48 protein-coding genes, 3 CRISPR repeat arrays and 2 riboswitches (2 of these 53 only partly in view) are annotated in these 57,671 nt (G+C 50.6%); of the genes, 29 read left to right on the plus strand and 19 right to left on the minus strand.

Annotated features, from left to right (window positions below):
- Window positions 1-101, minus strand: partial view of an exodeoxyribonuclease I gene (sbcB, locus tag BZG72_RS04685; protein ID WP_077666208.1) — the 5' end (the start) only. 1,321 nt of this gene lie to the left of the window's left edge; the window shows 101 of its 1,422 coding nt (coding positions 1-101); it begins with the start codon at window positions 99-101; its stop codon lies beyond the left edge, outside the window.
- Between the two features lie 256 nt (window positions 102-357).
- Window positions 358-942, minus strand: a complete 585-nt coding sequence (locus tag BZG72_RS04690; RefSeq protein ID WP_077666209.1) for an FMN-dependent NADH-azoreductase — start codon at window positions 940-942, stop codon at window positions 358-360.
- Between the two features lie 323 nt (window positions 943-1,265).
- Between BZG72_RS04690 and BZG72_RS04695 the strand changes: the two genes are divergently transcribed.
- Window positions 1,266-1,940 (plus strand): HAD family hydrolase, encoded by a 675-nt coding sequence (locus tag BZG72_RS04695; protein WP_231637370.1) that lies wholly within the window; start codon window positions 1,266-1,268, stop codon window positions 1,938-1,940.
- A gap of 107 nt (window positions 1,941-2,047) precedes the next feature.
- Here BZG72_RS04695 and BZG72_RS04700 read toward each other — a convergent pair whose 3' ends face one another.
- Complete coding sequence (locus BZG72_RS04700; protein ID WP_077666210.1) at window positions 2,048-3,466, minus strand: alanine/glycine:cation symporter family protein; 1,419 nt, start codon at window positions 3,464-3,466, stop codon at window positions 2,048-2,050.
- Between the two features lie 81 nt (window positions 3,467-3,547).
- A riboswitch (glycine riboswitch) is annotated at window positions 3,548-3,625 on the minus strand.
- A 3-nt stretch (window positions 3,626-3,628) separates the two neighbouring features.
- Window positions 3,629-3,716: riboswitch (glycine riboswitch) on the minus strand.
- Window positions 3,717-3,975: 259 nt separating this feature from the next.
- Between BZG72_RS04700 and BZG72_RS04705 the strand changes: the two genes are divergently transcribed.
- Both BZG72_RS04705 and BZG72_RS04710 read left to right on the plus strand, forming a co-directional pair.
- Window positions 3,976-5,142: a J domain-containing protein gene (locus BZG72_RS04705; RefSeq protein WP_077666211.1), complete on the plus strand. Its 1,167-nt coding sequence runs from the start codon at window positions 3,976-3,978 to the stop codon at window positions 5,140-5,142.
- Between the two features lie 194 nt (window positions 5,143-5,336).
- Window positions 5,337-6,500, plus strand: a complete 1,164-nt coding sequence (locus tag BZG72_RS04710) for an amidase family protein (protein WP_158075447.1) — start codon at window positions 5,337-5,339, stop codon at window positions 6,498-6,500.
- A 335-nt stretch (window positions 6,501-6,835) separates the two neighbouring features.
- On the opposite strand, the gene BZG72_RS04715 is transcribed toward BZG72_RS04710, so the two are convergent.
- On the minus strand, window positions 6,836-7,102 hold the full coding sequence (locus tag BZG72_RS04715; RefSeq protein WP_077666212.1) for a TIGR03643 family protein: 267 nt from the start codon (window positions 7,100-7,102) through the stop codon (window positions 6,836-6,838).
- Between the two features lie 215 nt (window positions 7,103-7,317).
- Window positions 7,318-7,945: direct repeats of the CRISPR family, unit length 28 nt; unit sequence GTTCACTGCCGCACAGGCAGCTTAGAAA.
- 369 nt (window positions 7,946-8,314) lie between these two features.
- Here BZG72_RS04715 and BZG72_RS04720 point away from each other — a divergent pair.
- The 4 genes from BZG72_RS04720 to BZG72_RS04735 all read left to right on the plus strand — a co-directional run bounded on the left by BZG72_RS04720 (window position 8,315) and on the right by BZG72_RS04735 (window position 11,895).
- Window positions 8,315-8,623: a helix-turn-helix domain-containing protein gene (locus BZG72_RS04720; RefSeq protein WP_077666213.1), complete on the plus strand. Its 309-nt coding sequence runs from the start codon at window positions 8,315-8,317 to the stop codon at window positions 8,621-8,623.
- Window positions 8,607-9,866, plus strand: a complete 1,260-nt coding sequence (locus BZG72_RS04725) for a type II toxin-antitoxin system HipA family toxin (protein WP_077666214.1) — start codon at window positions 8,607-8,609, stop codon at window positions 9,864-9,866. The genes BZG72_RS04720 and BZG72_RS04725 overlap by 17 nt, the downstream gene beginning before the upstream one ends.
- Before the next feature lie 167 nt (window positions 9,867-10,033).
- Window positions 10,034-10,782: a CRISPR direct-repeat array (repeat unit 28 nt; unit sequence GTTCACTGCCGCATAGGCAGCTTAGAAA).
- A gap of 550 nt (window positions 10,783-11,332) precedes the next feature.
- A complete protein-coding gene (locus BZG72_RS04730; RefSeq protein ID WP_069362489.1) occupies window positions 11,333-11,581 on the plus strand; it encodes a type II toxin-antitoxin system ParD family antitoxin in 249 nt (82 codons plus the stop codon).
- On the plus strand, window positions 11,578-11,895 hold the full coding sequence (locus tag BZG72_RS04735; protein WP_077666215.1) for a type II toxin-antitoxin system RelE/ParE family toxin: 318 nt from the start codon (window positions 11,578-11,580) through the stop codon (window positions 11,893-11,895). Before BZG72_RS04730 ends, BZG72_RS04735 begins: the two co-directional genes overlap by 4 nt.
- Before the next feature lie 210 nt (window positions 11,896-12,105).
- On the opposite strand, the gene BZG72_RS04740 is transcribed toward BZG72_RS04735, so the two are convergent.
- Both BZG72_RS04740 and BZG72_RS16405 read right to left on the minus strand, forming a co-directional pair.
- A complete protein-coding gene (locus BZG72_RS04740; protein ID WP_025675165.1) occupies window positions 12,106-12,390 on the minus strand; it encodes a helix-turn-helix domain-containing protein in 285 nt (94 codons plus the stop codon).
- Entirely contained in the window at window positions 12,383-12,610 is a 228-nt protein-coding gene (locus tag BZG72_RS16405) for a type II toxin-antitoxin system RelE/ParE family toxin (protein WP_256363589.1), read from the minus strand. The genes BZG72_RS04740 and BZG72_RS16405 overlap by 8 nt, the downstream gene beginning before the upstream one ends.
- A gap of 350 nt (window positions 12,611-12,960) precedes the next feature.
- On the opposite strand from BZG72_RS16405, the gene cas1f reads away from it, so the two are divergent.
- The 7 genes from cas1f (at window position 12,961) to BZG72_RS04780 (ending at window position 24,584) form a co-directional block, all read left to right on the plus strand.
- Window positions 12,961-13,932 carry a type I-F CRISPR-associated endonuclease Cas1f gene (cas1f, locus tag BZG72_RS04750; RefSeq protein ID WP_077666216.1) on the plus strand — a complete coding sequence of 324 codons (972 nt, stop codon included), beginning with the start codon at window positions 12,961-12,963 and terminating at the stop codon, window positions 13,930-13,932.
- Entirely contained in the window at window positions 13,929-17,375 is a 3,447-nt protein-coding gene (gene cas3f / locus BZG72_RS04755; protein ID WP_077666217.1) for a type I-F CRISPR-associated helicase Cas3f, read from the plus strand. The genes cas1f and cas3f overlap by 4 nt, the downstream gene beginning before the upstream one ends.
- 253 nt (window positions 17,376-17,628) lie before the next feature.
- On the plus strand, window positions 17,629-18,978 hold the full coding sequence (gene csy1, locus BZG72_RS04760) for a type I-F CRISPR-associated protein Csy1 (protein ID WP_077666218.1): 1,350 nt from the start codon (window positions 17,629-17,631) through the stop codon (window positions 18,976-18,978).
- Window positions 18,978-19,970, plus strand: a complete 993-nt coding sequence (gene csy2 / locus BZG72_RS04765) for a type I-F CRISPR-associated protein Csy2 (protein WP_077666219.1) — start codon at window positions 18,978-18,980, stop codon at window positions 19,968-19,970. Before csy1 ends, csy2 begins: the two co-directional genes overlap by 1 nt.
- 16 nt (window positions 19,971-19,986) lie before the next feature.
- Window positions 19,987-20,970, plus strand: coding sequence for a type I-F CRISPR-associated protein Csy3 (csy3, locus tag BZG72_RS04770; RefSeq protein ID WP_077666220.1), 984 nt, complete (start codon window positions 19,987-19,989; stop codon window positions 20,968-20,970).
- Between the two features lie 9 nt (window positions 20,971-20,979).
- Window positions 20,980-21,627, plus strand: coding sequence for a type I-F CRISPR-associated endoribonuclease Cas6/Csy4 (gene cas6f, locus BZG72_RS04775; RefSeq protein WP_077666221.1), 648 nt, complete (start codon window positions 20,980-20,982; stop codon window positions 21,625-21,627).
- 150 nt (window positions 21,628-21,777) lie between these two features.
- A CRISPR array of direct repeats spans window positions 21,778-22,167; the repeat unit is 28 nt; unit sequence GTTCACTGCCGCACAGGCAGCTTAGAAA.
- 677 nt (window positions 22,168-22,844) lie between these two features.
- Entirely contained in the window at window positions 22,845-24,584 is a 1,740-nt protein-coding gene (locus BZG72_RS04780) for a methyl-accepting chemotaxis protein (protein WP_077666261.1), read from the plus strand.
- A gap of 113 nt (window positions 24,585-24,697) precedes the next feature.
- Here the strand turns inward: BZG72_RS04780 and BZG72_RS04785 are convergent, their stop codons facing one another.
- The 4 genes from BZG72_RS04785 to BZG72_RS04800 form a co-directional block, all read right to left on the minus strand.
- Window positions 24,698-25,597 (minus strand): DMT family transporter, encoded by a 900-nt coding sequence (locus BZG72_RS04785; protein ID WP_077666222.1) that lies wholly within the window; start codon window positions 25,595-25,597, stop codon window positions 24,698-24,700.
- A gap of 118 nt (window positions 25,598-25,715) precedes the next feature.
- The gene (locus BZG72_RS04790) at window positions 25,716-26,201 is read right to left on the minus strand and encodes a DUF2780 domain-containing protein (protein WP_241832517.1); all 486 of its coding nucleotides are present in this window, start codon (window positions 26,199-26,201) and stop codon (window positions 25,716-25,718) included.
- Window positions 26,202-26,301: 100 nt separating this feature from the next.
- Complete coding sequence (locus BZG72_RS04795) at window positions 26,302-27,906, minus strand: ABC-F family ATPase (protein ID WP_077666224.1); 1,605 nt, start codon at window positions 27,904-27,906, stop codon at window positions 26,302-26,304.
- A gap of 190 nt (window positions 27,907-28,096) precedes the next feature.
- Window positions 28,097-29,584, minus strand: a complete 1,488-nt coding sequence (locus BZG72_RS04800) for a carboxypeptidase M32 (RefSeq protein ID WP_077666225.1) — start codon at window positions 29,582-29,584, stop codon at window positions 28,097-28,099.
- A 110-nt stretch (window positions 29,585-29,694) separates the two neighbouring features.
- On the opposite strand from BZG72_RS04800, the gene BZG72_RS04805 reads away from it, so the two are divergent.
- A complete protein-coding gene (locus tag BZG72_RS04805) occupies window positions 29,695-30,273 on the plus strand; it encodes a gamma-glutamylcyclotransferase family protein (RefSeq protein WP_077666226.1) in 579 nt (192 codons plus the stop codon).
- Between the two features lie 79 nt (window positions 30,274-30,352).
- Here the strand turns inward: BZG72_RS04805 and BZG72_RS04810 are convergent, their stop codons facing one another.
- Window positions 30,353-31,375, minus strand: coding sequence for an OmpA family protein (locus BZG72_RS04810; RefSeq protein ID WP_077666227.1), 1,023 nt, complete (start codon window positions 31,373-31,375; stop codon window positions 30,353-30,355).
- A 272-nt stretch (window positions 31,376-31,647) separates the two neighbouring features.
- Window positions 31,648-32,349 carry a DUF2786 domain-containing protein gene (locus BZG72_RS04815; protein ID WP_046073177.1) on the minus strand — a complete coding sequence of 234 codons (702 nt, stop codon included), beginning with the start codon at window positions 32,347-32,349 and terminating at the stop codon, window positions 31,648-31,650.
- A 124-nt stretch (window positions 32,350-32,473) separates the two neighbouring features.
- On the opposite strand from BZG72_RS04815, the gene BZG72_RS04820 reads away from it, so the two are divergent.
- The 4 genes from BZG72_RS04820 to BZG72_RS04835 all read left to right on the plus strand — a co-directional run bounded on the left by BZG72_RS04820 (window position 32,474) and on the right by BZG72_RS04835 (window position 37,236).
- Complete coding sequence (locus tag BZG72_RS04820; protein WP_077666228.1) at window positions 32,474-33,370, plus strand: hypothetical protein; 897 nt, start codon at window positions 32,474-32,476, stop codon at window positions 33,368-33,370.
- Window positions 33,371-33,473: 103 nt separating this feature from the next.
- Window positions 33,474-35,840 carry a DNA polymerase II gene (locus BZG72_RS04825; RefSeq protein ID WP_077666229.1) on the plus strand — a complete coding sequence of 789 codons (2,367 nt, stop codon included), beginning with the start codon at window positions 33,474-33,476 and terminating at the stop codon, window positions 35,838-35,840.
- 60 nt (window positions 35,841-35,900) lie between these two features.
- The gene (locus BZG72_RS04830) at window positions 35,901-36,185 is read left to right on the plus strand and encodes a DUF1289 domain-containing protein (protein WP_046073180.1); all 285 of its coding nucleotides are present in this window, start codon (window positions 35,901-35,903) and stop codon (window positions 36,183-36,185) included.
- Window positions 36,186-36,273: 88 nt separating this feature from the next.
- Window positions 36,274-37,236: an ion channel gene (locus BZG72_RS04835; RefSeq protein WP_077577781.1), complete on the plus strand. Its 963-nt coding sequence runs from the start codon at window positions 36,274-36,276 to the stop codon at window positions 37,234-37,236.
- A gap of 84 nt (window positions 37,237-37,320) precedes the next feature.
- Here the strand turns inward: BZG72_RS04835 and rplY are convergent, their stop codons facing one another.
- From rplY to BZG72_RS04850, 3 genes are all read right to left on the minus strand, one after another.
- Complete coding sequence (gene rplY, locus BZG72_RS04840; protein WP_046073181.1) at window positions 37,321-37,602, minus strand: 50S ribosomal protein L25; 282 nt, start codon at window positions 37,600-37,602, stop codon at window positions 37,321-37,323.
- Window positions 37,603-37,795: 193 nt separating this feature from the next.
- The gene (locus BZG72_RS04845) at window positions 37,796-39,601 is read right to left on the minus strand and encodes a DEAD/DEAH box helicase (RefSeq protein WP_077666230.1); all 1,806 of its coding nucleotides are present in this window, start codon (window positions 39,599-39,601) and stop codon (window positions 37,796-37,798) included.
- Window positions 39,602-39,662: 61 nt separating this feature from the next.
- On the minus strand, window positions 39,663-40,124 hold the full coding sequence (locus tag BZG72_RS04850; RefSeq protein ID WP_046073183.1) for a GNAT family N-acetyltransferase: 462 nt from the start codon (window positions 40,122-40,124) through the stop codon (window positions 39,663-39,665).
- A 288-nt stretch (window positions 40,125-40,412) separates the two neighbouring features.
- On the opposite strand from BZG72_RS04850, the gene rsuA reads away from it, so the two are divergent.
- The 7 genes from rsuA to BZG72_RS04885 all read left to right on the plus strand — a co-directional run bounded on the left by rsuA (window position 40,413) and on the right by BZG72_RS04885 (window position 49,034).
- On the plus strand, window positions 40,413-41,105 hold the full coding sequence (gene rsuA / locus BZG72_RS04855; RefSeq protein WP_077666231.1) for a 16S rRNA pseudouridine(516) synthase RsuA: 693 nt from the start codon (window positions 40,413-40,415) through the stop codon (window positions 41,103-41,105).
- Between the two features lie 215 nt (window positions 41,106-41,320).
- Complete coding sequence (locus BZG72_RS04860; RefSeq protein WP_077666232.1) at window positions 41,321-42,529, plus strand: Bcr/CflA family multidrug efflux MFS transporter; 1,209 nt, start codon at window positions 41,321-41,323, stop codon at window positions 42,527-42,529.
- Entirely contained in the window at window positions 42,526-43,167 is a 642-nt protein-coding gene (locus BZG72_RS04865) for a DUF2913 family protein (protein WP_077666233.1), read from the plus strand. Before BZG72_RS04860 ends, BZG72_RS04865 begins: the two co-directional genes overlap by 4 nt.
- A 97-nt stretch (window positions 43,168-43,264) precedes the next feature.
- The gene (locus BZG72_RS04870) at window positions 43,265-44,638 is read left to right on the plus strand and encodes an MATE family efflux transporter (protein WP_241832518.1); all 1,374 of its coding nucleotides are present in this window, start codon (window positions 43,265-43,267) and stop codon (window positions 44,636-44,638) included.
- Between the two features lie 150 nt (window positions 44,639-44,788).
- Complete coding sequence (locus BZG72_RS04875) at window positions 44,789-45,460, plus strand: ABC transporter ATP-binding protein (RefSeq protein ID WP_046073188.1); 672 nt, start codon at window positions 44,789-44,791, stop codon at window positions 45,458-45,460.
- A complete protein-coding gene (locus tag BZG72_RS04880) occupies window positions 45,441-47,906 on the plus strand; it encodes an ABC transporter permease (protein WP_077666235.1) in 2,466 nt (821 codons plus the stop codon). The genes BZG72_RS04875 and BZG72_RS04880 overlap by 20 nt, the downstream gene beginning before the upstream one ends.
- Window positions 47,907-47,945: 39 nt before the next feature.
- Window positions 47,946-49,034, plus strand: a complete 1,089-nt coding sequence (locus tag BZG72_RS04885) for a lipocalin-like domain-containing protein (protein ID WP_077666236.1) — start codon at window positions 47,946-47,948, stop codon at window positions 49,032-49,034.
- Here the strand turns inward: BZG72_RS04885 and cra are convergent.
- Complete coding sequence (gene cra, locus BZG72_RS04890; protein WP_046073190.1) at window positions 49,031-50,044, minus strand: catabolite repressor/activator; 1,014 nt, start codon at window positions 50,042-50,044, stop codon at window positions 49,031-49,033. The genes BZG72_RS04885 and cra overlap by 4 nt on opposite strands.
- A gap of 428 nt (window positions 50,045-50,472) precedes the next feature.
- Between cra and fruB the strand changes: the two genes are divergently transcribed.
- The 3 genes from fruB to fruA are packed head-to-tail and all read left to right on the plus strand — an operon-like array spanning window position 50,473 to window position 54,350.
- Window positions 50,473-51,642 (plus strand): fused PTS fructose transporter subunit IIA/HPr protein, encoded by a 1,170-nt coding sequence (gene fruB / locus BZG72_RS04895; protein ID WP_077666237.1) that lies wholly within the window; start codon window positions 50,473-50,475, stop codon window positions 51,640-51,642.
- A complete protein-coding gene (pfkB, locus tag BZG72_RS04900; protein WP_046073192.1) occupies window positions 51,639-52,592 on the plus strand; it encodes a 1-phosphofructokinase in 954 nt (317 codons plus the stop codon). The genes fruB and pfkB overlap by 4 nt, the downstream gene beginning before the upstream one ends.
- A 30-nt stretch (window positions 52,593-52,622) precedes the next feature.
- Entirely contained in the window at window positions 52,623-54,350 is a 1,728-nt protein-coding gene (gene fruA, locus BZG72_RS04905; RefSeq protein ID WP_077666238.1) for a PTS fructose transporter subunit IIBC, read from the plus strand.
- A 69-nt stretch (window positions 54,351-54,419) separates the two neighbouring features.
- Here fruA and BZG72_RS04910 read toward each other — a convergent pair whose 3' ends face one another.
- The 3 genes from BZG72_RS04910 to BZG72_RS04920 all read right to left on the minus strand — a co-directional run.
- On the minus strand, window positions 54,420-55,868 hold the full coding sequence (locus tag BZG72_RS04910) for a glyceraldehyde-3-phosphate dehydrogenase (protein WP_046073194.1): 1,449 nt from the start codon (window positions 55,866-55,868) through the stop codon (window positions 54,420-54,422).
- Between the two features lie 402 nt (window positions 55,869-56,270).
- Window positions 56,271-56,957, minus strand: a complete 687-nt coding sequence (locus BZG72_RS04915) for a DUF3334 family protein (RefSeq protein ID WP_046073195.1) — start codon at window positions 56,955-56,957, stop codon at window positions 56,271-56,273.
- A gap of 128 nt (window positions 56,958-57,085) precedes the next feature.
- A protein-coding gene (locus BZG72_RS04920) for an ATP-binding protein (protein WP_158075448.1) crosses the window boundary here: on the minus strand, window positions 57,086-57,671 show its final stretch. Its footprint extends 2,558 nt past the window's final position; 586 of the gene's 3,144 nt are visible here — the last part of the coding sequence; the start codon falls outside the window, past its right edge; it ends in the stop codon at window positions 57,086-57,088.

Genomic DNA, 57,671 nt, shown 5'->3' on the forward strand with positions numbered 1-57,671 from the left:
GTACGAACGCCAGCAAATTGGCAAGGCCTGTCTTTACCTGGATGGGTGCCGAATGTTTCAAAGTCGTAGAAAAAAAAGCTTGGCTGGTCGGCGTCTGTCACAATCGAATCCAACTTGGTCAATAAGAAAGCAGGCGCAAAATCCTGCGATAAACCAGTATGGTAACACTGGCATCGCGTATCACCAATCCTGAGCTAACCGGCGCAATATTGAAGCGCTGATACGTATAAAAACAGGCAGTCAGCAGTGAAGATCGATAATGAGAGCCTGCACGCAGGCAGGCTATCGTGATAAGGCAGGTGGAAAGGTCGGTTCGTTCACGTCGCGCGAACACCCAAAAGCATGCGTTATCCGCCGCTAAGACGCTAAGCGTTTCAGTGTTTGCTTGGCCTCATCAATGGCTTGGCTTGCAGTGTCTTCGCCCATTGCCAGCCCCTCGGCGTAAACAAACTCGACGTCGGTGATCCCAATAAAGCCAAGTACGGTCTGCATGTAACCCGTGATATGGTCGGTCGTGCCCCCTTTGTGCATCCCACCGCGTGTGGTGACCACAATGGCACGCTTGCCTTTCAGTAGACCTTCGGGACCATTTTCAGTGTAACGGAAAGTCACCCCCGCACGGGCAACGAGATCAATCCAAGCTTTGAGTTGCACGGGGATAGTGAAGTTGTACATAGGCGCAGCAATCACTAGGGTATCGCTTTGCTGAATTTCTTCAATCAACTGATCTGAGGCTTGCTGAACTTGCTGCTGGGCATCAGTGAGTTCACCTGTACCGCGTAGGCCGCCCACATTGTCCCCAGTGAGAACCGGCAATGGGGTAGAAGCAAGATCGCGCTCAATCAGCGTGTCTGGAGACAGCTCATCCACCACACTGTTAATCACAGCGTTTGAGCTCGAGTAGGGGCCAAGAATACTTGATTTCAGTACCAGCGCTTTCATGCGTCTCTCCTTACAGTTTATGGCGTTTTGCCCATGAGGTTGTTTTGTTGACTCGATGTAGTCTAGAGACTTTCACAATGAACACCAGCGTACAGATTCGTTAAACTTGTTCAAAATTTTTGTTGATGTCGCTGCACGTGGCGTGGTCAGTTGCGCTGCGTGAGCATGGGCGTATGATAGCGGCCGATAGTCGTTCAAAATGTAAAAATAATGTTATAATGCCCGTTGTGTTGGCTAGAGATCCAAGACAAAGAACGGCAAAGCGCCAGATCAAATCACAAGTCGGTCGCTTGTGGGACGCAACGGGGTTTGAGGAAATGCGCGTGAAAAATTTATTTATGTTAGACGTGGATGGCACGCTGGTCGATAGCTGCCAAATGGACCACGAGTGTTTTAGTCAAGCTGTTTATGAAGTCACCGGTTTAACGGTGCCGGATGATTGGGGTGGCTACACCAATGTCACCGATGCGGGGATCATTGAAGAGCTGATTGATAGTCATGATCTTCAGCGCGAAAAGATCATGTTGTTTCGAGAAATTAAGCGCGTGTTTACGCATAAACTGGCCAGCGCAATTGCTAACCACGGATTAAAGCCGTTGCCAGGTGCGGTAGCATTTATTGATGAGATGCGTCATATGCCGACCGTTGCCTTGGCGATAGCAACAGGAGGCTGGGAAGAGACCGCACGGATGAAGCTTAAAGCCGCTGGTTTTAATATTGACGGTATTGTTTTTTCTTCGTGTTCAGATGCGATGAGTCGTAGCGAAGTGATGGCATTGGCTGCGTTCCGTGCCAAACAAGATTACGGTGTCCATTTTGAGCGGCGCATTTATTTTGGTGATGGGGTGTGGGATAAACAAGCCACACAGTCGCTAAACTACGAATTTGTCGCCGTGGGCGATAAAGTCGAGCACGACGTAAGCGTGAGCAATTTTGTCAACCCGCGTGCGATTTTAGGCAAACTGGGTATTGATGAAGCGCAGCGTCAATACGCCTAATCGTTTTATGCGTAAACGCGAACAATAAGCAGAAAAGAAAAGCCGACGCGTCGACACGTCGGCTTTTTTATCCGCTGTTCAACTTCTTAGCGAGTCGCTAATCACTTTCACTGTGCATCAACAACGGCGTTGTTTTCTTGGCTCGGTACATTGGTTGCGCGAGTCCGGTTGTCTAGTGTGGCAAAGTAAGCTTGGGTTTCCGCAATGACCACCTTGCGCAGCAGCAATAAACCAATCAAGTTAGGAATCGCCATTAAGCCGTTGACGATATCGGCCAGTATCCAAATCGTATTCAATTGAATAAAGGCACCGGATGCAATTAAGCCGATAAAGAATAGTTTATAGATATAAATGGCTTTTTTGCCAAACAGGTACGCGACGCAGCGTTCGCCATAATAGTGCCATCCTAAAATGGTGGTAAAGGCAAAAAAGAGCAAGCCAATGTTCACCAGCACCGGACCAACACTGCTTTCCATCCCTACCGCAAACGCATGTGAGGTCATGGCGGCGCCTGCGAGCTCCCCAGACCAAGATTGCGTTAGGATCAAGGTCAGTCCTGTCATGGTACAAATCACCAGCGTATCGATAAAGGTGCCGGTCATTGATACTAAGCCTTGCTCAACACAGGAGTCCGTTTTTGCTGCGGCCGCGGCGATGGGCGCACTCCCGAGGCCAGATTCGTTAGAGAATACCCCACGTGCAATACCCGATTGAATCGCAAGCATCATGCCGGCACCCGCAAAGCCTCCGGTTGCGGCCATGCCGTTGAAAGCAGATTCAAACACCAGGCTGACTGCTTGTGGTAGTTGTTCGGCGTTTGCCACGAGGATCCACAAGCACGCGCTTACATAAAGCACTGCCATAACAGGCACAATCTTGGCGGCGACGGCGGAAATGGATTTGACGCCACCCAAGGTGACTGAGGCGACGAGCACGGTTAACAGGGCTGCAACAACGGCTGTTGGGATATTAAATAAGTGGGTCGCCGCGCTGCTAATCGCGTTCACTTGTGGGAAGGTGCCTATGCCAAAGCATGCCACTCCCAGTCCAAATAAAGCAAAGAGCTTGGCGAGAATGGGTTTACCGGCACCTTTAGAAAGGTACATCATGGGGCCACCAAGCATGTTGCCTTTATGGTCGACCTCACGGTATTTCACCGCGAGTAGACACTCGGCGTACTTAGTCGCCATGCCCAAAAAGGCGGCGAGCCACATCCAAAACAGTGCCCCTGGGCCCCCAAGAGAAATGGCGGTGGCCACGCCGATGATATTTCCGGTACCTATGGTTGCGGATAAGGCTGTACACAGTGCCGCAAACCCTGAAACATCCCCTTGGGTTTTGGCGTTCGACGGCTTAAAGATTTGCTTGAGCGCAAACGGCAGGCGACGGAGTTGGAGTAGCCCTAACCGTACTGTAAAAAAGAGCCCCGTACCGGTGAGTAGCAAAAGAAGCGGTGGCCCCCATATCCAGTCGTCAATGGTGGCTAGAAGTGTTTGTATATCTGGTAGTTGCGAAAAAAATGGCATTCATTCCCCCTTTAAACATCAAAGGAGGAGATAGACCACACTAATATTAACAAAAGTGCTACATATTGGGGTGGGTATCTCCTCTGTCCTTTTGCCTGAGAGTTTCACTTGAAAACAAGCTTGCTCCTTCGGCGCCCGAACTAACGGGTCTCTCCAGAGTCTCCTCCAACAGCAGTCCATACAATTAAGTGCCTGAAAGATTTACTTCTTCGGCGGATGGCGTCAGCCACCTCTCTCCTGCTGTCTTCATCGGAACGTCGTCATGACGGAAAGTATGATAGATCACAGAAATATGAATGCAATGCAAAAATCAGTGAATGGGGAATAATTCTTTCTTAATGGCAAAAAACACAAACTTTTAGTATTTCTTTCTAACAACAGAGATGTCGACGCATGCCTTCGCCGAGTTTGTTAACTTGAAAACAAGATGAAAGGGGTTAATTTTTTCCCACATTGGCCGATAAATTGGCTAATCTGGACAGGCAACGAGTAGGATAACGAGCAGCAGCATGACCACGTGGAACGAACTTTTAGGCGTGAACGCTGGCGACAATGCCGAGCAAATAAAACAGCGCTATAAGCGACTTTCTAGCCGCGTACATCCAGATAAAGGAGGCAGTACGGGGCTAATGCAGCTGGTCAGTGAAGCCTATCAAGCGGTTAAGTCAGGTAAAGGCGAGGGCAGTGCGCTGGGTCAGCCGCTAAGTGGTGCCAGTCAGGCAGCATTGCGCAGCCAAATTGCGCATCTACAAAAAGAACTGGCGGCGCTACAACAAGAAAATCGAACATTGAAGTCTCGCCAAGCCAATACTCAAATCCCCGCACACTTGACAGCCAAAATTGCCAAACTCGAATTTGATAATCGCCAATGGCGCGAGCAATACCAAAAGCTTGAGCGACAGCATCACTCATTGGAATCTCAGCATCACGCGTTACAGCGCGAGCAGGACCAACGTAAAAAAGACCTGGTACAGGTGAACCGTGAGTTAAAAGAAGCGCTATCGCGCGCAGAGCAATTGGAAACTGATCTCACTCGCAAAGCGACACCAGTGACATTAAAGCCAGCCAAACCTGGTTTATCTTGGCGCTGGGTGCTTGTGTCTTGGGCCATGATGGCGCTGCTGATAAGCCCATTGGGCCAATGGCAGCAATGGGTTGACCGCTTTTGGGGGCAAGATCAGGACCAGACCGCACAACGTGTACGTATTATCGACCCAGCGCCCTCAGAGTCTCAGCCCACGCAAGCGAATAATGAGCCTCAGCCTCAGGCGGCGCCTGCACCAGCGATACCCGTTGCCCCTATGATTCAGCTTAACCCTGACGCGAATCAGTGGCACATCAATCAATATGCAGAGACCGCACGGCCTTACTTGGCCTTACGCAGTGAGCAGGGGTCATATGTGGTCGCGAATTGTATGGGCGAGTTTTATATCTACCTTAATCAGGGCTATCAGCCGCTTCGTGTGCCACCAAACTTGGATTACGTAGCACAGCGTCAGCACTTTCATGTTTATGCCATTCCTTACGGGCAGGGGGCGTCGGTGGATAGTTGGCAGTTGGCACGTAAGGTACAAATACTCGAACACACCTTCGTTAGTGCTGACTTGGCGCCCAAACTCAGCGCTTTTGAACAATCCTGTCGACAAGTACCAGGTTTAACCGCGGTAAACTTATAAACAGTATCGTGACTAGGCACGCATCTCACATCGCTTTAATCATTGCCTCGCACGGAAATCGATAGCGAGATCGCAGACCGCGAGTGGACACGCTCAAGATATCAGAGCGGAAAACCGTGAAATAGCGTCTGATTTCACGCACATGTATTACACTGATCAATAAGTAATAAGCGTGACTGATGAGGCCTGTGTACATGCTCGATCAAGCGATGTTTGCGCACCCGTTCGATCCACCACGTCAAGACAGCCTAAATGGGGTATTTCGGCGTTATAAACTGGCAGTGTCCCACTCGGTGTCTGTTGAGGAACATGTCGCTGGTATCGGGATTCCCTCATGGTCTGAGGGACGCACCGCCGCCAGCCAAGACGCTGCGGTTGTCAAAACCATGATGGCCCAGGGCGCCAGCTTGATTGGGCAGCTGCAAATGGATCCTTTAGGCTTCAGTATTACCGGTTTTAATCCGTTTTATGCGGAGCTTCGCAACCCTCACTTCCGCCAATACCGCGTCGGAGGGGCAAACGCAGGTATCGCAGTGGCGGTGGCAAAAAAGCTGGCGGATTTGGGCATTGGTAACGATGCATTTGGCGGCGTACGGATCCCTGCTGCACACTGTGGACTGTTCGGATATCGTCCCACGCCAAGCCTTATCGATACCCAGGGGATCATCTCTGTCGCAGAAACCTTTGATAATGTAGGTGTGTGCAGCGCGGCACTTGGCCCGCTAAGTCAGTTCCAAGAGCTGGTGGCCAAGCCGTCCTCCGCCGTGACGAATATCCAAGGCGTGGTCATCGCCGAGGCGGTTTTTGCGTTATTCTACAGCGATGAAGCGATGGCGCAGGTCTACCAGCACCTTGAGCATTTAAGCTTACCGCAAGAGTCGACGTTGACCATGAACAAACTGGTGCTGTCGCGGCTTGAAAATGCGCAGGTGTCAATTGCCAGCCAAGAGTTTCTGTTGATGTACGGCGCATGGTTGAAACAGGCCAAGCTTGATTTGCCCACCTCAACGCAACAGTATTTAGACCGCTTACAAGCTGTCGACTACAAAGCGCATTATCAGGCGAAGAAAACCCGCAAGCAGTTGAGAGATACCGTTTGTGCCATGTGGCCAAGCGATAAGGTATTACTGATCCCATCCACACCGGGCGCCATTTTACCTCGTGATGCGGATGCATCAGACGGTGATGCGTTTAATTTATCCCAGCGACGACTCATGGCGCTGGCGGATGTATGTGGCTTACCCCAGCTCACTATCCCGTTATTTGAGCATCAAAACACACCTTATGGCGTGACATTATTGGCTCACCCTTTTAAAGATAAGTTATTGATGGAAGTAGCACGCCGTTGGCTCGATTAACCGTATGGATTGCACCTTTATCCGCCCAGCCGTCAAGAATTTTCTATAAAAAACCGTTTTTTGTGTTTAACATTCTGATAATAAAGTAAAAATTAAGTTTATCGTTCCGCGTTTACTATCAACAGAAACTGTGGATAACCGGTTGGATTAGTCGGTGTTTAACTTGGTAAGTTATTGAAAATAAAGATTATAGTGCGGGCCTGTTGAGCTTGGGACGGGGTGGGTGAGTGTTACAAGAAAGTGACAAATTGGCTGTCACTTTGGTTTAACACCGCGTAGAGACTGTATTCACCCATATTCTGATGTGGTGATGCTGTCACTTATCGTCAACATGGTCACTTTTTGGCGGCTTTAAGCTTGTATTGTGTCTTACAATGGCTACGTATCACGCTCCTGGAACGCAGGGCTGTGTGCTTGGTTTTGCGACCACGTGTACGCGCACGCCATACTTTGAAACTACGCGGTTTTAATTCACGTCGCATTAAAGCAATCACATCATCTTGGCGTAGCCCATAGAGTGCTTCAATCGCCTCAAACGGGGTCCTATCTTCCCACGCCATTTCAATGATCCGGTCTACGTCACCGGGCTCAGTCAGTCGCATAGTCTCCTCCTCGCATTGGACTAATAATTACGTATACGTTGAGCAACGCGGATCAATAAGTGGGGATGCCTAAACCCCTTATGACCCTTATTTTTTGGCTATTTAAAAATAAACAATAAATACAGCTAGTTACGGAATCCTCTTTTTAACAAGGGTAAAAGGCCATTTTTATCCTAACGGCCTGTTGTCACTGACGATTATTAAGTTATTCTATTGTTCACTGCCGCACAGGCAGCTTAGAAAAGACAATCCAAGCGAGAGTTCCAATGAATAGTGTTCACTGCCGCACAGGCAGCTTAGAAATTTATGGCGATTAAGCGCGTGCCAACTAAAACGTTCACTGCCGCACAGGCAGCTTAGAAAGGTGTGTTGTAGTTGATGCTATCGGCATAAACGTTCACTGCCGCACAGGCAGCTTAGAAATCAGCGCGGCTGATGATAGCTGCCATGCGTGGGTTCACTGCCGCACAGGCAGCTTAGAAAGAAACAGAAGACTGTGGCGACGGCAACGGGGAGTTCACTGCCGCACAGGCAGCTTAGAAATATTTAATATTACTAAACATTTCGACCAGCGTGTTCACTGCCGCACAGGCAGCTTAGAAAGTGTCGGTTGTTGAGGTGTGTTCTGCCATTTTGTTCACTGCCGCACAGGCAGCTTAGAAAGCTGAGTGTAATGCCAACTATTTGAGTGTGCAGTTCACTGCCGCACAGGCAGCTTAGAAATGTACGCAGTTTCAATAACTTGTTATATTGTTGTTCACTGCCGCACAGGCAGCTTAGAAAAAGATGCCAGAAGACACCCCGATTGATGCAAAGTTCACTGCCGCACAGGCAGCGTAGGTGACACAAGCCCCAACACTATGTTGGATAGGGGACATTGCCAACGGGCGCCTGTCACGATCGAGGTTAATCGTTGGCGCCGATGTCGGAGGCGCGCAGTCCGCTTGGGTAATAGATGGCGGACATTGCACTGGCGCTTGTCCGACCTACGCACAGGCAGCGTAGGTGACACAAGCGCCGGTACGGTGTTGGATATATAAAACTGTCAACGGGCGCCTGGCTCGATTGGCGCTTATATCAAACGATGTAAATGCACCATGCTAGTCTTGATGTTGTGACTTATTAAACAATGAATATGTTGTAATTCCTTAAATGACAACTAATATGTTGTATATAGGCTGTAGTACAACATTAAAGTTGTTTGAGGGTATCATGGCGTCATTAAAAGATATCGCGCGTGCATTGCAAGCGCGTCGCAAGTCACTTGGGCTAGAGCAGTCTGACATGTACATGCGTATTGGCATGAAACAACAGCAGTACCAGCGAGTAGAGGCGGGGAGTGATGTCCGGCTATCGACTTTGCTGCGTGTGCTCGAAGGGCTCGACCTGACATTAACGCTTACGCCCAAAACGTCTCAGACGGTCGATGAGCCGGTACACCTCGATCGTTATAAAGATGATGATAACGACGATCTCGACTTTTGGTTAGGGGCGGAGCACAGCGATGACCAAAACCAGTGAAAAGGTTGAGGGACTAAACATTCAACTGTATGGCGTTGACGTAGCGATTGTCACCCACTACGCGGGTGGGAAGAATATTCTCACGTTCAACCCAGCGTTTATCGCCACCTCTCAGCATGAGCGTTTAACCTTTTCGTTGAGGCAACGTCGCGATCCGCAATACTTACGCACACCACAAATTCGCACGGACAAACTGCCGCCAGTGCTCTCCAACTTGCTCCCTGAAGGCGCATTACGAGATGTCGTGTCAAAGGCATTACAGTGTCACACAAACAATGAATTCGCGATACTGGCATACATGGGTAAAAACCTGCCCGGTGCTATTGTGGCGACGCCAATTAAAGCTGGAGAGTTACCGCGTTGGGCATTGGCGCAAAGGCTTTCAACCGCGCCGCAGCAGATTGATGTTAAGCATGCTGATAGCAAATTCTCATTAGCCGGCGTACAAATGAAGTTTTCTTCATCGCACTGTGATGGGCGATACCATATTGATCACGACGCCAATGAAGACTCATGGATCATAAAAACGCCCTCAACCGTACATAAAGGGGTGCCTCTCAACGAGTTTACATGTATGACGCTCGCTGCGCAGGCCGGCGCCGTGGTTCCCGAAAGACGTTTGATCAATGTGGCTGAGTTAGAGGGGTTACCCAATATTCAGCTGCCAAACGAGCCTCTTGCGTATGGTATACAACGTTTTGATCGCGGGGCCGACGGCCGAATACATGCGGAGGATTTTGCACAGGTATTTGGCTTATATCCTTCAGATAAATATCAAAAAGTGAACTATGAGCAGTTGGGAAAAGTGTTATATCGCGAGAGCGCTAATGGGCGAGAAGACCTACAGCAGATGGCACGCAGGCTGCTGATTAATATCTTGCTCGGGAACGGCGATGCGCACTTAAAAAATTGGACGATCTGTTACCCCGATCGCATGTTGCCGCGTCTAGCACCGCTTTATGATGTGGTCTTTACGCAGCCCTATATTGAATATGACAACATTGCGTTGAAAATGGCGAAAAGCAAGCGTTGGTATGATATTGGTTTGAGCCATTTCGAACGCTGGTCGCAAGATGTGGGTGTGCCGTGGCAAATGATCAAACCGCACCTATTGGATACGATCAACCTGGCGCGAAATATGTGGCCAAATCAACTTAAGCAATTACCGATGTTAACGGAGCACAAAGCGATGCTACGTGATCATTGGAAAGCCCTGCACGAGGACTTCACCATCGGTTCATGATCCAGTCAAACCGGGCGCTAAATCGGCGCCTTCTTACCCTTATTTTTTGGCTATTTAAAAATAAACAATAAATACAGCTAGTTAAGGAATCCCTTTTTTAACAAGGGTAAAAGGCCATTTTTGTCCTAACAGCCTGTTGTCACTGACGATTATTAAGTTATTCTATTGTTCACTGCCGCATAGGCAGCTTAGAAAAGTTTGCTTGCTCATTTGCTCATTTGACCTTTGTTCACTGCCGCATAGGCAGCTTAGAAAACATCCAGCGGTAACAGAATGACATTCAAAGCGTTCACTGCCGCATAGGCAGCTTAGAAATTAATAATACAAGCTGAATGTATATCGTCACAGTTCACTGCCGCATAGGCAGCTTAGAAAACGAATTACAAACAGCACTAAAATATAATCAGGTTCACTGCCGCATAGGCAGCTTAGAAATCGCAAATATATAGACCATCTTTAACGCCTATGTTCACTGCCGCATAGGCAGCTTAGAAATAAAAATGGATGCGTACACACTCGACAAGCTGGTTCACTGCCGCATAGGCAGCTTAGAAAAGGATAAACGCACACGATGAAACGGATAATGCGTTCACTGCCGCATAGGCAGCTTAGAAAGTCGCCAAGGGCTGACAAGGGGACAGGAAGCATGTTCACTGCCGCATAGGCAGCTTAGAAACATCACGAATTACAAACGGCGCTAAAGTATAAGTTCACTGCCGCATAGGCAGCTTAGAAAAAGCGGAAATGACGGCCAACCTGCGCAAACTGGTTCACTGCCGCATAGGCAGCTTAGAAATTACCGCTTTGCAGATAAAACCGCGCATGGACGTTCACTGCCGCATAGGCAGCTTAGAAAATATGCTCGTTGGGCGAGTAGCGGCCATAGTTGTTCACTGCCGCACAGGCAGCGTAGGTGACACAAGCCCCAACACTATGTTGGATAGGGGACATTGCCAACGGGCGCCTTTCACGATCGAGGTTAATCGTTGGCCTTAATGTCGGAGGCGCGCAGTCCGCTTGGGTAATACATGACAGACATCGCACTGGCGCTTGTCCGACCTACACACCATTTTAATATCGGCGGTGCCATTGGCGTACATTGGTTATCGGAATAGCCACTTTTGGCCCGATAATACCATTGGCGTAGGTGACACAAGCCCCAGCACGGTGTTGGATAGATGCACATTGCCGACGGGCGCCTGTCACGATCGAGGTTAATCGTTGGCCTCAATGTCGGAGGCGCCAGTTGCACTGCGCGCGGTGCAAATCACACCTAGCTTGTACGATCGAGTTAGCGCTTCTCCGACCTACGCACAGGCAGCTTAGAAAGGATTGAATGAGAAGTCTTATGTGTGCTGCTGTAAATCCAACGTTGTTCGGCTGAATCAATATGAGTCAAAAAGTTGGGAGTCACTTACAAAAAGCGCTATATTCATTATTCATATTTATGAATAAGTGCGATAGTTATGGCAACAACAAGTTTAAGCTTAGGGGAGCACTGGGAAGTGTTTATTAAAAACGAGGTAGCAAGTGGCCGGTACGGCTCTGCTAGCGAGGTTGTTCGTGATGCATTACGCACGCTTGAGGAACGCAAAACCAAACTGGATGTGTTGCGCGCACATCTTGATGAGGGGGCTCAACAGGCAGCCAGTGATACGTTTGTCGATGACTTTTCAATGGATGAACTGATTAACGACTTGGACACAGAATCTTGACGGCGAGCCAAACAAAAAAGCAGGTTCGTATTACGCCCAGAGCACGTGATGATCTTAAAAATATTGGTCGTTACACTGAGCGTAAACGGGGAAAAGCACAGCGTAACACTTATTTAAAGCGCCTAGCTACGCGGTTTAACTGGCTAGCAGAGAACCCGCAACTAGGCCAGCATAGAACAGACATTGAAGACGGATACTATTGCTTTCCTGAAGGACAACATCTTGTCTTTTATCTTATCCGACGCCATGCAATTGATATCATTGGTGTTCCTCATAAAGAAATGGACATTATTAACCATTTCACTATTGGTTAGTGCGCACATTGTGATTGATAACTACTGACATACGCACTACTAATGCGATCTTACTTCAAATTCTTTGCTATGTTCACTGCCGCACAGGCAGCTTAGACACTGAAAATAATTGTTTTTTTATGTCAGTTCATTGTTAGCGGTCGTGGCATCGAGGAATTAGGGGATGGTTAAAGGTCAATAAAAGCGTATGACTAGCAATGACCATATACGTCAATTTGACGCATGTTTATAGCCAAAGTTAAGCTTGCAATTGCATGCTTTTGCATAGCTAAGCAGGGTTTTAAGGGTTGGATTACCTTTCCCTTTTTCAAGTCGAGAAATATTGCCTTCTTTCGTCCCCATACGTTCTGCAACCTGCTGTTGAGTTAGCCCGGCCTGCTTACGCATACTGAGTAACATATCGATCAACTCAAACTCAGGCGTCAATTCATCGTATGCTTGTTTCACGTCTGGGTTTTGCAATGCTTTCGCTTTTAGTGCTTGTAGGCTATTCACTTTTCACCTCTTTCATACGCCCTGTTGCCAATGCTAAGTCGTTCTTTGGTGTCTTTTGGCTTTTCTTCACAAATGCATGAAGGACATAGATGTTGGGGCCGTCTAAATAGCAGAATAGACTGCGTCCGATCCCTTCTTTTGCTTTGGCACGAATTTCAAACAGGCCGTTACCTATTGATTCTGTGTGAGGAGGACCTAAGTTTGCGCCATGTTTTTCTATTAGTTAAAGCAGCTTGAGCATTCGCGCTTGAATCTTAGGAGGCATGTTGAGAATGCTCTCTTCCACGCCTGGGTAAAAAACAATGTTCCAGTTCATCTCTTACTTCTTTTTATCATATATGATAAGTTTTTATGGGTCAAAATCCACTTATCATACCGAGTAATCTCGAGCAATCTTGGCTGATTAGTATTATCTGGTTCGCATAACAATCGCACAGACATCAGAATGCGATCTTCCTTCAAACCCTAAACTGTGCCTTGTTTCACGGGCATGCGTTGCTATTTTTGTTACCTTGCCAATGCTTGTGAGTGATCTGCTTGGTCACTCGGACAATCACGAAAGGGACACCCATGGACGATCTCTCGCCCTCGGATCTTAAAACCATCCTTCATTCTAAACGCGCCAATATGTACTACCTCGAGCATTGCCGTGTGATGCAAAAAGATGGGCGTGTGTTGTACTTGGCGGAGGCGAAACGCGAAAACCTCTACTTTAATATCCCCATTGCCAATACCACGGTGTTGTTGCTCGGGACTGGCACATCAATCACTCAAGCGGCGATGCGTATGCTCTCGCAAGCGGGCGTGCTGGTTGGCTTCTGCGGAGGTGGCGGTACACCACTGCATATGGCAACTGAGGTTGAGTGGTTTACACCGCAAAGCGAGTATCGACCTACTGAATATCTACAAGGGTGGTTGTCATTTTGGTTTGATGATCAAAAGCGATTGGACGCTGCGCGAACTTTTCAGCTGGCACGCCTGAGTTACTTAAAGCAGGTCTGGCAAGTGAGCCGTGAGCTCAAGCTTGAAGGGTTTGATGTCGCCGAATTGGCCGGGGCACTCGATACCTTTGTGGCGCGAACTGACAAAGCCAGCAAGCCGGCGGATTTATTGCTTACCGAAGCGCAGCTCACCAAAGCGCTCTACAAACACGCGGCGAACCGTACTCAGAAAAGCGGTTTTAAACGCCAGCATGAGGCCGACGATCTCGCCAATCGCTTTTTAAATCATGGCAATTACTTAGCCTATGGCTTGGCGGCGAGTTGTTTATGGGTGCTTGGGATCCCGCCCGGATTTGCGGTGATGCATGGCAAAACCCGTCGCGGCGCGCTGGTGTTTGATGCCGCGGACTTAATCAAAGATGCCATCGTGCTGCCTTGGGCGTTTATATGCGCTAAAGAAAACGCCACCGAACAAGAGTTTCGCCAGCAAGTTCTACAAGCCTTTATTGAACACAAAGCGATGGACTTTATGTTCAACACCATCAAAGCCATTGCGCTGCAAGATGATTCCGACGATGAGATGACGGAGCCGCAACGATGATGGTGACCTTTATTTCTCAGTGCGAGAAAAAGGCACTGAAGAAAACCCGCCGTGTGCTCGATGCCTTTGCCAACCGAATAGGTGATAACACCTGGCAAACACTGATCACCGAAGATGGCTTAAACACGGTGCGAAAAATGCTGAGCAAAACCGCCAGCCGCAGCACCGCGGTCAGTTGTCATTGGATTCGTTCGAGAACTCATAGCCAACTCGTGTGGATTGTGGGTAATCGCCGCAAATTTAACTTAGAAGGCAATGTACCGGTTAATCGTACTGAGCAGGACCTTAGCCACAAAGAATGGGAGCAGGGCTGGCAGCTTAATGAGGTGATTGTGCTGGCAACGGCCATGGCGGGATTGTTTCATGATTTTGGGAAAGCCAATGCGTTGTTTCAGCAAAAGCTTCGCGGCCAAACAGTACACCAAGGTGAACCGTATCGCCATGAGTGGGTGTCGTTGCGTTTATTCGAGGCGTTTGTCAAAGGCAAGGCGGATCAGCAATGGCTTGATGAACTTAGCGAGCTTACGCCTGAAACCGCCGTCGAGCATGAAGCTGCGCTACTGGCGCAACTGTTTACTGAAACGGACGGCTATCAACCTGTCTTTGATGACTTATCGCCATTTGCACGTATCGTGGCTTGGCTTATTGTCTCGCATCATCGGTTGCCCGTGAACTATGATGCCGACAAGGCGCCAGTTGAGCTCTCGCAAATCGACCAATGGCTTCGCCGTTGCTTTGGTAGTCACTGGAATGCGCCTAACGCACTTGACCTCGCCAAATATGATCCGCAAGCGCTTGCCGATAACTGGCGTTTTCCCGATGGCACCCCGTTTTTAAGCCAGCCTTGGCAACAAAAAGCGTGTCAATTGGCACAGCGTGCCCGCCAATATCCGTGGAGCGCTCATGGACAAGTTGATTGGTTATCGCAGCGGTTTGTCAGCCATATGGCACGTTTATCATTAATGCTAGCGGATCATTATTACTCGTCACTGCCACTGGAGAAATCCAAGCCCAAATGGCGCGATCGCCATTACGCACCGATTGCTAATACAGATCAGTCTCAAGGCAAACGCAAAAACGCGCCGCCTAAACAACAGTTAGATGAGCACAATATCGGTGTGGCCATTGATGCGAGACGCTTTGCAGAGAATTTACCCTCACTTAAATGGACATTACCGGCGATTGCTCAGCACCGCCGTTTTAGCCAAGGCGCCGAACAAGAAAAGTATCGCTGGCAAGATATCGCTTATCGGAAAACCAAAACTATAGCTACTCAGTCGGAAAGGCAGGGATTTTTCGGCATTAATATGGCGTCGACAGGTTGCGGGAAAACCATCGCCAACGCGCGCATTATGTATGCGTTATCGGACCCTTGGCAGGGGTGCCGTTTCTCGGTGGCGCTGGGGCTGAGAACACTTACCTTGCAAACCGGCGATGCGTATCGCGACTTGCTAAAACTTGGCGATGACGAGTTGGGCGTGCTCGTTGGCTCGCAAGCGATCCAGCGTTTACACGAGGCGCAAAATACGTCACATCAGTCTTCCGGCGGCAGTGAGTCTACCGAAGATTTTCTCGAGCAACTGTTTATTAGCTACGAAGGGCAAATATACGATGGCCGGTTGAAACACTGGCTAAGTAGTCAGCCTAAGCTGGAGAAATTGGTCAGTGCGCCGGTGTTGGTGAGCACGATTGATCATCTGATGCCCGCCACTGAAAGCCTGCGCGGCGGCCATCAAATTGCGCCTATGTTGCGTTTACTCAGTACTGACTTAGTCCTTGATGAGCCCGACGATTTTGGTCTTGAAGACCTACCGGCGCTGTGCCGCTTGGTGAACTGGGCAGGCATGTTAGGGTCACGGGTGCTGCTCTCATCGGCCACCTTGCCGCCTTCGTTAGTAAAAAGCTTGTTTGATGCCTATCGCGCGGGCAGGGCGCAGTTTAATCATGCCCAGTTTGGTGACAGCGCGACGACAAACGGCGCTGACGGTGCGCCTGTGATTTGCGGCTGGTTTGATGAATTTACCAGCGAGATCCAAACGGTTACGAGCAAAACCGATTACGTGACTTATCACCGTGAATTTGTCGCCAAGCGCGTTAAGCGATTAGAGGGCGAGCAACAGGTGCTACGCAAAGGGAAGACGGTAGACACCTCCGCGATTACCTCTTTAGTAGTCCCCCCAACACCCAGCGAACCTAACCTCGATTTTGGGCCGCTAGCGCAACTTATCCATACCCATATTCATCAGCTGCACCATGCGCATCACCAAACTCATGCATCCGGCAAAACAGTGTCGATAGGCGTGGTGCGCATGGCCAATATAGATCCGATGGTAGCGCTGACCCGCGCGCTGGTGCAAATCTCGCCAGATCCGGATCATGCGCTCTTTGTTTGCCCGTACCACTCCCAGTTTCCGCTGGCGCTGCGGTCTTATCGAGAGAGCCGCCTCGATGCGGCGTTAAATCGCCATGATGAAGCGGCGATTTTCGAACAGCCGGAGATTCGCCATGCCATTGAACACTGTGATGCCAACCATTTAATGTTTGTGGTGGTGGGCACGGCGGTGGTGGAAGTCGGACGCGATCACGATTACGACTGGGCCATTGCCGAGCCGAGTTCAATGCGTGCCTTAATTCAGTTGGCGGGGCGGGTACAACGTCACCGCCAGCAAGCGCCGGCGACCGCCAATATTCATGTGCTCGAGCAGAACGTCCGTGCGTTAAAAGGCAAGCATCCCGCTTATTGTAAGCCCGGCTTTGAAAGCGCGGCTATCCCGCTCGAAAAAGGTTACAAGGTCACGCTTGATGAAGGGCTGACTGCAATTTCCGCCACGCCGCGCATTCAGGAAATCCCCAAGCTGGAAAAATCGGCCTTTATATTTGCTTCGTCGGCAAAAAGAGCGGCCAAGCCGGTGAGCCACTGGGGCGTGCAGGAGCACCGTGCGTTGCGCTTTACGCTAGAACTCACGGGCGGGGAAAAGTATCAGTCTGATTTTTTCCGAACCGGTAAGGAAGCCGAGCTTTGGTGGAATGAAACACTTGTCAGTCAAGCCGCTGGGCTACGTTCCCCCGGTAAATATGCCAGTTGGAGCGGCGAACTGATCCGGCGCACCCCGTTTCGTCACAGTCAACGCCAAGAAAGCTTTGTGCTGGCTTATAACGACGATGACACGCTAGATTGGCAGCAGTTAGATACCTCATGTTATCCCTACCAATACGACGATCAATCATATCGTTTTAACCCCGTCGAAACGTCCATGGCAGCCGGTTGCCACTGGTGGTTTGACGTTAATCCTGAAGCTGTTTATCAGTACTTTGCTGATCAATTGGGATGGCCGGTTAAAAAAGCGAGCCAGCATTTGGGCGAAATACGTCTCGCGGCTGAGCGAGAAGGCCAAAACATCACTTGGTGTTGGCATCCACAGCTGGGTGCTTTTCGGGAATAAAAAGAGGGCAACGAGAGTTGCCCTCTGAAAGAAGCTGCCTATGCGGCAGTGTAACTGTTTGATAACTATTATAATTTCTAAGCTATCGATGCGATAGAGTTAGCAGTATAACGGACTTTTGTTCCCGAGCTCAAATCTGACCTTGATCACCATTCATGGTTTTTAAATTTGATAACTATTATAAGGTTGTTGATGTGTTCTTCTTATGGCGATAAGCTAGACACTGTTGTCTTGAAGGATAAAGGAAGCGCTTATGGAACACAGCCTATATGATGCGCTGCTCGAGTATATTGAACAGCGTAAGCAGGCGAAGCTTGAGCCCTTGCAAAAGGCGCGCGATAAGGCCTTAAAAGCCGCCGTCAGCCAAGAGCAAGAGGCGATTGCTAATGCCGATTATGCGGAAAAAGCCGCGCCGATCGAAGCGAAGTATGAGCCAATTCAATGGGTCACAGACGCCGCGAAGCGAGCCAAGCAAGTTAGCCTCGCCACGCATTGCCCCAAATTTGTTCATAGCGATGCCAGAGCGAGCAGCATGCTAGTCACTGAGATCGATAAGAGCGAGTCTCGCTACCTCACCAGCTATTCGCTGACCGATAAAGCCATTGATGCTGTCGGCAATGCGGCTGCGTTGGATGTGGCGCGTTTTTTAAAAATCACCGTCGCGGGTGAGTCGCTCATTTCTCAGCTGCAAGCCGGTTATATCAACGCGCTTAAGCCACTCACGGATGACGCCACTTTGTTAGATACTTGGCGTGCAGGTTTTTCACTGGCGCTAGGCGATCAGGTGTTATCAGCTCATAACTTGATTAAGCAAGCCTACTTTCCGGTTGAGGAAGATGAGTATCACCTGCTTTGCCCGCTATATTCATCGAGCCTTGCGCACACACTGTACACCAAGGTGCGCGCAACACGGTTTGGAGAGAGAGTCAAAGCGATTCGCGAGGCGAAGAGCAAACAGTATTACCATCCAGAGCCGTTACAAGCGTTTCCGCGTACCGTTAAACAAACCTTTGGCGGCTCTAAACCGCAAAACGTGTCACAGCTTAATAGTGAGCGTCATGGCGAGGGTTTTTTACTCAATGCCGCCCCGCCAAGCTATCAGCAGCAGCCGGAGGATCCAAGCAAGCAAACCAGCATCTTTAATCGCCGTTTAGCCTACCAAGCCAGTCATTTGCTTCACGATTTTCGCGCCTTTCTGGCAAGCCTTACCGAACGGGATCGTAACTTTGCCACCCGTTATCGGCGCGACCATGACTTTATTCTGCCACTCACTGACTTGGTGTTTGACTATGCCGCGCGGGTTCAGCAGCAAGTTCCAGCCGGTTGGAGTCAAGGCACTGATGATCAAGCATGCCGACTAAAACGTGAACATGCACTTTGGCTGGATGTGTACAACCCCGACGATCAATTTCAGCGAGAGCGTGACGCACAAGCGTGGCTGGACACTGTTGCCTCTGATTTTGCTGCTTGGTTACTGCGCCAGCTCGAGGACAAACAACACTACCTGCTTGGTGATACGGAGTTCAATTACATCCGCAAAGTATTCCTAACCCAACTCAAAGCGTTTGAGCGCGACACGCCTCAGTTTGAGGAGAACCGATAATGGCACAGTATTTATTGCTTAAGCACATTGAGGTGCAAAACGCGAATGCGATCGCAGGGCTGACTTATGGTTTTCCAGCGATCACGCACTTTCTTGGCTTTGCCCATGCGCTATCACGTCAACTCCCTGATGCCTTGGGATTGCGATTAGGTGGCGTGACCGTGGTCAGCCATAAAAACAATGTTCATGTGCGGCAGCCCACAGGGTGGGGTGACTATGTTTTTGCCTTAACCCGCAATCCGGTCACCGCCAAAGGAGAAACAGCGCCGATCAATGAAGAAGGACGCATGAACATGCAAGTCTCTTTACTGGTTGAGGTTGAGGGACTGATTGCCGGTGACAAAGCCGCGGCAGCACAATTGATCGCGGAAGTGAAAGATTTAGCGCCTCAGCGACGGCTCGCGGGTGGGCAAATCTTGACCATTGGCGAGGTTGAATTGCTCGCGGATGCAAGCATGCAGAAAAAAGCGTTGCGCCGCCTCATGCCGGGCTTTGTCCTTTGCGACCGACATGATTATCTCGCCCAATATCATCAACAGCTATTGCAACATAATGCGCAAGCCAGCTTATTTGATGCGTGGTGTGAGTTTGCCATGTTGACGTACCACGCTGTCGCTGATGATGAACACGTACCTGACGACGATAACCCACCCATTCCGGCGCAATGGCAACGCGTGCCCAAACCTAAGCCAGGATATTTGGTGCCGATCATGACGGGCTACCGCGCGATTTCCCCGTGTTATGCCGCAGGTGAGGTCGCCAATGTGCGCGATCCGGAGGTACCGGTAAGCTTTGTGGAAGCGGCATACAGCGTAGGTGAGTGGCGCAGCGTCCACCGCCTTAAGGATATCGACGACGCATGCTGGCGTTATCACGGTGAGCATCCTTGGTATCTTGCCCGTGTGACGACAGCGACGCATGCCGAACCCATTGAACCTGACGTTGTGCCCACAACCGATGACGACACTGACTTTGACCCCGACTTTTTGTAATTAAGGAGATTTCATCATGGCTGATAAAAAACTGACTACCCCTTCCGTGCTTGCCTTTGAAGCGAAACTGGTACCTTCCGATGCACTAATGTATGCGGGGAACTGGGAAAAAGGCGATTGGCAATCCATTCAAGTGGGAGAGAAATCGGTGCGAGGCACGATTTCGAACCGCTTAAAAGCGGCCACTGCCAATGATCCCGCCAAGCTGGATGCGGAAGTATCTAAAGCCAACCTGCAAACGGTCGATATTGCAGCGCTACCGCATGATGCCGATACGCTCAAAGTGGCTTTTTCGCTGCGTGTGCTCAGTGGGCTGCATGTGCCGTCAACCTGTAACAATCCAAACTATCAGCAAGCGCTGGCTGATAAAGTGCGTGACTATCAATCAGAAACCGGTTTTAAAGAGCTGGCGCAACGTTACGCGCACAACATTGCCAATGGGCGTTTTTTGTGGCGCAACCGTGTCGGTGCCGAGCAAGTCAAGGTGGTGGTCACCGCAGGCGAGAAGCAATTTAGCTTTGATAGCTACGAATTTAGCTTGCATGATTTTGACGCGCACCCAGATGTCACTGCGCTAGCAGAGGTGATCCAGTATGGCCTGACAGAAGCGCATGCGCTTATTCATGTTGAAGCCTACTGCCAACTGGGCGAAGGGCAAGCGGTCTATCCCTCTCAAGAGCTGGTGATGGGCGGCGGTAAAGGCGATAAAAGCAAGTTCTTATATCAATTAGATGGCCAAGCCGCGATGCACTCACAAAAAATCGGCAACGCGCTGCGCACTATTGATACTTGGCATCCTGCCTATGACGAAGTGGGCGCAATCGCTATTGAACCTTATGGCTCGGTGACTAACCGCGGGGCGGCGTATCGTCAGCCCAAAGAAAAGAACGACTTTTACAACTTGCTCGATGGATGGATGTTAAAAGACAAAACCCCAACGCTCGAGCAGCAGCATTACATTATGGCGATGCTGATCCGCGGCGGCGTGTTTGGCGCGTAAGGAGGCACAATGCAGTATTACATTGATATCACCTTGTTGCCCGACACCGATATTTCGGCAGATTTTCTATGGCACAAGGTGTTTCAGCAAGTGCACATTGCTTTAGCGGAAAACAAAATTGGACCGAATCAATCGGCCATTGCGGTGGGGTTTCCGGATTACCGCCAAGGTGATTTTCCACTCGGTCATCGGTTGCGCCTGTTTGCGCGAACTGAGGTGGCATTTGAGCAGCTTAATATTCAGCGATGGCTGTCACGCCTGACCGATTATGTGCATATCAAAGCCGTTAAGCCGGTGCCAGACGGGGTGAAAGACTATGCCTACTTCAAACGTTGGAACTACAAATCGCCGCAGCGACTGTATAAAAACCTCGATCGGCGCGCGGCCGCGATTGCCAGCAAAAATGGTTACGATGAGGAAGAAGTAAAGCGTCGTTTGTTGGAAAACATTAAAACGGACGACAAACGCTGGTCACTGCCTTTTATTCAAGTGACCAGCCTGTCGAGCCAAAAACGAGAAGGGCAGCCAAATACCGAGTTCGCCTTGTATATCGAGCGGGAACTCACCAAACAGCCGCCTAATAATGACCAACCATTCACCTGTTATGGGTTAAGCAGACGAGAGCCCGACCAGCAAAGTGCGGTGCCGTGTTTTTGAGGGGGAAACCCCTCTTTACCCCTTCTTTTTTGGCTCTTAAAAAATAAACAGAAAATACAGTCACTTACAGCAGGTGCTTTTTAACAAGGGTAAAAGTCCATTTTTATCCTAACGGCCTGTTGTACCTGACGATTGTTACGTTATTCTATAGTTCACTGCCGCACAGGCAGCTTAGAAATAACGGAATCGCAAATGGCATGGCGCTTACTCGTTCACTGCCGCACAGGCAGCTTAGAAAGTTACCATAAAAATCGTCACTATATGTGTCGTGTTCACTGCCGCACAGGCAGCTTAGAAAGTTCCAGCGCCATCTTTTGGAATTGGGCTTCAGTTCACTGCCGCACAGGCAGCTTAGAAATAAAGGCTGGATCTGGAAAGGCATCACGCTTTGTTCACTGCCGCACAGGCAGCTTAGAAAGGTACCCAACGTGATAGCGGTAACGGTTTTAGGTTCACTGCCGCACAGGCAGCTTAGAAAACCACAAAATCCTGCTAAAAATCGGCGCTTTCTGTTCACTGCCGCACAGGCAGCGTAGGTGACACAAGCCCCAGCAATATGTTGGATAGGGGACATTGCTAACGGGCGCCTGTCACGATCGAGGTTAATCGTTGGCGCCGATGTCGGAGGCGCGCAGGCCGCTTGGGTAATAGATGTCTGACATTGCACTGGCGCTTGTCCGACCTACGCACAGGCAGCTTAGAAATTGAATGGGCGCTTGGGTGCCGGTGTGCTCTGGTTCACTGCCGCATAGGCAGCTTAGAAAAGTGTCTGTGTTCACGCTGTGTTTCTTGTTTCGTTCACTGCCGCACAGGCAGCTTAGAAAGCACCGATATTCGTTCATGAACGCGCGCTTGTCACGGTTGAGGTTAATCGTTGGCGCCGATGTCGGAGGCGCGCAGTCCGCTTGGCTAATAGATGGTTGACATCATACTGGCGCTTGTCGACCTACGTGAACGTTAACGTCGGTGGTGCCATTGGCGATGCTGCCTGTCTGGCTTTTTCATTGAAATGACTAGTTTAATGTATCTCTTAGCCACTTAACTTTATGGCCCTACATTAATCATTGCGTTTATTTTTATCGAGTAATCAAAAACTAATTGATATCGAGACTTTTCCTGTCCAGCTTTTTTTAATTGATGGCGAGAATCTATTCTACGATCAAACGGTAGCGGCATTTTGGTCGATGTTGTCTGTTGTTGAGTGGCAGGAGTTGGATATGAACATCAATAACACCATGAAGTTAGTGTTCTTTATTATTGGGGCAGGGATTGTCGTTAGTTTTATAACTATTATTCAACTCAACGGCCTGATGAATAAAGTCGATGAAATGGCTCAGGTGCGATATGAATCGTACCAAACGGCCGATGAATTAAGGCAAAGCTCTGATGATTTAACCCGTTTGGGTAGAACGTATGTGGTGACGGGAGATGAAAAGTACGAAAAGATGTACATGGATATCCTCGCTATTCGCAACGGAGAGAAACCTCGCCCTGAAGATTATCACACCATTTATTGGGATTTAGTCTTAGATTATGGGCAAAAGCCAAAACCTGATGGAGAGAAAATCGCGTTAAACCAGCGTATGCAGGCGCTTGGTTTTACGGAGAAAGAGTTTGATTTTCTTAAAAAAGCTCAGGCTAACTCTGATGGATTGGTGAATATGGAAGTGAAAGCCATGAATGCGGTCAAAGGGCTTTATCCGGACAGTAGCGGTAACTATACCGTTCGCSGCGAGCCAGATAGGCAAATGGCGATCGACTTATTACACAGCCCGCAATATCACCAAGAAAAAGCAAAGATCATGAAGCCTATCGAGCGTTTTTTTGTGGCATTGGAAACACGAACCAATGCGCAATTTAATCAGGCGGCGGCTAGCGTGAAAAAAACCGTTTTCATTGGCAATATTTCGTTAGCCGTTGTGGTTGTGATTGCTGTACTGGGTTATGTGGTCACTAAGCGTAATGTTGTTAACCCCATTGATAGAATGGCATCTACCCTTAAAAGCGTTGATGACAACTCAGATCTAACGTTGCGTGTTGATGATAGTAAAAATAATGAAATTGGCACGATTGGTAGCACGGTAAATAAAGTTATCACTAGCTATTCGTCGACCATTGAAAAAATCAATACTGTTAACCGTATGATTTCCCAGATCACAGATAGCTTGGTGAACATCACGGATAAAAACGCTAAGGTGTCGAGCCAGCAGAATCAGGAATTGGAAATGGCTGCGACCGCGATGGAAGAAATGACCTCTGCATTATCAACGGTCGCGGAAAATACGTCGATGGCGGAAAAATATGCGGGCAATACCGAGCAAGAAACTGGTTCGAGTAAAGAGGTGTTTGACAAAACAATGCTAGAATTCGGTAGCTTGGAAACGGAGTTCAAGAAAACCTCGGAAGTCATTCAAGAATTAGCTGATGAGTCGACCAATGTTGGTAATGTTTTGGACGTGATTAAAGACATCGCTGAGCAAACAAACTTGTTGGCCCTGAATGCGGCTATCGAGGCGGCACGTGCAGGTGACCAAGGCCGCGGCTTTGCGGTGGTGGCGGATGAAGTTAGATCACTCGCACAGCGCACGCAAAAGTCGGCTGGCGAAATAGAGGAAATGATCGGTGGTCTGCAAGGTAAAGCCGAGCAGTCGACACAAACTATTCGTATTAATGCTGAAAAGATCTCATCCACGCGTGAGAATATGACCACGGCGAATGACGCCTTGGGGACAATCAAAGAGTCGGCAATAGAAATACATCGCCTCAATACCTCGATTGCCTCAGCGACCGAAGAGCAGCTGTCTGTCAGTGACGAAATTTCTGGCAACTTATCGAATATAAAGAACTTGTCGAGTGATATGAATGAGGCAATTGAGCAATTAGGCCCGATTGTCTCTAACTTGAAAGAGAATGTTGACTCGCTCAGTGGCGCTATTCGACATATTCGCACGGAATAGCCGCACTTTGGGCTGCTTGCCTGGGTCAGGCAAGCAGCCATTCACCCTGAGGGAGTACGGTGTCTATGTAGAGCGCGCTCTCACGGTCATCTGATTTCTAAGCGGGCGCGAAACTAAACACTCGCGCGTCTTCTAAAGAGACGATGCCCCATTGCATTGAACAATGCGCCAGAGACAATTAACCCGCCACCGATATATGTCCAGATCGAGGGCACTTCGTTAAATATCCATACCCCAATTAATGTCGAGAACACGATTTGAATATAGGCGTAGGCAGAGGCTTGTCCCGCTTGTTGGGTTTGCATCGCTTTAGTTAAGCCGTATTGGCCAACTTGGGTAAAGATGCCGACTAAGACCAACAGCAAGGTCAGTGACAGGCTGGGCAGTACAAAAGACGGCCACATCAGCACGGTGGAAACCGGTAAGGCGATCATGGGGAAATACAAGATGATCACTGAGCTGTCTTCGGTGCGACTGAGTTTGCGCACAATCACATAGGCAATCGAGCTGCCGAATGCGCCCATTAACGCCACTACCACGCTAAAGGTAGGAAGCGCATCGTCAATGGATGCATTGAGGTTAGGTTGCACCATAATATAGAGCCCGGTTAAACACAGGGCGATACACACTAACGTCGCCCCTTGTAAACGCTCTTTGAGCAGCACGAGCCCTAGGATGGCGGTAAATACTGGGTGGGTGTATTGCAACACGGTGGCTTCGGCGAGTGGCAGCGTCGTTACCGCATAATACACACACATCAATGCAATAGTTCCCAACACGCCGCGCAGTAAAAGTAACGGTTTGTTGTTGCCCCAAGGTGATAGGCCTTTGCGTCTGACATCGGAATAACTGATGATTAGCGAGACCAAGGCTCGCGATGCCACAATCTCAAACACTGGGATGCCGTTGATGCTGACATATTTCACACAGGCCGACATGAGCGCGAACCCGAGTGCAGAGAGGAGCATATAGCGGATCCCGATGGGGATCGCAGAGAGAGAAAAGGTAGGCATAATCACACGGCGTTGAACAATAAGGCGGATATGATAACGCGTCTCGATGCTTTTTTCTTGCCGGTTTGTTAAATAAACACGCGACCCTCAAGGCCGCGCGTGGAAAGCGAGTGTGAGGTTAGGGCCAAAGTTGGGTAAGGGAACTGAGCAACCCTTGACTGGCACCTTGTTGCCCAAGGTACTCAAGCACAATGGGCACAAATTGTTGAAGCGTTGCAGGGTCAATCCCGAGCTGCTGTGTGACGTCGTATAATGCACTGATGGAGCTAATGCCGCTGCTGACGCCTGAACCGCCAAGTAGCGAAGACAGTGATGTTAAATCGGGGCGGAGATTGGCAAGCTCTTGTTGGTTGTTACCGGTGAGGTTATTAGCTGCCATCGCTAACAATGCACTGGCGCCGCCGGCGGCTTGCGTTGAACTTACATCCACTTGGTCGGTAATCGACTGGACAAGGGGAGATTGGCTGGCCTGGTCATCCGCGAATTGCGTCGCCATTTGCGTCATCACATCGGTCGTTTTATCGCCTTGGCCGAACAGTGCGTAGCTTGGTGTTGCGAAAATAAGATTTGAGAGCGTCAGAAAGGTCGCCGCGTATTTCATCATGATCATCCATTAAGCAGAAAAGAGAACCGTGATCTAGGTATAGCGAGGATCGCCGCTGAAATAAAGCACCTCAGCGGCAAAGTGTTGGCGAGTCTCAGCGTTAAGCCACGGCACGCACTTTTTCTAGATGGGCGAGGTACTCATCGTAACTGCCATTAAAGTGGATCAATTGCTGATCTTTTATCTCAATAATGTCGGTCGCCAGTGAGGAAACAAATTCACGGTCGTGGCTGACAAAAATTAAGGTGCCAGGGAATTGCTCTAGCCCTTTGTTGAGAGATTCGATGGCTTCCATATCCATGTGGTTAGTCGGCTCATCCATCACAATCACATTGATATCTTGCATCATCAATTTGCCAAACATCAGGCGGTTTTTCTCACCCCCTGAACAGCTTTTGGCTTTTTTATTCACATCATCAGCCGAAAACAGCAAGCGGCCTAAAATACCACGAACCATCAAATCATCGTGCTTGGCCGTACGCCACTGCGACATCCACTCAAACACGGTGAGATCGTTATCAAACTCAGCGCTGTTATCTTGCGCACAGTAACCAATGGATGCGTTCTCTGACCATTTTATCGTGCCCTCGCTTTGCGCAAGCTCACCGACCAAACAGCGTAGCAGCGTTGATTTACCCACCCCGTTTTCGCCAATAATGGCGAGACGCGAGCCGGCTTCCAGTAAGAAGTGGCCACCGCGGAACAGGGTCGAATCGTCAAAGGCATGGCCTACCTCGCGCAATTCGACCGCTTGACGATGCAGCTTTTTACTTTCAGTAAACTGGATGTAAGGGTGCACGCGACTGGATGCTTTGACTTCATCAAGTTGGATTTTTTCCATGCGTTTCGCGCGAGAGCTGGCCTGTTTGGCTTTGGAGGCATTGGCCCCAAAACGGTTAACAAAGTCTTGCAGCTCACTCAGTTCGGCTTCTTTTTTGGCATTGCTGGCCAGTAATTGCTCGCGTGCCAAGCTAGATGCTGCGATAAAGTCATCGTAGTTGCCGGGGTAAACACGAAGCTCACCAAAATCGATATCGGCCATGTGTGTACACGTGGCGTTCAAGAAGTGACGATCGTGCGAAATAATGATCATGGTGCACTGGCGCTGCTGAAGCTCACCGGCCAACCAGTTGATGGTGTGAATATCCAAGTTGTTGGTTGGCTCATCCAACAGCAAAATATCAGGATTGGCGAACAGCGCTTGCGCGAGCAGCACGCGTAGCTTCCAGCCCGGTGCGACTTGCGACATCAAGCCAAAATGCAGCTCTTCGGCAATACCCGCTTGTAGCAGAATGTCGCCCGCGCGGCTCTCGGCGGTGTAACCGTCCATTTCGGCGAACTGGCTTTCTAGTTCCGCCACGGCCATACCGTCTTCTTCGCTCATTTCCGGCAGAGAATAAATGCGCTCTCGCTCTTGCTTGATTTCCCACAGCTTGCGGTCACCCATCATCACCGTATCAATCACTGAATACTGCTCATAGGCAAATTGGTCCTGGCTGAGCTCGCCCAAGGTTTGTCCTGGGGTGACGGACACATTGCCTGCAGTAGGCGTGAGCGCACCACTCATGATTTTCATCAGAGTTGATTTGCCACAACCATTGGCACCGATTAACCCGTAGCGGTTTCCGTTACCAAATTTGGCAGAGATGTTTTCGAATAGCGGCTCGGCACCAAATTGCATGGTGATATTGGCGATTGAAATCAAAAGAGTTTCCTAGCGACTGTACTCAAACAAGGCCCGTATCGTTTATGACAAGCGATAAATCCACGGCCCAGCGAGGAGGGTGTAAAGATAAATACGACTGAGCGCGCATTGTACAGAAATGTGATGGAATTAACAGATTAACCTGAAGAAACCCAAGCCAGCTGGGCTGGCGTGGGGAATGTAGAGAGGCTTACAAATACCGCCCTTGAATATACTCGCGGAAGTGGGTGGGATTGAGGGTTTCGCCGGTGGCGTCTTTGAGTAGGTTATCGGTTGAGGTGGTGCTGGCGCGTTGCCAGATATGTTGGGACAGCCAATCAAAAATCGGTGACAGATTGCCGCTGGCGATAATGCCGTCCACATCCAACTGCTGACGCATCGCTTGCATTAATTGTGCGGCATAGAGGGCCCCTAGCGTATAGGTGGGGAAGTAGCCAAAGCTGCCATCGGTCCAGTGGATATCTTGCATGCAGCCGTTTTTGAAATTCCCGGCGGTGCTGAGGCCAAGGTATTGCTGCATTGCGTTGTCCCAACGGTCAGGAATATGCTCGACCTCCATCTTGCCACTGATCAGATCGCGTTCAATGTCATAGCGCAGCATAATGTGCGCGGGGTAGGTGACCTCGTCGGCGTCGACGCGGATATAGCCAGGTGATACCTGAGTGAGCACGCGGTGGAGGTTTTCGACCTGAAACGCGGGATCGTCTTGGCGGTTAAAGGCCTGCTTGGCTTGCTGACAGATTAATGTTGCGAAAGGTTCGCTGCGGGCGAGCTGCATTTCAAAAAATAGGCTTTGACTTTCGTGTACGCCCATTGAGCGTGCTTGGCCAACCGGTAAACCGGCTAGGTCTTTAGGTAGCCCTTGCTCATAACGCGCATGGCCGGTTTCATGAATCACACCCATCAAGGCGGAGGTAAAATCTTGCTCATCATAGCGGGTGGTAATCCGTATATCGGAGGGCACGCCGCCACAGAATGGGTGGGTGCTGACATCGAGGCGACCATGGGCAAAACTAAACCCAAGCTGCTTCATGATTTGCTCACCTAGGGCTTTTTGTTGCGCTTGCGGGAAGGGGCCATTAGGCGTGATGGCTGGCTGCTTGGCTTGCTTGTCGACCACGGCTTGGATAGTTTCCGGCAGCCATTGTTTGAGTGCACCAAACACTTCATCAATACGCTCTGCCGTCATCCCCAGCTCATACAAATCAAGCAGCGCATCATAAGGCGAGCAAAGCTTTTGATCGGCACGAATATGAGCTTCTTCACGCGCGAGCGCAACCACCTCTTTCAAGTTTTTGGCGAAGCCTTGCCAATCGTTGTCTTGGCGCTGCTGGCGCCAAGCATGCTCGCATTTAGCCCCAGCCAAAGACTTCGCTTTGACCAAGGTGTCGGGTAACACGCTGGCCTGCTGCCACTCGCGCTTCATCTCTTCTAGACTGGCGTGTTGCGTCGTCGTCAGTGACGAGGATTTTGCGTCCACATCTGCAAACCAATCACCCAGCTCGGGTTGAGTCAGTTGGTGATGACAATACAGCGCGAGCTCTGCCATGGCTTCGGCGCGAGCCTTGTTGCCGCCTTCTGGCATCATGGTTGCTTGATCCCAACCGCAGATTGCGGCAAGGTGCTGAAAATGCGAAAGGCGCTTAAAATGTGCTTCCAGCTTATCGAGTGGTTCCATTATCACTTCCTTGTTGACAACATTGCCGGATATTCTGGCAATTTCAGTGAGAAAAGCAAGGCAGCGCCTCTGGTTCTGCCAGCGAATGCAATAAAGGAGTTTGCAACGTCATGTATCTATTTGGGTACGGGAGTTTGATGAATCCAGCCTCACGGGCGCTAACAGGCGACTCAGGGTGGGCCTGTCCGGTGACTGTCAGTGGACTTAGCCGCCACTGGAGCAATGTGAGTGAGGCATTTATCTCACCGCTGGTGGTGCTTGAAGGGGAGGGTGAATGCAACGGGGTATTGGTAAACATTGACCCAGAATCACTGCCCGATTTTGATCGGCGCGAAGCGGGTTATCAGCGTTTACAGTTAGCCGAATCAAACATTGTTTTGCCCGAAGACGTTATCCTGGATGGTCCCGTGTATGTATACGTTGCTGATGCACGGCGTGCTCCAGATGCAGATAAGCCGATTGCGCAATCCTATGTGGATACGGTAATGGCAGGGTGTTTGCGCTATTCGACGGACTTTGCTCGCGCCTTTTTAACCACCACTCAGGGATGGGAATGCGCTTATCATAACGATCGCTCAGCGCCAAGATACCCGCGGGTGGCGGGCGTGAGTGATCAAGACAGAATCGAAATAGACCGTTTGATGCAGAACCATTTACAAGGTGTTGTCGCGCCCTCCGTCAATTTTTAATCTCGCGAGCACAATAAAACAGGCCACCGCTCAAACGGTGGCCTGTTGGGCGTTTAAGTCATTTTAAGCGCGGGTGGCGTTAATTGACTTCCACGTACACAATCTCGGGCGAGGTAACCTCAACGCGGCGGTTTTGTGCGCGTCCTTCCGGCGTGTTGTTACTGGCGATGGGATCGGCTTCGCCCTTGCCTTCGACGGTGAGTCGGCTCGCATCGATACCCGCATCCAAGAACACATCTGCCACCGCTTGCGCGCGCTCAACAGACAGCTTCTGGTTATAAGCCGCAGGGCCTTTGCTATCCGTGTGACCCACAATCGTCGCGGTGGCTTCTTCGTGGCGAAGCAAGCGGTCAACCAGCGGTTGTAATGATGCCGCCGCTTGGTCAGAGAGTGTGGCTTTATCAAAACCAAACATTTCGGTTTCGCCGGCTTCCGAGAGCACGATTGATTGTGGTTCAACCACGGGTTGTGGCTCTGGTGCAGGCTCTGGCTCTTCCATCACTGGCTCTTCAACCATCGGCTCTGGCATTGGCTCGTGGTTAGTGCGTCCAAAGTGATACGTCATACCGACAGTGACCAAATTGTTATCGACGCTTGAGAAGTAGCCATCATCCATATCGTTGATGTGCTGATATTCAAGGCGAACGTTAAGTTTTTCTGTTGCTTGGTGATCGACACCTAACGCCCCCATTAGTGACACATCGTCACGATCGCCGGCGTTGCTATTAAAGTCCCACATGGCGCCACCAAGCTTACCGTAAAGCGCCGTATCAGGTTTGAAGTGATAAGAAAATTTGGGCGCAAGTGTAAGTGCGGTCAGATCGCCCGAGGCGCCAACAGTGGTGCCTGATTGGTCAAATGCGGTATCAAAGCGGCCTAAGTAATCATAGGTGCCTTCGAGCGCAAACCAATCGTTGAAATCATACCCGGTGATAATCCCTGCGCCGAGCTCTGAATCTCCGCAATCGGTGTCAGTCACACAGCTATCTTCTAAAAACGAAGGACCAATGCGGCCACCCATATATAGGCCACTGTCTTGCTGTGCATAGGCGGTAGGTGCCACCGCGATTAATAACCCTAGGCTTGTCACTATTTTTTTCATGCCACTGTCTCCTCAGTAAGGATATGAAGAATTATTTTACGCATTTGCTGCTTGTTATAGGCTCACATTAGCTCATAGCAACTGGACTGCCAGCGGACAGCGCCAATAGCCATTGATAACGTGACACTGATCCTAGGCTAGACGCCAGCGCAGTGTAACTCAACCGGAGAAAAGGGATTTAACCTTGATTTGACGAGGTTTAACACAGGTGTCTTATCGATGGGAAAGTGCTGACACAGGCCGGACATAAGCCGGCCTGTCACTCAACAAGATTATGACTTGCGGGTTCCCGTCAGACGCTTTTGAGGGCCTTGACCACTTACGGGACGACTGACTGAGATTTCACGGCCCTTTTTCATTCCACGCTCGTAATCATCGGTCATGGCCGCCATGGCTTCTTTCAGTTGCTGCTTAAAGGTCTCGCGGTCAATATTGGCGAACTCTTTATCGATATAGCTTTTGATTTTGTCGTCGCTATCACGCGCGTCAAGCTGAGGAAGTTTATCGAGCGCGCCCTCAAGCCAGCCTGTGGTAAATGACTGTACGCGCCGCGTCACCTCTTGCGTACTGGTGCCTGTGCCTGCAAAGCTATTGCGAAACTGGCCGATATGTTCATTCATATCACGATAGACCACATCGAAGGCAAAGGCCGCAAAGATGGCACGGTCTGCATCACCAATAAACTCGGCCTGCTTTAGCCCCTTGTGATTGACGAGCACACACTCCACCCCAAACCGGCTATTGATACCGCGAATGATTTTTAAGATCGATTGGCCAATTGAAGCGGGTAATAGCTTTTCTGAGCGCGTTTTGCCCATGCTGATGAAGTCAATGTCGTCCTGGTCGAGACCATGCTTACGCATCAGCCGCTCGGCCATTTTGATCGCCTGCGCTGCCTCATTCACATTGGCGGAATTGCTGAGCTCGAGACACTTAGCAATTTTTTTGAGCGCTTTGCTTTTCGGATCTGACATGCATACTTCCCGGAAACGAACAAACGCGTATTGTATCGCGTCCGCAAGAGACAACAAAGGGTTGAAAGAATGGGTGGCTGCGTTCGGTCTTGTTGAAAGAATCAGTAATAAGGTATGAGGACGAATGAAAAGAGCGAATCGTGTCATTGGCGCGCTAGTGGTGGTTGTGGTTGCGGTGATCAATGCCGAGGTGGGCCGCCGTGTGATTAATCAATGGATTGATCCGGCCAGTTACATTGGCCTTTGGTTGTTATCTGCCGCCGTCATGGCGTTGGTAGGACAGCGACTTTCCCCGCTAAAGGACGTGGCCAACCGTTGGCAAGGGGAAGCACTCGCCTCGCGTCAAATGCCGCCTTTTACCAAATGGCGCCTTGCAGGCTTGCTTTTCCTGGCGGTGACCAGCGCGGTATTCGCCTGCCGATTACTTGATATCGCCACCTTGGGATTGGTTGTGGTGGCGAGTGTGCAAGGTGTCTTGGGGCTGGTATCCCGTTCAACGCATCAACATTGGTTGTGGATGGGGTTAATGTTGATTTTCGCGGGACTGGGATATTTACTCGCGCCGGGCATGTATGCCCCCAGTCCGTTAGGTATGGTGCTAGGGCTGATTAGTGGTGCTGCATGGGCGAGTTTTTGGCTACAAGTGACCCAAGGTGCTCATCAAGCCGACGTCATCGTGGCGACCAGTTTACGGATGAGTTTATTGTTGGTGCTGCCCCTAATCATCTTTACCTTACCCAATGGTTTTCTTTCGCTGCGCGGTGTTGGGTTTGCTGTCCTTGCTGGTGCATTGTTTGTGTTCGCTGCTGGGGTATTTTGGCGCATGATGGCATCAACCCAGAGATTGTTGGCACAACAGCTCATTTGGGTGGCCGTCTTGCTCGCCTTAATGGGTCTGGTGGCTTGGGATCAAAGTAGTATGATGAATATGCGACTCACTAGCGCGGCTGTGGTCGTGGTGGTTGGGGTAGTTGTCATTGGTGTTGCCGGGCGCGCTGAGGATCCCGACCAACTTACTTAGGGCTGTTTATCTATACAGTGGTTGGTGGGGTTTGTTACACTGAACGCATGACCTACACAATGCAACCGTGATAACGCCTGTGCCCTCACTCTCTTCGTCCTACATGCAGCAAGGCTTCGTGATCACGCGCCAACAGCGTGATCGCGGCCAAACCACGTCGATTGTACTGTGGCTATCGACGGCAGATGGTCCCGTAAAGCTGTGTATTGATGATCAGCAAAGCGTGTTTTTTGTGCCTCAAGAAGAAAAAGCGCGAGTGGATGCTTTACTCCCATCGGTTGATCCTCACGCTTACTGTAAAGCGGTGTCATTATCCACCTTTCAACACACCCCCGTGGCGGCTTGTTATTTCAGTAGTGTGAAGCGCGCGCAAGAGGGGCAGAGGGTGATAAGCGGGGCGGCTATTCCTTTGTATGAAGGGGATATTCGGCTCGCCGACCGCTATTTAATGGAGCGGTACATTTGTGGCAGCTTGTTGTTCACCGGTCAAGCACGTCAACGTCAAGGTTACCTAGAAGTGACGCAAGGCAAAGCGAAACAAGCAGACTACACCCCCACATTGCATCATGTGTCTTTGGATATTGAATGCTCACAAAAAGGGCAACTTTATTCAGTGGGACTCGCGAGTGAAAAAGATAGCCGAGTGATCATGGTGGGCAGCCCGCAAGACAATGCCCCTGATTGGATAGAGTGGGTCGATGACGAAGAAGCATTACTGAGCGCGCTAGAAAGATGGTTTGCCTATTACGATCCTGACGTTGTGGTGGGTTGGAATGTGATTGATTTTGACTTTCGCTTGCTTGTGAAACGGGCCCACATCTATCAACGTGATCTACGTCTTGGGCGTGGCGGAGAGCGAGCTTATTGGCGGGATGGGGGGAGCAATAAACCTGGTTTTATCAGTTTGTCGGGGCGGGTGGTGATTGATGGTATCGACGCACTAAAAACCGCGACTTATGGGTTTCGTTCATGGGCGCTAGAGGCGGTTGCACAAACGTTATTGGGAGAGGGAAAAGCGATTGATAATCCCCATGATCGCATGGCCTCCATCAATCGCATGTTTCATCACGACAAAGTCGCACTGGCCACCTACAACTTACAAGACTGTGTTTTAGTCAACCGTATATTTGATCACACCCATTTACTCGACTTTCTCATTGAACGATCGCGGTTAACCGGGGTGGAGCTTGACCGTGTAGGGGGCTCGGTAGCGGCCTTTACCAACTTGTTTTTACCACGCCTGCACCGATCGGGATATGTGGCGCCTAACCTTGCCAGTGAAGGGTGGATAGCAAGCCCCGGCGGTTATGTGATGGACTCAAAGCCTGGGTTGTACCACTCGGTGTTGGTCTTGGACTTCAAATCGCTGTATCCCTCTATTATCCGCACCTTCCTTATCGATCCCTTGGGGCTTATCGAAGGACTTAAAGCGCAAGAGGCAGGGCAGGACGCGGACACGGTGCCGGGCTTTCGAGGCGGCGTCTTTCATCGTGAAAAACATTATCTCCCCGCCTTGATTGATGATTTGTGGCAAGCTCGCGACCGAGCAAAAAAAGCCGGTGAAAAAGCCTTTTCACAAGCGATAAAAATCATAATGAATTCCTTTTATGGGGTGCTGGGCTCACAAGGGTGTCGGTTTTTTGATCATCGTTTGGCATCGTCGATTACCATGCGTGGCCATGAAATCATGAAAACCACCCGTGAATTGATTGAGGCGCAGGGCTTTGAGGTCATATATGGCGATACGGACTCGACGTTTGTGTCCTTGGGCGGTGAGCAATCGAGCGAACAAGCGGACCGTATTGGTCAGCAATTAGTGAGTGAAATCAATCGGTGGTGGCAAAGCCATTTACGCGACACATATGGGTTAGACTCGGCCTTAGAAATCGAATACGAAACCCATTACCAACGCTTTCTCATGCCCACCATTCGGGGTCAAGAAACGGGCAGTAAAAAGCGCTACGCCGGCCGCGTAGTAGACAGACAGTCTGGCGAGGCAACACTGGTGTTTAAGGGGTTAGAAACCGTTCGTACCGATTGGACCCCGTTGGCACAAACCTTCCAAAAACAGTTGTACCAACGTGTGTTTGATGGTGACGAAGTAGACGGGTTTATTCGCGACATCGTAGAGCGTACCAACCAGGGTGAGCATGACGATGCATTGGTCTATCGCAAACGGCTGCGCCGACCATTGGCAGAGTATCAAAAAAATGTGCCACCGCACGTGCGCGCGGCGCGGATGGCAGAAAGTGAAAACCGTAAACTTGGGCGTCCCGAGCAATACCAGCGGGGTGGCTGGATAGAATACGTGATCACGGTAAATGGCCCGGAACCCTGCGATTATTTGCGTAGCCCGATTGATTACCAGCATTATATTGATAAACAGTTAAAACCGATTGCTGACGGCATTTTGCCCTTTATCGGCAAAGAGTTTGATACGTTGGCGCTGCCGCAACTGGGGTTGTTTTAATCTAAATTTGCAATTTCGTTGCCCACCCGCTTGAATGAAAGAATCAGCAGGGAGGTCGACGTGGAACAGCTCGATTTTTTCGAGGTGCCGAACCCGTGTAAAGGCATCTGTCAGGTCAACAACAAAGGCTATTGCAAAGGATGCTTTCGCAGCCGCGACGAGCGTGTTCACTGGTATGCGTTTACCAACGAGCAAAAACGCAATGTCGTCCGCCTTTGCCATCAGCGCTACCTGCGCATCTTGCGCGCGAAAAGAAAACAGGCGCAAGACGCGGCTTTAGACGCAGAGCCCCTGCCTTACCAACCTTCTTTGTTCGATGAACTAAACGACGACTCCTCGTCTTAGTTATTTGCTTTCCCTCTCCCTTGATTGAACGGCATGTTCGCTGGCGAGTTGGCACGTCCTTTCTAAAATAGAAATAGGAGGGCGAGCGATGAGCGGTAAAGTATGTGGGTTTAAAGCGCGTAATGGGTGGCAATGTGATCAGCAAGCGGGTGAGTCCGGTCTTTGCTATTGGCATGATCCTAACATTGACAAGCGACACCATGACGTAAAAGCGGATGTAGAAGCGTGGGCAGCTTCGGGCCGGCCACTGGATGGTTTTCAGCTGGCGCGCACCAACTTGACTGACATTCATTTGGTCAATCGTGGTAACAAGCAAGGTTACTCGTGCCAAGGTGCGGATTTTTATCGTGCGAATTTAACCGAAGCGCATTGCTTTGGCCTGGACTTACGCAATGCATCCCTGATGAAAGCCAATTTACTGCGCGCCAACCTTAATTGTACCCGTCTCGATGGTAGCAATTTATTGGGGGCGGATATGGCGCGCACGGGGCTCGAAAATGTCGATTGGGGAGCGCAACTTAAGCAAGAGCGGTTGGCTTTTTTGGAAAAGGATCCGTCTCGGCGTCAATCTTTGTTCCAGGAATCGGAAGAGGTATGCCGCAACATCCGCAAACAATGTGAAAAACAAGGGCTGTTTGATGTAGCGGGATATTTTTTCAAAAAGGAAATGCGGTTTCGCCGTTATCAGATGCCGAAGCTCGGCTTTCAGCGCGCCCTATCGAAGACGGTCGATTTGTTTTGTGGTTACGGTGAGGATCCGTTACGGGTAGTGATTTTTTCCGTATTAGTGATTGCGTCTTGTGCGCTGGCGTATTTTGCGCTGGGTACCACACAAGCCAACCCGATTTATCCGGATCTGACTGGCGTCGAAGCCCGCTTTTATGAGTTGCTGAATGCGCTGTATTTCAGCGTGGTGACCTTTACCACCCTAGGATATGGCGATATTACACCGTCTGGCTTTGCTCGCTTTATTGCTGCTTTTGAGGCATTTCTGGGGAGCTTTACCATGGCGCTCTTTGTGGTGGTGTTCGTGAAGAAGATGACGAGGTAGGGACGGAAAAGCAGAGGAAGAACTCACAATGAAAAAGGCGCCACAAAGGCGCCTTCTCTCATCTCATCATGATCGCAAATGCGATTAGATGCGGATGAAGTCCATGTGCTCAACTTTTGGCTTGAACGCGTGGCGCTGGATGTCTTGTGGCTTAACTTTTACTTCTTGGCCATCGATAACCAGGATGATGCCTTCGTAGAACTCAGGCTTGTCCATTTGGTTAACAACCACTGGGTGGTCAAGTGCGATTGATACAGGCTCTTGGTTGCCACCGTAAACGATCGCAGGGAATTTCTTCTGATGACGTAGGCGGCGGCTCGCACCTTTACCCTTTTCTGTACGTACTTCAGCTTCGAACTTAAACATAATTAATAACTCTCTTTAGAGTGAAAACACAGTACTGAGCGTAGCGACCTAACTCAGTACCCAAAAACGAGCGCGGATAGTAGCACTGCTTGACCACTAAAACAAGCTTTATAGGCGGGATTCATCACCGCCCAAGCCGCCCACACGGTGCCTTTTGCTCGTGGAGGCGTCTTTGAATTGACCCTTAGTGCTTTCAACTCGCGTCGGATTCTGCGAAGGCTTGCCCTCGGCTTTGCGCTAACATGGCCGTTAGCCTGTCTTGGCCAATAAAGCGCTCCACATCAAAGATTTTCTGACGCAGGTGCCAGAATCGGCCTTGTTTACGTGCAATCACAAAGTCGGGCGGACGAAATCGGTGCTGTGACGCGGCCACTTTGGTCGGGGCGGTGGCGTCGAAGAGGCGGTGCCGATCGACCAGGTGTGGTCGGACAAATCGTGCCAGGAAGTCTTGTTTTTGTTTTTTGCTGGCCAGCGGCCACACCTCGTGTAAATCGTTGCCCTCGTGGGTGTGATAGGTCACTTTAAGTTGTGGTTTTTGATAGCGGTTTTTGCCCGCGGTGAGGGTCATGTCGGTGCATGCGACCACGAGTGCATCCTTGAGCTTGAGCGCTTCACGGAGTGTTTTGTCTGGATCAATTAAGGGGGCGTCACATTGGTGACAGCGACGTGCGGCAATATCGTTATCGGCGCCACACTCATCGCAAAACTTGGCGCGAAAGCGGTAACCACAGATCTCGCGTTCGCCATCTTCATCCTCAAAATAGCCTTGGCACTGGCGGCCATAGTGTTCAATCAAAAAGCCATTGTCGTCCAGTTTGCCCCAAAAGCTGTTATTAAACCCGCAGGCGGGGCAGGGGATCGTCACCAGCTCGCTGTCACTATCAGGTTTGGGCATGCCTATTTCTGGTTGGTACAAGTCGTAGACATTCCCGGCGTAGTCGAGAATCAAACAATCTTGCTTTCCTGGCGCGAGGCGAAGACCACGCCCGGCAATTTGTTGATAGAGACTGACCGATTCCGTGGGGCGTAAAATCGCGATCAAGTCCACATGAGGCGCATCAAAGCCGGTCGTGAGTACTGATACGTTCACTAAGTATTTGAGCGCTTTTTGTTTGAAAGCACTGATCAAGCGATCTCGCTCGACACCAGGCGTGTCACCCACGATCAACGCGGCTGATCCGTCCGGCAAATAAGAGAGAACTTCCCGCGCATGATTGACCGTGGCGGCAAAGATCATCACCCCTTGGCGTTCTTGTGCATACGCAATAATTTGTTCGACAATTTGCGGTGTCGCGCGAGGGGCATTGGCAACCACCTTCTCGAGATCCGCTTCCCGATAATAACCGTTCGCGGTGCGTGATACTTGGGAAAAGTCATAGCTAAGTAGCGGTGCATCCAGAACATGGGCAGGGGTAAGGAAGCCTTCATCAAGTAAGTGACTAATCGGCAGCTCAAAAACACAGTCGCGGAAAAACCGGGAAGCAGTCGTGCGCACTTTGCCACTGGTATGGTATTGATAAATCCAGCCTTGCCCGAGTCGATAAGGGGTGGCAGTGAGTCCCAACACTTTGAGGCCAGGGTTGACCGTTTGCAGATGCGCAATGACGCGGCGATAACTACTGTCTTGGTTGTCAGGAACACGGTGGCACTCATCTATCACCAGTAAGGAAAACTGGTCTGCAAAGGCATCCAAGTTTCTTACTGCTGACTGAACTGACGCAAAAACCACTTTGTCGTCAGAGTCTTTGCGGCCGAGTCCAGCGGAAAAGATCCCCCCCGTTAATCCATAGCCTTCATATTTGGCATGGTTTTGCTCGACAAGTTCTTTCACATGAGCGAGCACCAGTACTCGACCTTTGGCGATACGTGCGAGCTCTGCGATCACCAAGCTTTTTCCCGCACCGGTCGGTAACACGGCGACAGCAGGAGACGCATGGCGGCGAAAATAATGCAGCACGGCTTTAACCGCGTCAGATTGATAGGGGCGTAGGGTATACATAACGAAAAAACGGCCTAAATGAGGCCGTTTAGTTTACTGACTTGTGACGTCAGGTACAGAATTAAAGTCGTTTAGTCATAATACAGTGCTGGCGGCGAGGCTGGTAATCGAACTGCTCATAGAAAAGTCGAGCGCCTTTGTTGCCAATATTGACCTCAAGGATGACGGCCACACACTCTTTTTCTTTGGCTCGCGCTTCAACGTGTGGGATCACTTGCGACCCCACGCCTTGCCGTCGCCATCTTTGTTGGATAAAGAATTGGTCTATCACACCGACGCTACCGCCGTTTTCCACGCTGAAGCTGTAAGCGACGACTAAAAAGCCAATCGTTTCGGTTTCTCCCTCATGCTCAACATCAATCAGAAAAACATCACCACGCTCGGGTTGTGAGAGCAAGGTGTTGAAAGTGGCCGCGACGGGAGTACGATCAAAGGGCAGCGCTTCGTGGTCGTGCTGTTCGTGTGACAGCGTCAATAAGGTTTCAAAGGCATCGGCGTCGGGGCGGCGAAGAGAGACAATCATGGTGTTTCCTTCTTTATCACTGATTGGTCAAGACGACCGTATCATACTCGCCAAATTGGCATGCTCAATCACCAACAATATTTTGATTAGCAGGTTGTGACAGACTCGGCGTCTCAGCAAAAAGCGTTGGGTTTTGCTTGCATTGTCATATGTCCATCACCTGGACGATGACAATCAGTTTATCCTATCACGGCGTGTTTTTCCGTCAGATCTCGTAAAACTTGATCTGTGTCTGAGCCGCAATGTGACGTATAATCCGCGGCAAACAAAGGTGCAATAAGCGGTAATATGCGATTAGATAAATTTTTATGTGAAACCTTAGGGGTGACACGAAAGCAAGCAGGGCGTGTGCTTAAAAGCGAGCTGGTGACGGTTGATGGTGAGGTGATCAAGTCGGGTGCCGTCAAAGTGAGCGATCAAGTGGAAGTGGCGTTTGAGGGACGTGCCCTTACGTTGTCAGGCCCGCGCTATTTTATGATGTACAAGCCTGCTGGCGTGGTGTGCTCGCATGAGGATGCGTTTAATCCGACGGTCTTTGTATTGCTCGATGAAGTCAATGCGGAAAAGTTACACATTGCTGGGCGCTTGGATGCGGACACAACGGGACTGCTGTTGTTTACCGATGACGGGCAGTGGTCACATCGTATTACATCTCCTAAACATCAGTGCACCAAAACCTACCGTGTGTGGCTGGCTGATCCGATCAGCGCGGAGACGGCAAAAGCCTTTGAAGAAGGGGTGATGCTACGAGGCGAGAAGCAACCCACGCTACCGGCAACCCTCGAGAAAGTTGATGATTATGAGGCACTGCTCACTATTCAAGAGGGCAAGTATCATCAAGTAAAACGTATGTTTGCGGCAGTGGGCAATAAAGTCGATGCGTTGCATCGAGAGTCAATCGGTGACTTGGTCTTAGACGAACACTTAGAGCCTGGTGAATATCGTCCATTAACAGACGAAGAGATCGCGTTACTGGGTTAACGCAGGTGACTGGTTAGCCCCGTCATTGTTGCCTCTCGGTGAGTAACGGTAAGCACAGCATGGGCTGTGCTTTTTTATTGCTCATCGAGAAGCATGTGTTACGACAACGTGACCAAAAGAAAGACATTCTTTCCCACGGCGACACAATAAATTGTTACACTTTGACCACGCTCACGTTATTTCCCTTTGTCCTGTCTTTTACGTTAAGGAGAGTTATGTCGCAATCATCGGCTGTCACGTCGTCCCCGACGCAATTAAGCTGGCTTTTGATCTTGGTGCTTGGTGCGATTGCTGCGTTGACACCGTTAGCGATCGATATGTACCTCCCGGCGATGCCAGCGATTGCCGCGGATTTAAATGCACCAAGCAGTGCGGTGAAATCAACCTTGGTTGCGTACACGGCCGGCTTTGCCATTGGACAGCTTTTTCATGGTCCGATTTCTGACAGTTATGGTCGCAAACCAGTGATGCTGGCCGGTGTGGCACTATTTTTCGTTTGTGCAGTGGTCAGTGCGATGGCCCAAGATATCGACGTACTCACTGTTGTGCGTGCAACGCAAGGATTTGCGGGGGCCGCTGCCGCGGTCATTATTCAAGCCTTGGTGCGTGATATGTTTGAGCGTGAAGAGTTTGCGCGCACCATGTCTTTTATCACCTTGGTGATGACGATTGCGCCTTTAGCGGCACCGATGATTGGTGGCTATTTGCTCACTTGGTTTGATTGGCGCGCGATCTTTTGGGTACTGGCCGGTTGGGCGTGTTTTGTGATGCTTTGCATTATTGTCCGGATCCCTGAAACCTTACCTAAACACAATCGTCCGCCTATGCGTATTGGCGCGTCATTGCGTAACTATGCCCGCATGCTTAAAACACCGTTTGCCGTAGGAATGATCTTCTGCTCAGGTTTTTCCTTTGCTGGGATGTTCTCTTTCTTAACCGCAGGCTCATTTGTTTACATTGATTATTACGGTGTGAGCGCGAAGATGTTTGGCTACTTGTTCGCGTTAAACATTGTCTGTCTGATTGTGATGACCTTTATTAATGGCCGTTTGGTGCGCAAAATGGGCTCGCATTGGATGCTGCGCTTAGGGCTGGGATTGCAGCTGGCTGCGGGGATAGCCATTGCCGTGTTCCAATGGTTAGACATTGGGCTTTGGGGCACCGTGATTCCAGTGATGATGTATGTTGGGGTAATTTCAACCATCGGCAGCAACAGCATGGCTTGCTTGTTGGCCTGCTATCCGCAAATGGCAGGCACCGCGTCTTCTTTAGCGGGGACAATGCGGTTTGGTATTGGCTCGTTGGTTGGTGCAGGGGTTGCCGTTGCTTCAGACGGTACGCCCTGGGGGATGGTTGGCGCGATCGCCCTTTGTGCGATACTCTCTGCCGCTTTCTATTGGCTATTGGCAAGCAAAGAACCATGAGTTATGTCACCGAAATTCAAACTGTGATGGCCGCCGCCTTTGACGATCTCGCGGCAGCGATCGCCGCCAAAAAAGTGGCCGATGCGCCCCATGCGCGTGAGGCGTTTCTTGGTCGTTGGGTGGCGCAAGCGGTGAAGCAACAACGATTTCATCACAGCGTTAAAGCGGACTTACAACGTTGGACTCAACGTGCCCGCAGTGCCGGCACGCAGGCGGGTCTCGGCGCTGAATTTGCTCAAATCCAAACAGTGTATGCCGAGTGGTTTCCGGTTGGAGAACCTGCCAAGCCTGTCCACAAATCGCAATTACAGCAGTGGATTGATTGTGCGGTTGAAGCGGGTTGGTGCGTGCATACACAAGATACGATTGACCGAAAAGTGAAAATCATATCAGGTGGGCAGCATTCAATGGCCGTGTGTCCAGACGCGATGCAATCGGCTTTTGATGATGAGCAGCACTTGGCCTCACCACTGAGCGTTTATGTCCGGGGGCCTGAGCAGGCGGTCGTAGCCTGGGCGCATCAGGCATGGATAGCACCGACGAGAGTGACTGCCTATAAATCGATCGTCAAATACCATGCTGAGTACCGTATTTGGCCGAACAATCAAGCCGATGGCTTAATGGTGATGCCACATTAATCGGAATGTCTTCGCAGATAAGAAAACGCCCTCGGGCGTTTTTTTCTGTTTTAAAGGCACGTAAACTAACCAGGTTACCTATAGGTTGGAGTCGTGTGTGACCGTACTTTCCCGTCCTTTCTTTGATCCTGTGTTTTTAAAACGCTTACTTTTAATTGCGGTACCGATAGCGCTGCAAACCATGATGTTTTCGAGCCGCAGTTTGGTCGATATCCTGATGGTGGGACAGTTGAGTGAAGCGGATGTCGCCGCCATTGGTATTGCCGGTAAAGCGATGTTTGTCTCCTCCTTACTGATTCTCGGCGCCATGACCGGCGGCTCTATGCTGGTGGCACAATATTGGGGCGCGGGTGATCGGCAAGGCTTTCGTGAAAAAACGGCGCTGACTGTGACTTTAACCAATGCCACGGCGGCGTTAAGTGCGTTTGTCTTTTGGGCTTATGCAGATGTCATTGTGGGGTTTGCCAGTGATAATCCCACCGTTATTGCGCTGGGCCAAGACTACTTGCAAATTGCGGGTTTATCCCTGTTTTGTCTGGCCAGTGTATCAGGGTTGGCTGCCGGGCTTCGTGCCATGCACAAGCCAGGGATCAGCACCTTTTTTAGTGGGGTCGGGATCAGTGTCAACGTGGTGCTCAACTGGGTATTTATCTTCGGTAATCTGGGCGCGCCTGAACTGGGCTCGAAAGGGGCAGCGGTGGCGACTGTACTTAGCGGTATGGTTGAAGTTGTTGCCTTGTATGTCTATTTGTATCGCCGTCAACACTTGGTTGCCTTCTCTTTGGCTGATTGGCGTGCGTCATTAACGCTACTCGCCGTAAAGCGCTTTTTATCACTTTCGTTACCGACGGCATTTAATTTTTTAATGTGGTCGTCAGGCTTGTTCGTTTACCACGCGATTATCGGTCACGTTAACGAAGCAGGCTTGGCGGCTATTGCGGTTATCACGCCCGTCGAGTCACTTTCACTGTCGTTTTTGATTGGCACCGCCAATGCTGCCGCCGTTTTGGTCGGCAATAACCTTGGGGCGCAACAAACGGACACCGCTTACCATCAAGCCTGGCAGGTGGCGGTGTTTAATTTTATTGCCGGCGTGGCAATTGCCTGTTTGATGCTGATGATTCAGCCCTGGGTGTTAAGTTTCTTCCCTGCATTAACGGGTGAGACCGCACAGATCACGGCTTATTTTTATTGGGCGATGTGTGCGTTGATTGTGGTGAAAACGATCCCCATGGCGATGATTGTTGGGGTACTGCGTGCTGGTGGTGATGTGCGCTACTGCTTGGGGCAAGATTTTGTTGCACAGTGGCTCATTGGCATTCCTGTTGTATTGGCCGCTGCGTCGGTTTTTGAGTGGCCGGTTTATTGGGTGTATGTGCTGCTGGGGGTGGAAGAAGTGGTCAAATGGATAGGGTCCTTGATCCGGGTGAAGTCGGGCGTTTGGCTAAATAATCTTGTTAATGATGGCTAAGGATAAACGAAATATAAATTGGGAAGCTGCCCATCGGTTTTAACGCTTTTCTCAGCCTCTTAATTGGGGTACATTGCCAAATTAATCAAACAGTGTGACCTAGTTCTCGTTTATTGCTGTTTTTAAGACACTATAAGGGTGTGCATTGGCATGTTAGCAATTAAAGGGCTGTGTAAAGGTTATCAGGATGGGAGCGATTTCCACCCTGTGCTGCAAGGCGCCGCGATGTCGCTGTCGTCGACTAGCCAATTGGCGTTGATGGGCGAAAGTGGGTCGGGTAAAAGTACCTTGTTAAATTTGATTGCGGGATTGGATAAACCCGACAGTGGCGAGATCTGGTTTGACGATACCCCCCTTCACCGATTGAGCGAGGCGGCACGCACGCAGTTTCGACGTCAAAACATCGGCTTGATCTTCCAACAATTTAACCTGCTTCCCACCCTCTCTATTGCGGATAACATTCGCTTTTGTCGCCAATTAAAAGGCTTGAAAGAAGACGGTTGTCTGTGGCGACAAATTGTCTCTCAGCTTGACTTGATGCCATTGCTCAATCGTTACCCAGAAGAAGTGTCTGGCGGTCAACAGCAGCGCGCCGCCATCGCACGCGCGTTATATATGTCGCCCAAACTGCTACTTGCCGATGAGCCAACGGGAAGTTTGGATGAGCGTAATGCGGACGCGGTGATGCGCCTGCTTATCACGCTAACCGGTCAGCAGGAAGCTGGGCTGCTATTGGTGACACACAGTGATACCGTGGCCAGCTACTTGCAAGGTAGTGTGGGGCTACAAGGAGGCGTGCTCAGTGTTCGGGCCCGTCGCTAGCGCTTTATGGGGGCATTATCGCCGCCATCCGTTTCAAGTCTTTCTCGTCTGGCTTGGGTTAACCCTGGGGGTCTCTTTGCTGGTTGGCGTGTTATCGATAAACCAGCATGCGCAGCAAAGCTATCGCCAAGGTGCACAGCTTTTTAGCAATCCGTACCCGTTTAGCATTCATCATACCGAGCGGACACAGCGCGTGCCGCATGCTTTTTACATTGGCTTGCGCCGTCAAGGCTTGACGCAATGTGTGCCGATTGATCGTCTCGACGTTGTGACACCGTCACTTAGCGATATTCATCTGATGGGAGTGGATGCGATCGCGATGCTGCCATTTATCGCGAATCAGCGTACAGATGACGCCCCCTCATTGTCTCCCATGGATGCCATTTCAGTGCCTTATCCTGTCTATGTAGGCGAAGCCATGGCTGAGCACAAAGGCTGGGAAGAGGGGCAAATGATCGATTTGTTGGATTACCCGCCGATCGGCCCTTTGCGTATTATCGATAATGATGCGCTGAGTATGGGCACCTACTTGGTGGCGGATATGGCGCTACTGCGTAAGCTTTCGCCTCGTACTGGGTTTACCGAGGTGTTATGCGGGGATTTGTCTCAAGCGGAACGACAAACGATTCGTGACAATTTACCTTCAGCCTTGACGCTGACCAAAACCCAATCAACCCAACTAGGCCCACTGACCCGCGCTTTTCACTTAAATTTGCTCGCGATGGGATTGTTGGCCTTTGTGGTGGGGCTGTTTATTTTTTATCAGGCGATTTCCCTTTCCATGACTCAGCGCCAGCCCTTGGTCGGTACCCTTCGGCAGCTAGGCGTTGATGGACGCCAGCTTTCTGGTGTTATGGCGACAGAGTTATTTCTTTGGGTGTTACTTGGCGTGGTCAGTGGCAATGTGTTGGGTATGTTGCTTGCCAACCAATTACTCCCCGCGGTTGCTACGACCTTGTCTGATTTGTACGGCGCAGATATCACTTTAGTCATGCATTGGCAGTGGCAATGGGGACTCTACAGTTTACTCCTCGCTATTTTGGGGGCGGCGATGGCATCCGCTTGGCCGCTGGTGCGCTTAGTCAGCACCTCACCAGGGCGCTTATCGCAACGGATGACCTTGATGCGTGGCACACATCGAGAGTATGCCGTGCAGGCGATTTTAGCGGTGTTGCTTGGCGTGGCGGCGTGGGGCGTATCGTATTGGGAGACCAGCCAATGGCAAGGCTTTACCTTGATTGCCTTTACCATGTTAAGTGCTGCTTTAGCGCTGCCTTATTTGTGTGGCTGGCTGTTTCATGCCAGCGCAGCAGCCTATGCGGGCGCGCGATGGCGATGGTTTTTCACCGATGCGGCGGCAAGTTTAAGTTACCGTGGTGTGGCGGCGATGGCATTTATGCTCGCGATTTCGGCGCATATTGGTATGGAAACCATGGTCGGTAGCTTTCGCACCAGCACTGAAACTTGGCTACAGCAGCGCTTGGCTGCGGACGTTTATGTTCGGCCGAGCCATGCCGCTCTCGATGAGATGGAAACATGGTTGGTCAACAATAAAGACGTGGCGCAATTTTGGACCAGCTACCGGCGTGAGCTGACGGCAAACCAAGGGCGGCTTGAAGTGCTGTCGGTAGGAAACCGTCCGTCTGAGAAACAAACGTTGGCGATGAAGGCGGCTCAGCCTGATTATTGGGCACAAGTGCACCAAGAACGTGCCGTATTACTCAGCGAGGCATTAGCGGCTAAATTTGGCGTGGGCGTGGGGGAGAGCATCAACCTTCCCGCGCCGATGGGCGAGCGGTGGCAGGTCGCTGGGATCTATTACGATTATGGCAACCCCTACGGCCAGCTTGTGGTGTCTACACGCAGTGATGCGGGACAATGGCTAAAGCAAGGCCGATCATCACTGGCGGTGGTCTTGAATCAGGACACGCAAACAGAGCAATTCGTTGATCGCATCAATCACCGTTTTTCGCTGACCACCGGGCAGGTGCAAAACCAGGCGGATATCATGCGTTATGCAATGCGTATCTTTGACCGCACGTTTACTGTGACCGAAAGCTTGTGTGCACTGATGTTGGTTGTCGCGATATGTGGGTTGTTCTTTTCGACTTTGGCGACCGAGCTATCGCGCCAGCGGCAATACAGCTTGCTACGTTACCTTGGCCTGTCAGGGCGTGAACTCATTGCGCTCGGGGGAGGACAGTTAGTGTTGCTTGGTCTCACCAGTGCGCTGATTGCTATCCCGTTGGGGCTTGTGCTGGCGGGCATGTTGATCCATGTTGTCCTGAAAGCATCGTTTGGGTGGACCATGACCATGAGCGTCTTCCCGATCAGCTATGCCACCACGATCGGGCTATCCATGTTGGCGCTTATGGTCGCAGGGGCTTGGCCTGTTTATCGCATGCTAAAACGCACCGCGGCGGCGTCGTTACGTGATGCGCAGTAAAAAAGAGGCAGTGAAGTGATTCAGCGATGGAAGTGGAAAATGATACGTTCATTGTTAGGAGGCGGAGTGATCATCGCGCTCGGCGCGCTGGTATGGTGGGGTCAGCAGCCTGCATCGTCTCCTGATACCAGTGGAAATTTTGCCGTTTTTGATTCGCAAAGTGGCTTTGCCCCTGTCACCCCAGACCATACGCCTTCCTATCCCCAAGACATGGCGGCACACTCAGACTTTGCCACTGAATGGTGGTATTTGACCGCGACCTTAACCGACGCTAGTGGACAAGCGTATGGCGTGCAATGGACATTGTTTCGCCGCGCATTAGCACCGGATCGTAAAGAAGGATGGGCGAGTCAGCAGCTGTATATGGCGCACGTCGCTATCACGAGCGATGATAAACAATGGGAGTCGGAGCGCTTTGCCCGTGGTGGGATTGATCAAGCAGGAGTGACGCTGTCACCTTTTGAGGCTTGGTTAGACGATTGGCAATGGCAGGGCGGTAAACAACCTTTTCCTGCCAATGTGCGTGCAATGTGGCCTGCGCAAGGTAAGCAAGTCGGCTTTACGTTGGAGGTGCGCGAAAATGGACAACAGGTCAAGCACGGTGAAGAGGGATATAGTGTCCGTCATGCTAGTCAGCCGTCGGCTTCGTATTATTTTTCTTTGCCACAGCTAACCGTCAAGGGTGTGCTAACCATTGCGGGTGAAACCATTCCCGTGACAGGAAAAGGTTGGTTTGATAAGGAGTGGTCGAGTGGCGCGATGGCCGCCGAACAAACGGGATGGGATTGGTTTGGGCTTAACTTAGATGATGGCCGTGCGTTAATGGTTACCCAAATACGGGGCACCGAGCCGTTTATGTTTGGTTCATTACTGTTTCCTGATGGCCGAGTCGTGACGCTGAGCCAGGATGATATTCGTATGCTACCAATCAGTCATGCCAAGATGGCGGAGGGCGCTCACTTACCGATTCGTTGGCAGATCAAAGTGCCCAGTGAGGACATTAGCCTTATCACTCAACCACTTAACCCACAGAGCTGGATGGACTTGAGTTTTCCCTATTGGGAAGGGCCTGTGGAAGTGCGTGGCAGTGCCACAGGCCGAGGCTTTATGGAAGCGACAGGCTATTAACCCAGCCCGACCCAGGCTTGTGTTTGATGGGGGCGCCAAATCGGTTGGCGTTCAACCGTGATAACCCCAGGATGGTTGTCTCCTTGCGCGGCCGACACCGCGAGACTGAGCGCCGCGTCGCTAATTGCTTCAAATTGTTGAGGGAGAGACTGCACGCCGAAAGGAAGAAAATCGAGGATGCGGCTATCACCAAAGGTGGCAAAATACAGTGCAGTAGGGGCGATACCTGTTTGCCTAATGGCGTCCAGCACCCCTTCACACAGCGTGAAGGACGTGGTGAGCAAAGCATCGGGTAAGTCACCAGCTTCAATCCACTCTGTCATGAGCCTTTGTCCCTCAGCACGGCTGAAAGCTTGGCCGTAACGCACTTGTCCATCTACGCCTTGTGCCGCTAATGCACCACGAAAGCCGTTCTCCCTGTCTTGTGAGATGGCCAGCGATGGGACGGCCCCAATCAGTCCTGCTTGATAGACATCCGTTGGTGCAATTAACATCTCGGTGAGCTGGTAAGCGCCTTTTTCATCATCACTTAGCACATTCGCGAATTGGTTGGCATCCAGCCCACGGTCAATGGCAACGATGGGAGTGCCTTGCTGTTGTAATTTGGGGTAGAAGGTATTATCTGCAGGCAAACAAGAGGCGACGATTAACGCATCAATTTTCCTGGAGACGAGGGTCTCAGCCACTATTTTTTCTCGTTCTGGGTCGTCATCAGAGCCCGTGATAATAACCTGATAGCCCTGATCGTGGGCTTTTCGTTCAAAGAGTTTTGCCAACGTGGCGTAACTGGTGTTCGCCAAGTCAGGAACGACTAAACCAAGCGTTTGTGTGGTGCCTGCACGCAAGGCTGTGGCGGCGCGGTTCGGCTGATAATTGTGTTGTTCGACCACAGCCATCACGCGTGCTCGCGTTTTTTCACTGATCCGATAACGGTCGGCTTTGCCATTAATCACATAACTTGCCGTTGTGCGTGATACACCGGCAAGACGGGCAATTTCATCAAGCTTCATAAAGCGATCCTTAAGTAGGCCGATCGTTACTGATGGCTTTGTGAATGCGATCAAAGTTTACGCACTTCAGATCCATAATTTATTTGCATTATAAGCTAAAACGATTCAGCCTTAAAGCTGAAAGGTTTCAGCTTGTGTCAATTATTGGCGGCTGATCTCAAGATGCTGGAAAGACGATGCGGCTTATCTCTTCCGGCGCTTATAAGTGGAAGAGATTGACCAAACGCTGGGAGCAATGTCTATCGCTTTACCTAAAAGCTGAATCGTTTCAGTTTTTAGGTAAAGCGAATGTGGCAAGTCAAACGCGAACACGGCCAATGACCGGTGACTTGCGACCAACCAATATGTCCGCCATGTCTAAGTGATACTGATGTGGCCGACAACAACATCAACCCGTGCCGCGGCACTGAAAAAAGAGGAACGACCTCATGTTGGCACTTAACGTACACGATATTCATATGCAGCAACACGCGGCGTCTAAGCACGAGGCTATCAAAGCCATGGCCGCAGCACTCACCCAAAAAGGGCTAGTCGAAGCGGGCTATCAAGACGGTATGCTGGCGCGAGAAGCCCAAACCAGTACCTATCTGGGCAACGGTATTGCCATCCCGCATGGCACCACAGATACCCGCGATCAAGTTAAACAAACAGGGGTACAAGTGTTTCATTTTCCCCAGGGGGTTGACTGGGGAGAGGGAAACCTCGCTTACGTGGCCATTGGTATCGCCGCTAAATCAGATGAACACTTGAGTATCTTACGTCAGTTGACGCGTGTGCTGTCACAAGACGGCATAGAGCAACAACTAAAAACGGCGTCGGCGGCAGAGCAACTGGTTGCTTTGCTCAATGGGCAAACGGCGGATACTCAGACCTTCACGTTTAGCAGCGACATGGTGTTAACTGGCTTTCCAGCGTCAGATATCACCACCTTGCAAGCCGTAGGCGCGGGATTGCTCAAAAATCATCACTGTTTAGATAGCGATGGCGTAAGCCAAGCCGTCGCTGGCCAGCCGGTGCACCTTGGTGAAGGGCATTGGTTGCTCGGTGTGGGAGACGGTGTACTGCAGAGCGGATTGTCGTTGGTGATGCCTGCGACGTCATTGTCTCACCAATCCCTGTCGGTCAGTGCGCTTTGGTGTGTCGCAGCCAACAACCGTGCGCATCTTCCTGTGCTCAATACCTTGATGCAATGGAAGCTTGATAAACAACTGGCGGCATCTGGCCGTTACTCGCCACAAGCGCTGGTTGATGCGTTGTCTGCTGAACCCGCCCCCGCACAACCTCATACAGCGGCGCCGTCTGAAGCGCCCACCGCAGAGGGGCCAACAGGCCTGTATACGGTGACGAATGCGCATGGTTTGCACGCTCGTCCTGGGGCGATGTTGGTCAATACGGCGAAAAAATTCAGTGCTGATATACAGGTTGCCAACGCTTCCACCCAGTCGGCGCCGGTTAACGCAAAAAGCTTGATGAAAGTGATCGCGCTTGGGGTGAAACATGGGCACCAGTTACAGTTTTCCGCCCAAGGAAGCGACGCCGAACAAGCGATTGCGGCACTGGGTGATGCCATTAAAGATGGGTTGGGAGAGAACGCATGAGTGCCATTCTGACCGTAACCTTCAATCCCGCACTCGACATGACAGGCTCAGTGAGTGCGTTGCAGCCTGGTGATGTCAATTTGGTGCAAAACTATACACTGCACCCGGCGGGAAAAGGCGTCAATGTCGCACGTGTCTTAACGGATTTGGGCGCGACAGTCGCAGCGTCAGGCTTTCTTGGCGCTGATAACCAAGACCCATTTGCCCACCTTTTTACCGAGCACGGCATTGCCGATCACTTTTTGCGTGTACCGGGCGTTAGCCGCACCAACGTCAAGCTGGTTGAAAAAGCAGGACGTGTCACTGATTTGAATTTTCCTGGTATGGCGGTTGAACAGGCCGATATTGAGGCATTGACGGCGCGCTTACTTAGTCTGGCTGAGCACCATGAGTGGATCGTGCTTGCGGGCAGTTTACCTCCCGGTGTCTCGACCGAGCAGTTGACCGCTTGGATAACCACCTTGCGCGATGCAGGGAAAAAAGTGGTTGTCGATACCAGCCAGCATGCCTTACGCGCAGCCGTTGAGGCAACCCCTTGGTTGGTTAAGCCTAATGAAGCTGAACTGGCTCAATGCCTCAACGCGCCCATCAGTAATGAGCAAGCCGTGTTGCTGGCACGCGGTGAGCAATTGTTTAACCAGGGGATCGCGAATGTGGTTATTTCTCGCGGCGTCGATGGGGTGCTTTGGCGCGATAAGGAAGGCTGGCTTAAGGCTGTGGCGCCTGCGCAATCAGTGGTGAGTACCGTTGGGGCGGGGGATTCTTTAGTGGCAGGGCTGGTATCAGGATGCCAGGCCGGCCTAAGCAAAGAGGCGGCGCTGTGTCGCGCGGTCGCTATCTCTGCGCTTGCTGTCACCCAAGTGGGGGTCGGTGTGCGCAATCGTAAAGACGTGAACCAATTAATCGAAAAAATCAGCGTGTCGCCTGTTGAGCTGTCAGTGCACGCGTAATAAAACCAATCCATGAGTGGGGTAAAAGGTATGAATCTGGTGATTGTGACGGCGTGCCCAAGTGGCGTCGCCAATACCGTTATCGCGGCTGGCCTGTTAGAAAAGGCCGTGATGTTAAAAGGATGGACGGCACAGATCGAGTGTCAGTCCAGTGTACAACCAACCCAGGCGGTATCGACAACTGATATTGAAAACGCTGACCGTGTTCTTTTGGTGGGGGAGCCAAAAGAGTCGGCTCGCTTTAACGGCAAGCCTGTCTATCAAGCAAGCTTGAATGAAGTGATGGCCGATACCCAAGCAGTATTGGATGCCGCCGCGAATCATGCACAGCCGTATCACGCGCAGACGCAAAGCGAGAGCAGCACCGTCAGCATTGTGGGTATTACGGCGTGTCCTACCGGTGTTGCGCATACCTTTATGGCGGCGGAAGCGGTTGAAGAAGCGGCTAAAGCGAAAGGTTATCAGGTAAAAATTGAGACACGTGGCTCGGTAGGTGCGAAAAATGCATTAACAGATGAGGAAATTGAAGCGGCGGATCTCGTCTTTATCGCGGCGGATATTGAGGTCGACTTGAGCCGGTTTGCGGGTAAACGTTTATACAAAACCAGTACGGGCACGGCGTTGAAAAAAGCGTCGCAGACGATCGATGATGCGCTTGCTAACGCAGAGGTCTATCAAACAACGCAAGCGAGTTCATCGAACAGCAGTGCCAACCAAGGTGAGCGCTCAGGTGTCTATAAGCACTTGATGACAGGCGTATCACATATGCTCCCTCTGGTCGTCGCCGGCGGGTTGGCTATCGCGCTCTCGTTCGTCTTTGGTATCGAGGCGTTCAAAGAAGAAGGGACGCTTGCGGCGGCATTAATGCAAATTGGTGGCGGCAGTGCGTTCGCGCTGATGGTACCGGTATTGGCCGGGTTTATTGCCTTCTCAATTGCAGATCGCCCTGGTCTGGCGCCCGGCTTGATTGGTGGTATGCTTGCCGCGTCTACCGGTGCTGGGTTCTTAGGGGGGATACTGGCAGGTTTTATCGCCGGTTACAGTGCTAAATTTGTGGCAGACAAAGTCAGTTTGCCGGCCTCAATGGAAGCCCTTAAACCCATTCTCGTGATCCCTTTATTAGCCAGTTTGTTTACCGGTTTGGTGATGATCTATGTCGTGGGCGGACCTGTCTCTGTTGCCATGGAAAGTCTTACCAGCTTCTTGCAGGGTATGAACTCGACCAATGCGGTGATCCTTGGCGTCGTTTTGGGCGCGATGATGTGCTTTGACCTTGGCGGTCCCGTCAACAAAGCGGCGTATACCTTTGGCGTCGGCCTGATTGAGAGTGGTACCTATATGCCGATGGCAGCGATCATGGCGGCAGGTATGGTGCCGGCGCTAGGGATGGGGCTATCGACGTTCTTAGCCAAGCGTAAATTTAATGATGCAGAGCAAGAGGCGGGTAAAGCATCGTTTGTGCTTGGGCTGTGTTTTATCTCGGAGGGGGCGATTCCATTTGCGGCCAAAGACCCAATGCGAGTGATCCCATCGTGTATCGCAGGTGGTGCACTGACAGGCGCGATATCTATGCTAATTGGTGCAAAACTGATGGCGCCACACGGTGGCCTCTTTGTGCTGTTGATCCCGAATGCAATCAGTCCGGTGTTGATGTATTTAGCCGCCATTGCCGCAGGTACGCTGGTAACTGGTTTGGTTTATGCGGTGCTTAAGCCCGTCAGCCAACCGTCACCCTTGACGGCGGCTGAACAATCTTAACCTCACATTAAGTGGCGGACACGTAATAAAAAAGGCCCATCAGGGCCTTTTTTATGGCGGTAAAACGGGTTAAGAAAGCGCTTCTGGCTCGGGAACCATCGGATAGCGTACTCCCATCATTTGTTCCATGCAGTGAACAACCTGGCAGCTGTAGCCAAATTCGTTGTCATACCAGATGTATAGCACACAACGGTTTCCCTCGGCGATCGTCGCTTGGCTGTCCACCACGCCGGCAAAGCGCGATCCCACCAAGTCACTTGATACCAACTCCGTCGACTGGGTAAAGTCTATTTGCCCAGAGAGTGGTGAGTACAAGGCCACATCTTGCAAATAGGCGTTGATTTCGTCTTTGTGAGTTGGGTTATCTAAATTCAGGTTGGCGATAGCCATGGAGACATTTGGCGTGGGTACACGTACAGAGTTCCCCGTTAACTTACCTTTTAGCGCGGGCAAAGCTTTCGCGACCGCACTGGCGGCACCGGTGGACGTGAGAACCATATTCAATGAGGCAGAACGACCACGGCGATCGCCCTTGTGGTAATTATCAATGAGGTTTTGATCATTGGTAAACGAGTGAACTGTCTCAATGTGTCCGCCATCAATACCAAATTTATCGTGCATGGCTTTGAGCACGGGTGTGATTGCATTGGTGGTACAGCTAGCGGCAGAAATAATTCGATCATCTTCGTTAATCACGTCATGATTAACACCGAATACGACGTTTTTAAGCTCGCCTTTGCCCGGCGCAGTGAGTAGCACCTTCTTGGCGCCTTTGCTGTCAAGGTGTTGACGCAAGCCTTGTTCATCACGCCACATGCCTGTGTTATCGACCACCAGTGCATCATGAATACCGAATTGGGTGTAATCGACTTCTGTTGGGTTATTGGCATAAATGACTTGGATAAAATTACCATTGGCGATCAATGCATTGCGCGATTCATCAACGGTAATGCTGCCATTGAATGGGCCGTGTACAGAATCGCGACGCAGCAGGCTGGCGCGCTTTTCCAGGTCGCCTTCTTTTCCGCCACGCACCACGATCGCGCGTAAACGTAAGGGATAGCCGGGACCGCTTTTTTCAATCAGTAAGCGCGCGAGTAAGCGACCGATACGACCAAAGCCATAAAGTACTACGTCTTTAGGGTCGACTCGATTACCCGTTCCCAATAAATGCCCCAATTGGTGATGTAGAAAATCAGGAATGCCGTTCTCACTGTCATGCTGTTGCCAGTAGGTCCATGCGAGCTGACCGATATCGATTTTACTGGGAGCAAGATCTAATTCAGCCATCACTTCGATCAACGGCAACGTTTGGCTGGGCGATAAGGTGCCCCCCGTATAGCGGCGCGCAACGCGGTGTGCCTTAATGATATCAATGGTGCTAGCGTTGATCAGTTGACGACCGAACAGTTGAATTTCAACGCCTTTTTGGCGGTAAAGCTGGCTAAGCAGCGGATACATGGTTTCAGAGTGAGTTTGACTGGTTTGCCAATCGAGTAGGTAGCTTTCTGGACTCATGAATCGACCTTTTTCACGAATGATAGTGGGTGGGCAGGGTGCCCAGTAGGGTATTTGGCTGATCGTCGCCAGCCTTTTGATTTTGCCGCGCAGTCTAAATGATGCGGAATTATTCACCTACTAAAAAAAAGTGGGCAGAGATAAAGACTTATGAGGGCGAGAGGTGGGGAAACGACGACCACAATATCTATCAAATGTGATCAAGATTGTAACTCATATGAAACAAATCAAATTGGGCACTTATAACTGTGAAGTGCTGTGTCCGTTGAATTGCCTTAATAATCGTCAAGAAAAAAGTAAGCAAAGAAGAAAAAACACAAGTTACACGCGTCTTTGCAGCGAAGCGTTACAAATCGATAGCAACTTGTGTTTATGTCTTAGCGACAGTAAGAGGGGGAGGGGTTAAATCCCTAGTTCGTCAAGTAAGTCATTACTACCGCTGTCTTTTTTGTCGCTTTTGTCGTTAGACTTTTCTTCTAGTTGGCGTACTGTTTCTGCTTCCAGAATGGAATCAGGATCAACCTCTTCCCCTTCTTCAAAGTCCTGAAGCTGAATAAACTCGGTACGCTCCATGGCAAGCTCAAGATAGAAGATATTGTTGTGCTCAGTGGTAAAGCTCACGCGGCGCGCCTGTGGCTTGTCGATGTTGCTATCGACTGACACCGTAATATTTTTGTTAACCGCCATCATCTTCGGCTGGTTTTGGGTGATAGAGGTTTGGATTGAACGCTTAATCTTACCGGTGAAATCGCCAATAATCTGGTTCATGAGCTCACCGAGCACATCGCCCACTTCATCTGCGGTGTGTAAGCTTGCTAACTCTTCTTCGGGGATCCCCATATGCTGCATGTAATTGCGGTAAATTTCTAACGCCGCGGCGGAGGAGAAGTTGATCACAACAAGGCCAGAGAAGCCACCATCAAACAGCACAAAACAGCCGAGGTCAGGCTTGAGGCTGGTTTTGGCAATCTTTTGTACCATAGCAGCATGGTGTACGGGAGAGTCAGTCGCTTTGGTTAATACTGCCGTGGCGGACTGACACAGTTTGAGCAGAATGTCCTCGGAGGTGACTACTTTGGTTTTTCTCATTATTCACTACCGTCATGGTTGATAAAACTTACTGTCAGTGTGGCACTGGATTGCGCGATTTGTACACCGATTTTCCGGATATCCGGATAAGGGATCACATTCATCTGTCTGTGACCGCGTATATTGGGTCATTGAGGATCACGCGGTAATACCTCCAGCAAATGATCAAGTACCGTGTTGATATGGGTTAATGCCTGAACAAGTGCTTCTGTTTGCTGATTGTTGGCGGCTTGTTCGGCCTCAAGACAGGCTTGGTGAAGCGCTGTCGCACCAATGCTGCCTGCGGCAGATTTCTGTTTGTGTGCCGCCTCTTTTAATGCTTGCCAGTGTTCAAAAGGCGGTTGCGATTGCGCGAGGGCGCGTAGGCCAGGGACGCTACGTTTGAGGAAAACATTCACAATGTCTTGATAGGCGTGTTGCTGTCCGCCATATAAGCGATCAACCACCGTTGGATCGAGTATAGATGGCGCGTCGGCGCTGGCTGTCACAGGGGGTGGAGTAGGTCGCGTCGTCGCGTGTGGACGGTTAATCCAATAGGTTAAGCGTTCGTCAAGCGGATCCAGCTCAATGGGCTTGGTAATGTAATCGTCCATGCCTGCTTCAAAACACCGTGTTTCTTCACCACTGAGCGCATTGGCGGTAATGGCGATAATAGGCACCCAACCCGATGCCCCTTGGATCTCGCGTAAAGCCGCGGTGAGTGCATAGCCATCC

The organism is Salinivibrio sp. PR6 (assembly GCF_001995955.1).
GTDB lineage: Bacteria > Pseudomonadota > Gammaproteobacteria > Enterobacterales > Vibrionaceae > Salinivibrio > Salinivibrio siamensis.

Excerpts from the sequence above, each read along its gene's own strand:
- BZG72_RS04690 (WP_077666209.1), bottom strand. The coding sequence starts at position 942 with ATGAAAGCGCTGGTACTGAAATCAAGTATTCTTGGCCCCTACTCGAGC.
- BZG72_RS04700 (WP_077666210.1), bottom strand. The coding sequence starts at position 3,466 with ATGCCATTTTTTTCGCAACTACCAGATATACAAACACTTCTAGCCACC.
- BZG72_RS04705 (WP_077666211.1), top strand. The coding sequence starts at position 3,976 with ATGACCACGTGGAACGAACTTTTAGGCGTGAACGCTGGCGACAATGCC.
- BZG72_RS04710 (WP_158075447.1), top strand. The coding sequence starts at position 5,337 with ATGCTCGATCAAGCGATGTTTGCGCACCCGTTCGATCCACCACGTCAA.
- BZG72_RS04715 (WP_077666212.1), bottom strand. The coding sequence starts at position 7,102 with ATGCGACTGACTGAGCCCGGTGACGTAGACCGGATCATTGAAATGGCG.
- BZG72_RS04720 (WP_077666213.1), top strand. The coding sequence starts at position 8,315 with ATGGCGTCATTAAAAGATATCGCGCGTGCATTGCAAGCGCGTCGCAAG.
- BZG72_RS04725 (WP_077666214.1), top strand. The coding sequence starts at position 8,607 with ATGACCAAAACCAGTGAAAAGGTTGAGGGACTAAACATTCAACTGTAT.
- BZG72_RS04730 (WP_069362489.1), top strand. The coding sequence starts at position 11,333 with ATGGCAACAACAAGTTTAAGCTTAGGGGAGCACTGGGAAGTGTTTATT.
- cas1f (WP_077666216.1), top strand. The coding sequence starts at position 12,961 with ATGGACGATCTCTCGCCCTCGGATCTTAAAACCATCCTTCATTCTAAA.
- cas3f (WP_077666217.1), top strand. The coding sequence starts at position 13,929 with ATGATGGTGACCTTTATTTCTCAGTGCGAGAAAAAGGCACTGAAGAAA.
- csy1 (WP_077666218.1), top strand. The coding sequence starts at position 17,629 with ATGGAACACAGCCTATATGATGCGCTGCTCGAGTATATTGAACAGCGT.
- csy2 (WP_077666219.1), top strand. The coding sequence starts at position 18,978 with ATGGCACAGTATTTATTGCTTAAGCACATTGAGGTGCAAAACGCGAAT.
- csy3 (WP_077666220.1), top strand. The coding sequence starts at position 19,987 with ATGGCTGATAAAAAACTGACTACCCCTTCCGTGCTTGCCTTTGAAGCG.
- cas6f (WP_077666221.1), top strand. The coding sequence starts at position 20,980 with ATGCAGTATTACATTGATATCACCTTGTTGCCCGACACCGATATTTCG.
- BZG72_RS04785 (WP_077666222.1), bottom strand. The coding sequence starts at position 25,597 with ATGCCTACCTTTTCTCTCTCTGCGATCCCCATCGGGATCCGCTATATG.
- BZG72_RS04790 (WP_241832517.1), bottom strand. The coding sequence starts at position 26,201 with ATGATGAAATACGCGGCGACCTTTCTGACGCTCTCAAATCTTATTTTC.
- BZG72_RS04800 (WP_077666225.1), bottom strand. The coding sequence starts at position 29,584 with ATGGAACCACTCGATAAGCTGGAAGCACATTTTAAGCGCCTTTCGCAT.
- BZG72_RS04805 (WP_077666226.1), top strand. The coding sequence starts at position 29,695 with ATGTATCTATTTGGGTACGGGAGTTTGATGAATCCAGCCTCACGGGCG.
- BZG72_RS04810 (WP_077666227.1), bottom strand. The coding sequence starts at position 31,375 with ATGAAAAAAATAGTGACAAGCCTAGGGTTATTAATCGCGGTGGCACCT.
- BZG72_RS04815 (WP_046073177.1), bottom strand. The coding sequence starts at position 32,349 with ATGTCAGATCCGAAAAGCAAAGCGCTCAAAAAAATTGCTAAGTGTCTC.
- BZG72_RS04820 (WP_077666228.1), top strand. The coding sequence starts at position 32,474 with ATGAAAAGAGCGAATCGTGTCATTGGCGCGCTAGTGGTGGTTGTGGTT.
- BZG72_RS04825 (WP_077666229.1), top strand. The coding sequence starts at position 33,474 with ATGCAGCAAGGCTTCGTGATCACGCGCCAACAGCGTGATCGCGGCCAA.
- BZG72_RS04835 (WP_077577781.1), top strand. The coding sequence starts at position 36,274 with ATGAGCGGTAAAGTATGTGGGTTTAAAGCGCGTAATGGGTGGCAATGT.
- rplY (WP_046073181.1), bottom strand. The coding sequence starts at position 37,602 with ATGTTTAAGTTCGAAGCTGAAGTACGTACAGAAAAGGGTAAAGGTGCG.
- BZG72_RS04845 (WP_077666230.1), bottom strand. The coding sequence starts at position 39,601 with ATGTATACCCTACGCCCCTATCAATCTGACGCGGTTAAAGCCGTGCTG.
- BZG72_RS04850 (WP_046073183.1), bottom strand. The coding sequence starts at position 40,124 with ATGATTGTCTCTCTTCGCCGCCCCGACGCCGATGCCTTTGAAACCTTA.
- rsuA (WP_077666231.1), top strand. The coding sequence starts at position 40,413 with ATGCGATTAGATAAATTTTTATGTGAAACCTTAGGGGTGACACGAAAG.
- BZG72_RS04860 (WP_077666232.1), top strand. The coding sequence starts at position 41,321 with ATGTCGCAATCATCGGCTGTCACGTCGTCCCCGACGCAATTAAGCTGG.
- BZG72_RS04865 (WP_077666233.1), top strand. The coding sequence starts at position 42,526 with ATGAGTTATGTCACCGAAATTCAAACTGTGATGGCCGCCGCCTTTGAC.
- BZG72_RS04875 (WP_046073188.1), top strand. The coding sequence starts at position 44,789 with ATGTTAGCAATTAAAGGGCTGTGTAAAGGTTATCAGGATGGGAGCGAT.
- BZG72_RS04885 (WP_077666236.1), top strand. The coding sequence starts at position 47,946 with ATGATACGTTCATTGTTAGGAGGCGGAGTGATCATCGCGCTCGGCGCG.
- cra (WP_046073190.1), bottom strand. The coding sequence starts at position 50,044 with ATGAAGCTTGATGAAATTGCCCGTCTTGCCGGTGTATCACGCACAACG.
- fruB (WP_077666237.1), top strand. The coding sequence starts at position 50,473 with ATGTTGGCACTTAACGTACACGATATTCATATGCAGCAACACGCGGCG.
- pfkB (WP_046073192.1), top strand. The coding sequence starts at position 51,639 with ATGAGTGCCATTCTGACCGTAACCTTCAATCCCGCACTCGACATGACA.
- fruA (WP_077666238.1), top strand. The coding sequence starts at position 52,623 with ATGAATCTGGTGATTGTGACGGCGTGCCCAAGTGGCGTCGCCAATACC.
- BZG72_RS04910 (WP_046073194.1), bottom strand. The coding sequence starts at position 55,868 with ATGAGTCCAGAAAGCTACCTACTCGATTGGCAAACCAGTCAAACTCAC.
- BZG72_RS04915 (WP_046073195.1), bottom strand. The coding sequence starts at position 56,957 with ATGAGAAAAACCAAAGTAGTCACCTCCGAGGACATTCTGCTCAAACTG.